The following is a 50,164-nucleotide window of genomic DNA, read 5'->3' on the forward strand; positions in this document are numbered from 1 at the left end:
CGCTGCTTAGCTAGTATAATCCCTTCATAAGCATCCGATCTAAAATCGTCGGCGCTATAGGCTAAATCGCTCCCATTCCTAACGCGATCTCTGACAATAGCGCAAATCATTTTCGCGCACTCCTCTGCTTCCTCTGCCGTCCAATATGGGACAATCGTGCGTAGCGTGAGCGGATCGATAAAGAGATGATTAGCGGCGGACATAGTCGCCCGTGCCGAGAGAGTAAAAACGTTTGGTCGATTGCGGCTTGGCTGGAGCCAATGGCGGGAATCGAACCCGCGACCGCTCGCTTACGAAGCGAGAGCTCTACCGCTGAGCTACATTGGCAAAGAGAGCGTGAAATAAAGGCGCAATTCTAGCCAAAAACCCTAAAAACGCCCGCGACGAGGGTAGTAAAGGCTTTGATCGGCGCGAAACGCAAATCAATCCGACGATCCCAAAAAATCGCCGATTATAACCGCCGCGATCGCCGCGCTAACTTCTTTATCGCGACGCTTAGCGGAAAAGATCGCATTAGAAACCGCCGATCGCAAACAGCGTCTCGTATTCCAACCGCGAGTTTGGATAGTTAGCCATTAGCCGTTTTGTCTCCGAAACGCTTAACCTCGTTTTGCCGCCGCCAATGCCGCTTTCGCGAATATATGAAAACATCTCGCGTTTCGAGCCAAACTCTAAACGATAGTTTTTGCTCCAAAACCTAGCGTTAAAATAGCGCGAAATTATCCCGCGCGCCTCGCGCTCGGATAACAGCGGCGTTTGCGCGCCGGAGAGGTCGCGAAGCGTTTGAAGCGTTTTGTCTGTAAAAAGCGCAAAGGCGATTTTGCCGCCAAAAGGCGCGATCGCCTTTAGCGTTTTATCGAGATCGCTTGCCCACTGGAGCGAACAGCAAGAGGCGATCAGGTCAAACGGAGCGTAAGCGGCAAGTTTTTCTAGCGCGCGAACGTCGTTGAAATCGACCAGCGCCTTGCGAACGCAATCGCCGCTTGGATGTAGCTTGATCATCGCCTCCGCCGCGTCGATCGCGGCAAAGAGATCGACGCTCCACGATATTTGACGATAGATCGCGCCGTCGCCGCAACCTATATCCGCTATACGCTTTGGCGCGTAATTTACGGCGCTTATCAACTCTTTGGCGATTGTCTTTTGCATGGCGCTCAGTCTCGCGTAACGCGCCGAAAATCTATCAAATCGTCGCGTCGCCGCTCCCACTAAGCTCCTTTACAGACATTTTAAGCTAAAATTCGCGCCGCATTTTAACCTACAAAATCTCTTGTTGGGAGTTTTTATGACAAGCGCTTTGCTAATCGCGCAATTCGTGCTGGCGGCAATTATAGTCGTGGTCGTCTTGCTTCAAAAAAGTTCTAGTATCGGTTTGGGCGCGTATAGCGGCAGCAACGAATCCTTGTTTGGCTCGCGGGGTCCAAACGCCTTTTTAGCCAAAGTTACCGCGTTTTTTGGCGCGTTACTGATAGCTAACTCCATCGCGCTCACCTATATCTACTATGCGGGGCGCGACGCTTCCGTAGTTGATCGCGCCGTTATTCAAACCCCCGCGAGCGTCGAAGAGCAAACGTCGATTCCGCTTGCGCCCGACTCGGCGGGGGTTCCAGAAACGTTGGTTATTCCCGACGCGCCAAAGGAGTAAGCATGCTAAAGCCGATTTACGACGAAACAAAAACGCGAATGCAAAAATGTATAGAGTCGCTAAGCCACGAGTTTAGCTCTCTGCGCACCGGCAAGGTTTCGCCTAAAATCGTCGAAAACGTCAAAATTGACTATTTTGGGACGGCGACGGCGCTAAACGCGGTCGGCTCCATAACCACGCCCGACGCGAATACGATCGTTATTACGCCGTGGGATAAGAGTCTGTTAAAGGATATTGAAAAGACGATTCAGATCGCGAATATTGGCGTTAATCCGTCTAATAACGGCGCGGGCGTGATTTTGGCTTTTGCGCCGATGACGCAAGATCAACGCAAAGAGGCGGTAAAACACGCCAAAGCTATGGCGGAAAAAGCCAAAGTCGCCTCGCGCAACGTTCGGCAGGACGCGAACAATAAAATAAAGAAACTAGAAAAAGACAAAGCGATTACCGAAGACGAGAGCAAGCGCGCGCACGACGAAATACAGAAAATAGCCGACGAGACAATCGCCTTGATCGATAAACATTTGGCTGAAAAAGAAACGAATATCCTTAAAATCTAGGCTAACTATGGACGTAGAGGCTATTTACAAAAACGCCGGCGCTATTTTGACGGGGCATTTTCTGCTTAGCAGCGGCGCTCACAGCGGCTTTTATCTGCAATCGGCTAAAGCGCTCGAAAATCCAAAAACCGCCGAAAAACTAGCGATCGCGCTGGCGGAGCAAATACGCGCCGCCGCGATCGAGGCGCAAGCCGTCTGCGCGCCGGCGCTTGGCGGGATTTTAGCCGGCTACGAATTGGCGCGAGCGCTTGGCGTTCGCTCTATTTTTACGGAGCGCGCCGAAGGCAAAATGACGCTTCGGCGCGGCTTTGAGGTGGCAAAAGGCGAGAAAGTTATCGTCTGCGAGGATATTATCACGACGGGCGGATCGGCTATGGAGTGCGCCAAAATCATCGAGGCGCTCGGCGGAGAGATAGTCGCGTTTGCCGCTTTGGCAAATCGCGGTTTCTGCCGTCGCGTCGGCGGCGCGGCGGGAGTTAGCGCGTGCAAACTGCCGCCCAATAAACCTCTTTTCGCGTTGGCGGATTTTGATTTTCCCATCTATGCGCCCGATCAATGTCCGCTTTGCGCCAAACACGGCGCGCCGATAAAACCCGGCAGCCGAAGCGCCGTATAAAGTCCTAATAAGATCGCAATCGTTTTGCCGATCTAACGCCGTAAGCGCAAGATTCCGTCATACCCGCGCAAGGCGGTAGAAACGCGATCGCTTCGTAATCAAAAGCGGGTATCCAGATACGCGCGCGCAAACGCTAAGCCAATCGTCAGCTTCCCATCATACCCGCGCAAGCCGGGTATCCATAACGACGATCGGCAAAAAGATGGAATCCCGCCTTCCTTTGCGATTACGGGCGGTAAACCGTCCTATCGCTTCGCGCAGGAATGATGGGGGCGGCGTTTTTAGTTTTACGATCCAGTAGTTACTATCGCCTTGGTTTTCCGTTACAGCGCCGTCAGCAAAGGAGTTAACGCCCGCGATAATATAGCCGCCGTCTTTTGTCTGTTGGATGGAATTAGCGTAGTCATTGGCGCTACCGCCAAGACTTTTTTGCCATTCAATAACGCCGTTTGCTTTTAGTTTTAGATCCAATAGTTACTATCGCCTTGGTTTTCCGTTACAGCGCCGTCAGCAAAGGAGTCAACGCCCGCGATAATATAGCCGCCGCCGTTTGTCTGTTGGATGGAATTAGCGTAGTCATTGGCGCTACCGCCAAGACTTTTTTGCCGCTTGATTATAGGGGGAGACTTTTGCTTATCGCCATCGTCGTCGTTACCGCCGCCCGCTAGTAATATTAGAAAGGTTAGGCTAATTACAGATAGTAGAAAGAGAACGAGAGGAATCTTTTTTTTGACCTCCAATAATATGATTAAAGCAAAAGCCAAACCGAGCGAACTGCATTGCAACAATCTCTTTTCCTGATGAAAATCAAAGTTTATGAATGTTAAGTCATTTACGCTTAAATTAGCGTTGATCTAATTCGCGCGAAAACAAAACGCAACGTTTGCCCGATGAAACGCAACTTAATAGTTAAATTGAAAGAAGCGAGACTTAAATTGAAACAAAGCGTAGCGCAGATTTCGCGCCGTTTGATTTAGTCGAAAAACGCCGATTGTATCGTCTCCGCGTTTACTCTGCTATCTATAGCCCCGCCGTTTATGAGCGCGAACGCCTAGAAAAACCGATTATATTATCGCCGCCCGCGTCTATCGCTATTAAAAAGGCGTTTAGCTAAAGCGAGCATAAACGCTTGAACAGTAGTCGCGTTTTATACGACGCAAAAGCCGCTTTGTTTGCGGCGGCTTATATTCAGCGTTTTCGCGCTTATCGGGACTACGGCTTAATATCGTCTTTGGCGCTTCTTAATTCCTCCCGCGACACATCGCGATATGCCGCTTGCGATCAAATAAGGAATCTTTATTGCTTGTTGTTTGACAAGGAGCGAGAGATGATCATATCGTCTTTTGACGGCTTGTCTTATTCGCGCGGCGACGTTTACGGACTAAATAGCGCGGCGACGTTAAGCAAAACGGGATTGTCGGCGCAAAATCAAAGCGGGACGACCAGCGATCAAGACGCGATCGAGCGCGCTTTTGAGACGGCTTCGATCGGCGCGAGCGAATTTGTAGCGGCGGATATGAAAGCGCGAATTTTAGAGGCTGACTTAAACTCGCAAACCTATGTAGAACGAGCGTTGATCCTGCGTTTTCAAAGCGCGCAAGCGCTAAGCAAATCAAGCGTAAACGAGGCGATAAAAGCCCAAAATCTAATCCTCGCCTCGCGCGGAGAGCCGCCGATCACCCCTGCGGAAGAGCGGGCGCTTGAAAGCCGCGCCCACGCGATCGTTAAACAGCGAATCGCCTTCCTCGACGCCTTTACGAAGGCGGCGGACGCAAAATTTGTTAAAATTAGAATTTAGTATAGTTTTTTTATATAAAATTAAGTTTAACTCGTTAAACTAGCCTCTATCTTAAATTTTGGGAGGCTAAATGATCAAACAATTCGCTTTGAGGCTCCGCGCCGCGAGTTGGATTATTCGCCGCCGAAACGATAGCGGAGCTATTCGTAGCGGCGCAAGAGGGGGCGAAGAAAAAGGCTTGGATCGGTAAACGCAACCAAATACGAACCTCTTTTACGCTCTCGCTTAATTTTATATCCGCGCAAAAGCGCTCGCGAGCTATCAAAGCGGAAAACGGCGGGGTTACGCCCGCGCGCCGGATAAAAACGGACGCGCTTAAACGTCCTTATGATACGAGCGGGCATTTAGGCGATCTTTAAACGCTTGCGCGAACAACGAAGGCAAAATAGACGATTTGACGTTTAGCTAAAGATTGAAAAGCTAAATGAAATCAACGGTAAGTCTTAGCGTCGCGCGGCGGAGGAAGCGGTTCGTTTGCGGCGTAGTTTTATAATTCGGTTAGCGTCGTAAACGCTTATTCATATCCCATTATATCCATCGCCCCGCTTTTGCGGGGCGATCATCGACGACGCGGACGCTTCAAGAGATATTTACCTCAAAGTCTATCGGCTTATCGTAGTAAAACTGCCAAGAGCTTACGATAGAATCCGCGCCGGCTTTTACATACTCTTGAACGTTGCTAGGGTCTATGCCGCCAGCGACGGCTATGCGGATGTTTGGCGCTAACTTTTTTATCTCTAGCGTATCGTTTGGAGATAGCTTATCAAGCTGTAATATATCCGCGTATGGCGCGAATTTTACCGCTTCGTCTATCGACTTTACCTCGATAATTATCTTTTTTTCAATCAATCGCCGTTTAATCTCGGCTAACCCGTCAAATACGCGCGCGTCGTCGCCAAGAAAAACGCGATGTTCGTTAAACAACAAAAAGGTCTCGGTTAATCCGGCTCGATGCGCGCTCCCGCCGCCGGCTAAAACAGCTTTTAACGATAGCGCTTTCGCGCCCGGAACCGATTTCCTAGAGCAACCTACGCCAACTAGCGGATTTGTCGCTTTAGCAAGCGTAACCAAGCGATTTGTCCTCGTGGCGATCGTAGAGGCGAAGCTAATAACGTTTTGCGAAACGCGCCACGCTAAATGAACGTTTCGCGCGGCGCCCGTCGCGCTAAAAATAACTTGCTTCGAGGCTATCGATTCGCCCGCGATCGCGTATTCTTTTACGACGAGATCGAGCTTTTGCGCGATCTTAACGGCTTCTTCGCAACCGCAAACGACGCAATCGCTTCTAGCCGCAATTTCAATCGTCGCCTTTTGATCGCATATGCCAAGCGCCTTTGTCGTTAGATCGAAATAGCCGATCTCTTCGGAGATCCACTCGTCTATAACGCTGTCTTTAATATAACTCAACTCGTATTCCTCGATTGCCGCCCTAAAAATGCGCGGCGATCTATTAAACGTTTTCCGTCTTGGCTTTAAGCGCGTATTCTATCATCAGTCTAGCCGCCTCTCTATACTCGTCCACAAAAGTCGCCGAACGCAGATCGCTAAAAACGCCGGGCGTCGTCGTATTGTTGGTTTTGATCACTAAATTCACGTTTGGATTTGCGCTGATGATTGCCTCCGCCGCAAAGCGAATATCGTTCTCTCGATCGATCGCGATAATAACGGCGGCGGCGCTTTTTACGCCCGCGTGTTCTAAAATAGATCGTTGCGCGGCGTTGCCAAGCATAACGGCGTGTCCGCGCTCGAATCCTTCCTCGACTTTCTTATACTGTCCTTCCACGCAGATATACGGAATTTCGCGTTCTTTAAGCATCTGCGCCACCTGTTGCCCTAAAGCCGCTCCGTAACCGATCACTATAACGTGACCCGATACGCTTGCGGATTGGATATTAGGCGCCGGCAAGCTCTGTTTTTTGCCGCGCTCGAAAAGCGAGGCTATGCGTTCGGAGTTTTTAATGATAAACGGCGTTAGCACCATAGAGATCGCTATCGCCGCCGATAGCTGCCCCAAAAACTCCTTGTCGGGCAGAATGCCCGCTTGCGTGGCTAAGGCGAAAATGGCGAAGCCAAATTCGCCCATCTGCATTAACGCGATCGCGCTCCTAACCGCTGAAAACTTATCGCTTAACGCGCGCGCGACGATATATATTACGATCGCTTTGCATAGCATAACTATCGCTACGACCGCGGCGATAAAGCCTATGTGATCGACAAGCAGTCTAAGGTTGATCTGCAAACCTACGGTAACAAAAAACACGCCCAATAACAGATCGCGAAAGGGCGAGAGATCGGCTTCTACCTGATGTTTATAATGAGTTTCGGCAATCATAATTCCGGCGATGAGCGCGCCTAAGGAGTAACTAAAGCCAAATTCATGCGCCAACAGCGCCGCGCCGACGACAATCAGCAAAACCGAGCCGATAAAGATCTCGTGCGTTTGCGAACTGTTTGCCAACTCGAGCAGTTTTGTTATGACGAATTTGCCGATCGTGGATAAGACGATCAGCACTATGATCGCCGATACGCTCATCTGCAAAATCAAATGCATAGGGGTTATGTCCGGCTTTGAAAAAAGCGTAACCATCAGCAAAACGGGGATTACGGCAATGTCTTGAAAGATGAGAATGCCAAGCGCCTGCTTGCCGTAAGGCTTGCCGATTTCGCCGCGCTCTTTGAGCAGTTTTAGCACGATGGCGGTAGAGGACATTGAAAGCGCGGAAGATAACACGACCGCCGCTTTTGGCTCTATACCCATAACCCAAATCGCGATAACGGAAAACAGCGCGGCGCTTACGACCACTTGTAAAAAGCCGAATAAAAAGACCTCGCGCTTCATCGCCCGCAAGTAATCGAGCGAAAACTCAAGCCCTATGGTGAACATTAAAAATACAATGCCAAACTCGCCGATCTCGTCTAGCGCGTGATGCTCCTCGCCGATCGTAAAAAGTTGCGCGACGATTACGCCGGAAGCAATATATCCGATCACGGGCGGAATATCGAGTTTCTTTAGATAGATGTTCAAAACGATGGCGATTGCGCTTGCGGCAATCACGACGAGGAGAATCGAGTCCATTAAGCGTCCTAGATTATTTTACGCGTATTGTAACGATTAACCCCGATAAAACAAGCCTTTCGCGTCTATTTTTTAAGCGATAAAGCGGGGCTATTATATTTTGGGGCAAGTCAAAACGGCAAAGTCTTTTCGCCTCTTTCGCGAAAAGTTGATCGCGATACGAAGGCGCGATTACGCGTAGCGCCCCGCTCTCCTCAAAATCGGGTCATATTGTAACCTAAAATCTGCCTTAGCGCCGGTTTAGAAACAAGTAGCTTGTTGTTGGACTTTATCCTAAGCGGCGTTTTAAAATGAAGCGCAATTTTTTCGGACGGCTTAGGTGCTTCAAAACTCTTAGGTTCGACGACGCCTAGATCAAAAACGCCGTTTTCATATACGACGCGATCGTTGCAAACAATTTTTTTGATCTCCGGTTTTTCGCGCTCGCGTCCAAAGCCGCAGGCGCTTGCCATCTCTTTTAGCGCGCTCAAAATATACGGCAGTTTTTCGCACGCCTTTTCAAACAGATAAAACGAAAAATCGTAGCTGTTTTCGCCGATCGGTTTGCTAAAACGGTAAGCGTGATAGACGTTTTTGCGTATAAAAAACTCGTCGTAGAGGCAGTTAGCCGCGCATTTACAACTCGCCTCGCCGCTTGAATCTTCGCACAGATACTTTGGATTTACGCAGGCAATTCGTTTTAGAGCCGCGCCGAACGCGCCGCGTAGCGTCGAGCCTAAAAACGGGTTTTGCGGCGAAACGCCGTCGCGAAAGAAAACGTCAGTTTTTATAAATCTAAGCATATTTGCTCCTAAAATTCGACTAACGCTCTTTGCGATCTTTGCCGAGCGTTACGCGCTTAACGTCGCGGCGGCGCCGATTTTTTTGGACAACGCGTTCGTTATGTTTATATATAACCGCAAAAACGGCGCGGCGGCGGCGCTCATCGCCCCCTCGTTTATCTCAAAACTAATCGCCGTCGTATCTGAGATCGTAGATACGCAAACGTTTTCGCGCGGCTCGCGGCTTATAAACGCCGTTTCGCCGATCAAAGCTCCGCTTCCCACTTGCGCGATCTTCTCGCTTTGCGCGTCGGACGCGGCGGCAAATATATCCGCGCTTCCGGATAGAATAAAAAATATCTCTTTGCCGCGATCGCCGCGCGCAAATAGCGTCTCATGAACGCCGTATGTTAAAAGCCGCGCGTTTTTTACAATCAGCGAAATTTCGCTTTGTTCAAGATTTTCAAACAGATATATTTTCGAGCGATTTTCAATTAGTTTTTGCATAGCCACGTCCAAATTAGACGCAAAATCGTTAGCGACTTTTCGGTTCGGAGCGATCGCTTCCGCTTCCGGCGGATTGATAGGTTTGATTACATGGCGCGAGCCAATCTCAAGCAACCTTTTTATTTCCGAGTTAGAGTATTTGGTATGATAAAAACCGCTCACTCAAAAACCTTTAGCGCCTCATGAAGATATATGTGCCAATCCGAAGCGCCGGTTTTATTAACGTCGATATTGCGCAAATAGTAGCTTATAAAAGTTTTCGTGCAATAGCCTCCCTCTATCCGCGCCTGCCTAAAAAACTTAGCTATTAGCTGCGAATCGGCGGCTAAATCCCATAGCAGTTTGTCAAAATAGTAGCTTTTTGTTTGAATAATTTCGCGTAACGCCGAATCGATATTTTCGGTATATTCGCGAAATCGCTCAAAAAAATTTGAACTCATCGATTCCTCCAGCGTTTTCAACTCCGCGGCGATAACGACGAGTTTATCTTTGGCTTTTGCAAAACCGTCGATCGCATCGACATATCTTGCGTTAAGCGCCTTTTGGCGAGCGATCTCTTCGGGAGTTTTCGGCGGCGGCGTTTCGGCAAGCTCCCGCCCTAAACTTACCATGCTCGCCTGATAGCGTTTTTTAGCGGCTTCGGTTACGATAACCTCGTTTTGCAATGCGTAATAGCGCGGCACGGTAGGCAGAAAATCGCGGACATAGGCTAACTTGCTAAGCCTAATTTTCTTGCTAAACTCCAGCAGATACGCGTAAAGCCGATCCGTATCCTGATGAATTTTTGAAAGCAAGCCGTCTTCCAAAATGTGCGGATCGATAGTTTTAAGACTGTTGTAAGCCGTAACTAGAAAACGGCGCAACTTGAGATAGTCCAGCTTAGGTTTCTCAAAGCCGTTCAAGTCGATAAAATCCAGCTCGGTTTGAGCCATATTCAGATCGTCGCCAAAAAAGCGATCCATAAAAGCCGCTACAACCGTTTGAATCTCTTCTGGCTCCAAGTTACGCTCGTAGTTTAAGTTACCGCAATTGTAGTCCAAAGCGGCTTTTGCTTACAATCCGCGCAAAGTTTTCAATAAGGCTGTCATTGAAACCGCTTTTGATCGAGATTGGGCTGGAAGAGGCGCCCGCCGCGTCCTTAATACGAGCGCTTGGCGAAATAGAGGACAAATACAAAAACGCGCTTGAAACGTTTGGGTTTTCGTCTCCTTTTTCGTTTGATTTTACGCCGCGCCGTCTGGCGTTTTATCACCCCTCTTTTCTAACCGCGCAAAAGAGCCGCGTCGAGATCGCGTTCGGTCCGCCGCTCGCAAACGCCGTCGCAAACGGCAAACCTACCGAAGCCGCTCTGGGTTTTGCGAAAAAATGCGGCGTCGCGTTTGAGGAGCTAGGCAAATCGACGCAAAAGGGACGCGAGGTTTTAAGCTACGAAAGGCGCGTCGAAGGCAGAACGCTAAACGAGGTTTTAGGCGATCTGCTAACCTCGTTTTTGCGTAGCCTTGATTTTGGCAAAACGATGAGGTGGGGAAGTCTCTCTTACGAATTCATCCGCCCCGTGCGCTGGCTGCTCGCTTTGCGCGGCGAAGAGAAAGTCGATTGCGAGGTTTTCGGCGTTAAATCCGGCGATTTTACTTTCGCGCACAGATCGTATAGCTTTGATCCGCAGAAAGTGAAAAGCGCGGAAAATTACGAAAAGTTTTTGCTTGAGCGCGGCGTGATTCTGAGCGCGAAAAAACGGCGAGAGATCATATTGACGCAATTTAAGCAAATAGAGGAAACAAACGACGTTCATATAGAGATCGACGAGGAGCTATTAGACGAGGTAACAGCTATTACGGAGTATCCGAACGCTCTGCTTGGCAAGTTTGACCGCTATTTTCTGGAGCTGCCGAGCGAGGTCGTTATAACCTCTATGAAAGTAAATCAGCGCTATTTTGCCGCGTTTAAAAACGGCGAATTAACCAACGCGTTCGTCGTCGTCGCCAACGCCTTTACGGAAGATTTTTCGGCTGTGATCGCGGGCAACGAGAAGGTGTTGCGCCCGCGTCTTAACGACGCGCTGTTTTTTTGGCGCAACGATCTTAAAAGCGGTCTGCAAGAGGAGCCGCTCAAACAAATCAATTACGCGCAAAATCTAGGCTCGATCTATGATAAACAAAAACGAGAACAGGAGATCGTAAAGCGTTTGCAAACGTTCTTTGGCGTTAAAGACGAGTTCGTCGAGCGCGCCGCCGCGCTGTCAAAGCGCGATCTGGCTACGCAGATGGTCTATGAATTTACCGAATTGCAGGGCGTTATGGGCATGCGCTACGCTCTGAAACTGGGCGAAAACGAGGCGGTCGCGCGCGCGCTTTACGAGCAGTATCTGCCGCTTGGCGAAGACTCCCCGCCGCCAAAATCGCAAACCGGCGCGTTGCTTGCGATCGCCGTTAAAATAGACGCTCTTATGGCGCTGTTTTCTATAGGACTAATTCCGACCGGCAGCAAGGATCCCTTCGGCTTGCGGAGAGCGGCGGCTTCCACAGCGCGCATCGCGCTGGATCGAGAGTGGTCTTTGTCGATCGACGCGCTTATAAAAACGCTCGGCGATCTTTATAAGCCTTTCGATTACGGCGCTCTTAAAAGTTTTTTCAAAGAGCGGCTCTATTCGGTTTTAGGCGGCGCGGCGTCTATAATTAAAGCGGTTACGGAGGCGGGCGAGGACGACGTTTTAGAGATCGCCAAAAAAGTCCGCGCGCTGGAAGCGCTCGTGAAAAACGAGAGCTTCAAGAACAATTTCGCGCTTTTCAAACGGGTGGCGAATATACTGAAAGATTGCGATCTAAGCGCGCTAAAGGTCGATCCAAAGCTGTTTGAAACCGACGAGGAACTAGAGCTTTTTAAAGCGAGCGAAAAGATCGAATCAAAGGATTACTCCCGCTTGTTGTCCGAACTTTTCGCCCTCGAAAAGCCTTTGGATCGCTTCTTTAACGCCGTATTGGTAAACGCGCAAGATCCCGCTATCCGCGCCAACCGCTTAGGATTGCTCTCAAGCGTATACAAGCGGTTCTTGACAATCGCCGACATAAAAGAGATCGGTTTCTAAGGAAGGCTAGGATATGCTCAACAAAACTTTTTGGGTTTTCGGGGGAACGCTCTGATGGAAGCGATGGACGCGAGAGTATTTACTTTCTTAGGTCAATTAGGACATATTTTTGGATTCGAGCACGGCGACGACTACTTTTTTGTCTATCAAATGCTCGCGCACAGCGTGTTGGTCGCGCTGATCATAGCCGTTTTGGCTTACGCGGCGACGCGCAAACTCAAAAGCGTGCCAAGCGGTTTGCAAAACGCGCTGGAGTGGTTTGTGGAGGGAACGCATAAGCTCGGCGCGGATATTATGGGCGAGGAGCGCGCAAGAAAATACGTGCCGCTTATCTGCACGCTTGGGCTTTTCATCTTCGTTTCAAATATGATCGGTATTATTCCGGGCTTTGAGTCGCCGACGGCGAATATCAATATCACTGTGGTTCTGGCTCTGTCGGTCTTTATCTATTATAATTTCGAGGGGATACGCGCAAACGGCTTTTTGCGCTATTTCGGACACTTTGCCGGACCCGTTAAAGCGCTCTCGCCGCTTATGTTTCCGATCGAGGTTATTTCGCATCTATCGCGCATAATCTCTCTTTCGTTCCGTCTTTTTGGCAACGTAAAGGGCGACGATATGTTTTTGCTGGTTATGCTTTTGCTCGTGCCGCTTGTCGCGCCTTTGCCCGCGTTTTTTATGCTCTTTTTCTTCGGGCTTTTGCAAACTTTTATCTTTATGATTCTCACATACGTCTATATCGGCGGCGCCGTTATGATTGAAGAAGAGAGCCATTAAACGACTTTGAAGAGCTTCGCTTTTGAATGGCTGTTGGGATTTGCGAGCGGGGCGGCGTGGGTCGCTACGTTTAGCGGCGCGTATTTCGCGTTCTCTTACGTCTATCCGCTCGGTTTGCCGAGCGCGATTTGCGCCGCCGTTATAGGGTTGATTCCCGGTCTTGTCGTGATCGCGGTTTTAGAGGGAGCGAAAAAACTGTTTGAAATTTACGACGAAATAAAAAAGCAAAACTTTCTGCTAGAAACGATCGCGAAAGAGTTAAACTCGCGCTCGGAGTAGCGCCTGTTTCTTCTCGCCGCGAAGCTATGAAAAAATATCTCGTGTCCGATCCTAAGTATTATTCGCCTTTTCGTTTTGCCAACGCGTTCGCTAGAGCCTATCGCCTCTATCGTCCCGATTTTTTATGCCTGCGCGATAAGAGGGCGCGAAACTACGCCTTAGTAGCCAAACGGTTTTTGTATCTTGCCAGACGCTACAAAGCTAAGCTGATTTTGCATAACCGACGGCGTTTAGCCAAAAAGCTCGGCGCCGACGGCGTTCATCTAAGCGCCGATCGCGCGCGCGAAGCTAAACTGTCGGCGCGATCGGGGCTAATCGCGATCGTAAGCTGCCATAGCGCAAGCGAGGCGCGACGCGCGATTAAAAACGGCGCGACGCTCGTCGCGCTTTCGCCGATATTCGCCGTCGCAAACAAAGGCGCGCCGAAAGGCGTAGGCTTTCTTAACGATCTTGATCCTACAATACGCAAAAGAACAATCGCCTTAGGCGGAATAATAAGCGAGCGCGAAACGGCGGCGCTGGCAAACGCGGGCGTTTTCGCGTTTGCCTCTATTAGATACTTCGCGAGGAAATAAAATGGAATTTGAAACCGTAATCGGATTAGAGGTTCACGTCCAACTCAACACCAAAACAAAAATGTTCTGCTCCTGCGCCGCAAGTTTCGGCGATCCGCCAAACTCGCATACCTGCCCCGTCTGTCTGGCTCTGCCCGGCGCGCTACCTACGCCAAACCGCGAGGCGTTCGCCAAAGCCGCCCGTTTTGGAAACGCGATCTACGCGAAGGTGCATAAGACGAGCGTTTTTGATCGCAAAAACTACTTCTACCCCGATCTGCCAAAGGGTTATCAGATCAGCCAGCTACATCATCCGATTGTGGAAGCGGGATATTTGACGATCGATTTCGACGACGGGACGCAAAAGCGCGTGGGCGTTACTCGCGCTCATTTAGAGGAAGACGCGGGCAAAAATATCCACGACGGCGCCGTTTCCAGAATCGATCTAAACCGCGCGGGCGTCCCGCTTCTGGAGGTTGTAAGCGAACCGGATATGTCAAGCTCCGACGAAGCGATTCGTTATCTTAAGAAACTGCACGCGATCGCGCGTTACCTGGACATTAGCGACGCCAATATGCAAGAAGGCTCTTTTAGGTGCGACGCAAACGTGTCGATCAGACCCAAGGGCGATCCAAAGCTCTACCCGCGCGTGGAGATAAAAAACCTTAACAGCTTTAAGTTTATTCAAAAGGCGATCGAATACGAAGTTTCAAGACAGATCGAAGCGTGGGAGGACGGGCTGTATCAAGATAAAGTCTGGCAGGAAACAAGGCTTTACGACAGCGTAAAGAACGAAACGCGATCGATGAGGGGCAAAGAGGAGTCCGCCGATTACCGATACTTCCCCGATCCCGATCTAACGCCCGTCACGCTGGACGAGGCGCTTTTAAACGAGGCGAAAAATCTGCCAGAATTACCCGACGAGAAACGCGCCCGATATATCAAAGATTGGTCGCTAAGCGCCTACGACGCGGGCGTAATTACTAGCGATTTGAGTCTCGTCGCCTATTTTGAGACGTTAATGCGCGGCAAAATATCGCCAAAAAACGCCGCCGCTTGGCTGACTACGGAGCTGCTTGGCAGACTAAATAAGGCGCAAAAGACGATTACTCAAAGTCCGATAAACCCCGAAACTTTGGCGCGGTTGATCGAACGAATAGAGGACAAAACAATTAGCGCTAAAGCGGGAAAAGAGGCGCTGGACTACCTTTTTGAAAACGGCGGAGAGGTTGACGCGGCGATCGAGAAGCTAGGATTAACGCAGGTGAGCGACGACGCGGCGATCATTCGCGTGATCGACGAGGTTTTGAGCGAAAACGCGGCGAATTTGGAGCGATATAAAAGCGGCGAAACAAAGCTGTTTGGCTTTTTTGTCGGACAGGTTATGAAGCGTAGCGGCGGCAAGGCTAATCCTATAAAAACCAACGAGTTGCTAAAAAACCGAATAGGGTAATACGTTGCGCGTCTCAGGCGTTTTTCGCTATTTTTTGGCTCGCAAAAGAGAAAGGGCGACTATGTTTAGAGCGTTATTGATTTTATGCGTAACTTTTTCCGCTATGAACGCGGGGATTTTATTTGGAGCTAGATACGGAATAGCCGATCAAAAAGGTTCGTATAACGACGTTGGGACGAACAAAGACGATCGGCGACCTTGGGGCGCGGGGCTGATGGCTGGTTACGGCTTTGAGAGCTTCCGCGTCGTAGGTTCGATAGACGATTTCGACAAAAAGAAAAAAGCTACGCTCGCTACGCTTGGCGTTCACATGATTGAAGCCGACGACGAGTTTATACACGGATTTTTAGGGCTTGACGTCGGACAGTTAGAATATCGGCACGAACTAGCGCCAAAGGCGGAAAAAGTTACGGTCGGCGGCTTATCGATCGGGCTTATCCTGCTAGACGATCGTTTTCCTAGCATGCAGATGGAGCTTGCGTATCGCTATCTAAAACGTTTCGGCTCGCTACCGGACGAGTTGGAAATAAAAGACGTTCAGCAGATATATCTAGGGCTATCTTTCGACTTAAATCCATTTTAAGGAGCAGGCATGCAAATCGTATCAACGCCGAACGCGCCCGAAGCGATCGGACCGTATTCGCAGGCGATAACGCACAACGGGCTTGTGTTCGCGAGCGGGCAGATCGCTCTTAAACCCGACGGCTCGTTTGTCGGCAGCGGCATAGCCGATCAGACAAAACAGGTATTCAACAACCTAAAAGCCGTTTTAGAGGCTTCCGGTAGCGGCGTGGACAAGGTTTTGAAAACAACGTTGTTCCTAACCGATATTAAGGATTTTGCGTTGGTTAATTCGTTATACGCGGAGTTTTTCGGCGCGCACAAACCCGCGCGAAGCACGATCGCGGTAAAGCAGCTGCCTAGAAACGCTATGATAGAGTTGGAGTGCGTCGCGACGACGACGTAAAGACGCGCCAAACTCGCGTCTGAAACGATACGGTTATAAAGCGCGCGGGGTTTTATCTTTCGTTTTGCCCGCTAAGCGCGTAGCGCGGCGGTATAAACGGCGGTTTTAGGCGCCGGTTAGAAAGATTTAATAGATCTTCGGCTACGATCGCAGAAACAATCAAAAGGCTTATTGATGCATGAAGCGACTTTGACTACTAGTTGGATTGGCATACTATGCCTGATTATATTCGTAATCGGATATGTCTGTATCGCTATGGAGGAGCAGCTCCATATCAACAAATCAAAGCCCGCGCTCTTTATCGGCACGTTTATGTTTATCCTGATTGGCGTATATACGTTTATAAGCGGCGGCGAGAGCGGCGCTTTGCACGACGAGGTTAAAGGTCTGATCGAGGAGATCGCGGAGATATTTTTCTTCTTATTCGTCGCTATGACCTATATTGAAACGCTTATCAACCGCAACGTGTTCGAGACGCTTAAATACAAGCTCGTCGCAAGCGGCTTTGGCTATCGCAAGCTCTTTTGGCTAACGGGTCTGTTGGCGTTTTTCATTAGCCCCGTAGCCGATAACCTTACGACGGCGCTAATCTTATCGACCGTGCTATTTACGATCGACAAGACGCGCAAAGAGTTTCTGGTTCCGGGCGCGATCAATATAGTCGTGGCGGCGAACGCGGGCGGCGCGTGGTCTCCGTTTGGCGATATTACGACGCTTATGGCGTGGCAAGCGGGCAAAGCGCCGTTTATAGACTTTTTCTTCATTTTTCCAAGCTCGATCGGAGGCTGGCTACTCACCGCGTGGCTACTTAGCCGATTTGTGCCGGACGAAAAACCTAATTTCGATCCAAGCAAGGAGGGGGCGGCGCATTTGCGTTACGGCGCGCGCGCCGTAATAGGGCTTGGCGTTTTCACGATCTTTAGCGCCGTTATGTGCGAACAACTATTCCATATCCCGCCTATGTGGGGCATGATGTTCGGCTTGTCGCTTCTGTCGATATTCTCTTTCTATCTGCAACGTTTTCATAAAGAGGATTCCTTCAACGTCTATGAAAGCGCGCGGCATATCGAACTCGATACGCTGGTCTTTTTCTTTGGTATCCTAGCCGCCGTCGGCGCGCTCCACTATGTCGGTTATCTAGGGTTGGTCGCTCATGCCTACGAGGTAATCGGACCTACTTGGGCGAATATCTGCGTCGGTCTGGTTTCTGCGGTCGTCGATAACGTGCCTGTGATGAGCGCGATATTAAAAGCCAACCCCAATATGGGCGTTGATCAGTGGCTGTTTATAGCTTTGACGGCGGGGATCGGCGGCTCGCTTATCAGCTTTGGCAGCGCGGCTGGCGTCGGCGTGATGGGCAAACTGCGCGGGATTTACACCTTTATGGCGCATATTCGGCTTGCGTGGGCGGTGGCGCTCGGTTATATTCTTTCGGTGGTTATCTGGTATGTGCAGTTTGAGATTTTACACTGGTATGTTCTAACGGGAAACCGCTAATCTTTTCGCGGCGGATAAGACGATAAACGCGGCGGCGGCGACCAATACGATCGCCGCGCCGCTGGTAACGTTGAAAATAATCGAGAGCGCAAAACCGCAGACGATAAAAACAAACGACAAGATCGCGGCGAAAATCATTGTTTTCCATAGGCTATCCGCATAGCTTTGCGCTATCCAAACGGGAATCGTCAGAAGCGCGATAACTAGCATTAAACCGACCATGCGAATGGCGATTACAATCGTCAGCGAGGAAAAGACTAGCAGCGCGATATAAAGCGGCGCGACCCTAACGCCTTTGCTCGCCGCGAACTGATCGTCGAAGGCGATCGCGAGCAGTTTGCGGTAATAGACGATCGCCCATATCGCGATTACCGCGTCGATCGCGCAAAACGCCAGCAGATCGCTTCGCTCGATCGCCGTTAGCGAACCGAACAGATAGCTCATTAGATCGCCGTTATAGCCGGACGCGAAATCGGCAAAAATCACGCCGATCGCCATTCCAATCGCCCATATCACGCCGATCGCCATATCGCTTTGGCGGCGGTTCTTTAACGTGATAAACGCCATTAAGAGCGCCGCCAAAACGCTAACCGCGCCTACGCCAAGCAACGGCGAAAAACCGAAGAAAAACGCGATTCCCACTCCGCCGTATGCCGCGTGCGCTATGCCGCCGCTTAAAAATACGATCCGATTTACCACCACAAGCGAGCCGACGACCCCCGCGGCGATCGCCAGCAAAAGCGAGGCGATCAGCGCGTTTTGCGCAAACGGCATAGCTAATATCTCAATCATTGCGCAATATCTCGTCGCCGACGACGCTCTTGTTGATCGTAATAACCCGATCCGCGTCCTCTCTTAAACGCGAGCGATCATGACTTACGCACACAATCGCCGTCGTCTTTTTTAACTCAAGAAGCGTTTTGGCGATCTCAATATCGCCGTTTGCGTCTATGCACGAAGTCGGTTCGTCCAACAAAAGCGCCTTTACGCCTCCGACGATAGCGCGGGCTAAAAACACTCGCGCCCTCTCGCCGCCGCTTAACTCGCCGATCTTTTTACGCGCCAAACCAGCCGCCCCAAGCCTCTCTAGCGCGTCTAGCGCCTCGCGTTCGTTCGGTTTTTTATTCGGAAGAAAGCCCATTTTAACCGTCTCGATTGCGTTTATTGGAAAACTAAGATTTTCGCCGCGCTCTTGGGGCATATAGCCTATCTGAAACGGCGTTTTTCGCGCTTCATATCCAAACAAAAGCGCTTCGCCGCGATCGGGTTTTAATATGCCCGCCAAGACTTTAATTAGCGTGCTTTTGCCGCCGCCGTTTGGACCTTCGATCCCTAAAAACTCGCCGATCTCAACGCTAAAACTTATATCCTCGATCGCCCAAGCGCCGTCGCGAAAAAAGCTAATCTCTCTCGCCTCAATCGCCGCCATCAAACGCCTTGATCAGCGCGTCGGCTATGTCGCGCATTAAACTTTCCCACTCCTCGCTCATAATCGTCATAGGCGTTACCTCGACTCCAAGCGCGGAAGCCAGCGATAGCGCGCTTTTAGGCGAAACGCCGCGCTCGACGAAAACCGCGTTTATCTTTTCGTCTCTAGCTAACTTGATCAGCGCGGCAAAATCGGAGGGCTTCGGCTCCTTGCCCTCGAATTCGATAAAAAGCTGCCGCAAACCATACTCGCGCGCGAAATAGCCCAAAGCGGGGTGATGGATCAAAAAAGCGCGATCTTTATACGGCTTAAACCGCGCGGCAAGCTCTTTGTGGATCGCGTCAATCTTCTTTAACGTGCGTTCTCCGTTTGTTCTGTAAAGCTCGGCGTTGATCGGATCGATTTCGGTTAGCGCGTCAATTATCGCTAACGCTTGCGCGCGCATAGCCCCCGCCGAAAACCAGATATGAGAGTCGATCGCGGCGCGTTTATTGAAAGTTTGGTCGTCGTCCGCGCCGTAACGCGGCGGCGTTAGCGTCAGTTTCTCTATCTCTCGATCCGTGTGAAACACGCGCATATTCGGCGCGCTCTGCTCAAATCTTTTTAGCCATATTTTTTCAAACTCCACGCCGCACGCCATATACGCCGACGCTTTAGTTAGTTTCGCCATTTGAAGAGGTTTTGGCTCATAGGTATGCGCGCTCGCGTTTGGCGGCGACATTACGAGCGTCTTTGTCCTTTGCGCGCCTATATTCTCAACCAGCCACGCCTGAGGCGCGACGCTGACGGCTACAACTATCTCCGCGTCGGCGATCGCGGCAAACAACGCCGCCAAACATAGCGTTCGCAACATATAGCGATAACTCCTCCCATTTTGACCGCCTTTAATGCGCGAGCCGCCGCGAACAAAAAGGTAACGCGCGTTTTTGCTAGTTAAACGCGGTGATTAAATTCACGGCGATAGCGTGCATCATCGCCTCCCAGTCGTCTTCTACAATTCCAACCGTTACGACGCTTAGCTTCAAATTTTGAGAAACGGTTTGCGCGGCTTTAGCGGAGATTCCGTCCGGAACAAACAACACGGTGATCTTCTCGGTCTCGACGACGTTTTTCAGCTCGCTAATCTCGGCGGGCTTCGGCTCCCCTCTAAATTCAACCGCGATCTGCCGCAACCTATAATCGTTCGCGATGTAACCGAGCGCCGGCGAATATACCAAAAACGCCTTGTTGTAATACGGCGCCAACAGCGAGGCGATTTGCGCTTTGACGCGATCAATTGTTTGAAATAGCTTCATGCCGTTTATCTGATACTTGCCCATATTTGACGGATCGCTCTCGCTAAGCGCTCTAACAATCGCCTGCGCCTGAACGCGCATAGCCGTAGCGGAAAGCCAAACGCGCGTATCGTCCGCGCCGTTGGTTTTCAGTCTTACAAAGCCTCCGTCGGTAGCGTAAACTTTTAACTGCGGCGCGGCGCTTTTGAAACGATCAAGCCACGTCTTTTCAAAATCGACGCCACAGGAAAGATATATATCCGCTTTCGTCAAACTCGCTATTTGCGCCTGTTTAGGCTCATAGGTAAGAGCGCCGGCGTTTTTCGGCGCGATCACAATCACATCGACGAGATCGCCCGCGATCTGTTTTACGAGCCACGCCTGAGGCGGAACGCTCACGGCGACGACAAGTTTTGCCTGAGCGAACGAAAACGATAAAGCTAACAGGAAAAATATAGAGCGTATCATCTGTTTGACCACCGCTTTTTTCGAACATTATAGCAAATCGTTATTGAGTTAAGGCTGACAAACGCAAAACGCCCTTTACGGGCAAAAGCGGAGAAAAAGCACAACAAAACTAGGGCGTTTTACGCCGTCGAGAGTTAGGCGGCGAGCTTTGTTTCTTCCGTTTTGCCTTCGTCGATTACGCCGATCGCTTGAACGCGCGAAAGGTCGATCTCCTCGCAGATCTCTTCCTCGGACTCAAAGGCGATATTCATCGCGGATAGATACGAAATGCTACTGTTATCCATCGGTAGCTCAAGGTTATGCGAAAAAGCATACATGGGACGCTCCTTTTTACAATGTTCGCGATCGCCGTTTAATCCGTCGCGAATTACGTTTTCAAAACCAACAAAGTAATTATCGCCATACTTTTGGACATAGTGATGATTATAATTTAATCATAACGCTGAAATTTTTCTGAACCGCGCCAAACAAACGTTGCGCGTAAGGTTTTCGCGCGCGAATATTTGGCGGCGGCAGGCTAGATCATCGCGCGTTAGCTTGATTATTCCGCCGGCGGCTTAGCGGCGTTTTGCCTCTTTTAAAACTCGTTTGCCGTCCCTGAATTTTGATGTTAAGCGTTAAAGGCGTAAATTCCGTTATTAGAAATACCAATCAAGGCGGATAATATGAGACTGGCGTTGTTAGGGTTGGCGTTCGCCGTTTTCTTTAGCGGTTGCGCCATAACGCAAAAAGCGCCCGTAACGGGGCGAACGCAACTTATTTTAATCGGCGAGGATCAAGAAAAACAGCTTGGTCTTAGCGAAGCCGAAGAGATACTGAAAACCTCCAAACAATCGACGGATAAGGCGCTGACCGCGCGCGTCGTCAACGTCGGCAAGCGGATCGTAGCCGTTTCGCCTGAGGCGAAAGCCTATACATGGGACTTTTACGTGCTGGAGGATACGACGATCAACGCCTTCGCCCTGCCCGGCGGCAAGGTGTTTTTCTATACGGGCATCTTGAAGCTAATGGCAAACGACGATCAGATCGCCTGCGTAATGGGACACGAGATAGCGCACGTATTGGCGCGGCACGGCGCGGAGCGTATAAGCCAACAACAACTTGCGGGGCTAGGCGGCGAACTGCTATCTTCCGCGCTAAAAGTCCCCGCGAAATATCAGAGCGTCTATCAGTCGGCTTACGGCGCGGCAGCGAATCTCGGCGTGATTTTGCCCTATAGCCGCAAACACGAGAGCGAGGCGGACGCGATCGGCGTCGAGTTGATGTATAAGGCGGGTTATAATCCAAGCGAAGCGGTAAAATTCTGGAAAACGATGGCGGCGCAAGGCGGCGGCAAAACGCCTGAGTTTTTATCGACGCACCCCTCCGATACGCGCCGTATTCAGGATATAGAACAGCGGATCAAAGGATTAAAATAGGCGCGATCGTAATTAGCCCGCTTAACTCGTAAAACGAGGCGGGTTATACATACGAAAGCGCGCGACGAGCCGTTTTCTCTCTAAGTTCTAAACGAGCCGAGCTAAAGAAAACCCGCCGCGCGCCGTTTGTTCTTGCGAGCGATCTAATCGAGCGCGTTAGGAAAAGGGATCGCAAATTATAACGATAGCTAGACTATCGGCGCCACGCAAAGTTTTTCTAACAAATCGATTTAACGCGATCGGCGTTTGTCTAATCCGCGCCTAATTGACAAAAAACGCCGTCGGTTATCAACTTTAGCGGTAAAACAAACTACCATACATTAGTCGCGACGATTTTTAAGTATTGGAGTAAAATACCGCGTAAAGGGTGGGGAAATGAAAACTTACGCCGTAAAGTTTGAATCTCAGCGACAGATCGAAGAGTTAGTCGAGCGCGAAGGCATGCGTTTGGCTTCCAACTTGCTAGTTTGCGTTTTTTGCGCTTCGCGCGTCAGCCTTTTTAAAATCGCTCAAACGCTGGAAGCGGCGTTGCCTAAAGCCGCGATCGCCGGTTTAAACGTCTGTTGGGCGCTATGCGACGACGATTTTTACGACGATCAGACGACAATAATATTCATAGAGTTTCAAAACGCGAAACCAATCTCGTTTTTGCTAAAAGACGCGAACGAAACCGAAGTAGGCGCATTAGCCTTAGAATTAGAGGGAACAAACGCGAAAAACGCGCTGGCTTTCTGCGCGCAAAGCTCGTGCGAAACTAAGCCGTTTTTGCGATCGCTCGGCAAAATCTTTGAAACTGTAATTTGCGTAAACTCCGTCGCCGCGTCGCTGGTTTGCGACGGCGCTCAAAGCGACGGCGGCGCGGTCGTAGTCGCCTTCGACGAGCCAAACTTCGCCTTTAAGATTAAAAAAAGCGTCGCGCCTATCGCGGCGGGCAAAGAGATGATTGTAACAAAGATCGACGATCATCGCATTTTAGAGTTAGATCGCAAACCTATCGAGGACGTTTCGCGATCTTATCTCGGAGACAATCCGCCCGATATGTTCGTATATCTCAAAGCCGCCGACAACCGCATAGCCGCCAAAATCAACGGCAGAACGCTTATCGATTGCGAGGAGGGAGAGGCGCTGCGGTTTGGAATAACGTCAAAAGCCTCGTTCGATCAAAACGACGAGCGGGATATGAGCGATGAGAAAGCGATCTGGCAGTTTTCAACTCGCAATTTCAAGCGCGTTCAAACCTCCGGCTGCGTTTCCGACGATCTTTTTTTGCTTCGCAAGTCGTCGCTAGAACAAGTTGACGATCTGCTGGTATGGATTGATGAAAAACAAGACGCTCTCAAAGAGATTCGCGACGCGTTCACCGCTAGATTTCTAGGCAGGGAAAACTCTCTAATTCGCCTATTAAACGCTCTTAGCGACGATCTGAACAAGCAGTCTGGGCGGAGCGCGCTAAAACTCTCGCCGCAAAACGACGCCGCGCGACCTCGCAAAGACTCGCTTACGGGGTTACCCGGACGCGGCGGTTTTATCGAGGCGCTTTCGCGCGCCAAAAATCCGTCTGTGGCGATTTTTAATATCGAACGTTTTCGCGATATAAACGACCTTTACGGCTACGAAACCGGCGATCATATTATAAAAGATCTCGCCGCGTTGCTTACAGCCTCGCTAAAAGAGGATATGCCGTCGTTTAGAATAGGCGGCGATCTGTTCGCGGTGTTAGCGGACGGCTACGGCGAAGAGAGCTTTTTAAAAGAGATCGAATCGATACAATCGCTCGTAGGCTCGACGATCTTCTTAGAGGACACGCTTGCCGCGTCCAATATCCGCTTGCGCGCGGGCGTAGCCTACGGAGTCGATCAGGTATTATCCCGCGCCGAAGACGCTCTGCGAAGCGCCAAACGCAAGCGCGTTTCAATCGTTATCGCGGGAGGCGGCGATAATAAAAAGGCGCAGGAAAACCTCAAAGTCCTAAATATCGTTAGGCAGGCGGCAATGCAGCCATGGTGGACGCTCGCTTATTATCAGCCGATAGTCAGAGCAAGCGACGCGCAGATCGTCAAATACGAAGCGTTAATGCGCCTACGAGACGCGAACGGGCGCATATATCAGCCCGCCGCGTTTTTGGATCTGGCTAAGAGGTCGCGTTACTACCCCGAATTAACCAAACGCATATTCGCCGCCACGCTGAAAATGTTCAACGACAGGATAGAGGCGGTCGCTGTCAATTTAGCGCCCGAAGATATGCAAAACCGCGAAACGATGGCGTATATCGGCTCGTTGATCGCCAATTTCAGCGCTCCGAGCCGCATTACGTTAGAGGTAACCGAATCGGAGATGATCGAAGATTATGTAACCGCGATCCAAGCTATGGGCGAGCTGAAAAAAATAGGGGCAAAGATCGCAATCGACGATTTTGGGAGCGGATACAGCAACTTTGCCTACCTTATCAGGTTTCAAGCCGACTACATCAAAATTGACGGCTCGATTGTGCGCGAGATCGACAAAAACGAAAAAGCCTATCAGACATTGGCGGCGATCGTGGATTTTGCCAAACGTTTAGGCGTCGAAACAATAGCGGAATTTGTCGCCGACGAATCGATAGCGCGCAAGACCAAAGAGGCTGGCGTGGATTATTGGCAGGGATACTTTCTAGGGCAACCGGCGCCCATATAAAGCGCTTTGACGTATAACCAATCCCAGACAAGAAAGAGTTGCTCTACCGATAACTAGCGTCTATATAAAAAGTTTGATGCATAACGCGGAGTTTCCAAGCGCCAATTTCCAAAAACGCCGCTTTGTCGCCGCGTATATTAACCCGCCTCCCGTCATTCCCGCGCGGAGCAGGCGCGAGCGCTTCGTAATCGCGGACAAAGGCAGGTATCCATCTTTTATGATCGTCGTTGTGGGTTCTCACACATTTTGTTAAGTCTAATGGGGATGGATTCCCGCTTCGCGGGACGGGCGCGGGAATTGACGACTGACGCGATCGTTAATGGGCGCGACGAAACGAGAGCGGCGGCGGGCGCGTTTTCGTAATGTTTCGAGTCGCGCGATTGTTAAGGAGAAGGTAAGAGGGCAAAAACGTTCGCGGTAGCTTTTGGTCGGACGATTTTTTGGACGTTCGCTCTCTTTTTTTTTGCGCTAAAACGCGCGGATCGTTTTAGGGGTTCGATATACGCAAGCGCTATTGGATTTTCGCTTTCTTCAGCGTTTCGCGGCGCGACATTTGCCCCGCAAGGCGCGCTGGGGGGGAGGGGGAGGGGGGAGAAGAGGAGGTTGCGCGCATACAAGCGCGAGCGGCGGCATAGAAGCTCGTATGCCTTCGCGCCAATTAGAAACGTCAAGAGAAATCGAAACGGCCTAGCGTTTTTTAAGTCTGCCTTCTAGCTTTTTACCGTCGTCGCCTTTAGAAACGATAGCCGACAGAGATCAAAAACGATCTAACGTTTTTAAACTCGCCTTCCAACTTTTTGCCATCGTTGGTTTCGTTGCCTCCGTCATCAAACAAAAACGCTCTGAACTTAGCGCCGACAAAAAATGTTCAAGTTCGCAATCAGCGCCAATCGTCGCCGTTAGACCAGCCCCGTCTAGCGTTAATTTGTTCTCTTCATACGATTGATTCGTCAACCCTATTTCGGCGTAGGGCTTATATGATGGTCTAGATCGCTAAATATATACGTAGCGGTAACTCCGAAATAGTTTATGTCGCAACCGTCGCAATTGACGCTTCCGATCGCGCCGACGACTTGAAAATTGGGCGCTCTGTAACCCGCGCCAAGCTCGAACGCGCCGCCGCCGCTTACTTTAGCCGACAGATCCACGCTTGAACCGCCTAGCGATCTATAGAGGATAACCCCTTCGTTCTCCGCGCCAAACGCGCTAATTGATAAAAGAGGAGCGCATAATACGACCGCCTTTCTCGTTTTAACCCGTAACCGCATTGAAGTCTCCTTGCCTCAAACGGGTTAATTATAAACAATACAATTTCGTTAATCAAGTATGCGAAAACCGGATAATTTTCGGTTTTCAACGTCGTAATAAAAAGCGTAGCCGAAAGTTTGCTTGCCGCTCGAATAGTTTATTTTGCACGAAAGCATCGGATTAAAGTCGAATTTCACCGAGAAATCGTTGATCGTTTGATTGGCGTCGCCGTAACGGGCGATCAGATCGTTTTGGCTAGTCCGCTCGTCGCTACGATCGCAGGCGTTTGGCATATCGTAAAAAACAATCTCGCACGAGGCTTGTTCCATATAGTTGTAGTCAAGCGCCGCGTTTGGCGAGTCAAACTCAAAAAACCGATCCCAAGGAATATTCAAAGCCGCTTCGTCGCGGGAGAGCGCGGCGTAATCCTCGGCGATCTCGCGAAGCCGTCGCAAAGAGCCGATTCGTCCGCGCTCCATATACGGCTTGGCGACGTTTAAGCGCTTATCGTTTTGAAGATAGGCGTTTTTCTCGCCGCTCGTATCAAAGACGAAATCCAGCAGTTCAAAAAACTGCCACGAAGCGTAAAGCCCGTAGCGATCGCGCAAAAACCGATCTACGCGATCGCGGACGCGAAAGATCGGGCTATCGCGCTTGGTTTCATCAACGCCGTCCGGCGTTTTGAGCGCGTTTATGTTTAGCTTGGTTCCCGACGGAGAACAATTTACGTTCACATAAGCGCCGCCCGTCTTAAACGCAAGCGGCAAAGCGTAGAAAATTTTGTAAATCTCGAACAACGCCTCGTTTTCGCAATCGTTTTTATCCTCCGCAAGCGCGCAGATCGCGCCCGCTTCGCTTTTGGCGGTTTTGACTAGCTCGCCAAGAACGGAATTGGACAGATGAAAAAGTATCGAGTTTATCTGTATCGCCGCGTCCCTCGCAGCTACGCGCTCTAGCGCCCGATTTGTCCGCGCGAAAAACAGCGCGGCGAAGCTAAGCATAGCGGCGATAAAAACAAGCGCGATCAACAGCGCCACGCCGCGACGGTTCATTGCGTCGTAGCCGTAGAGCGCCATTCCGGTTTAGCGTAGCGGATATTCGGCTCGTTTGCCCCGATTAACGCCGCTAGGCTTAAATCGTCCAGATCGCCGCCGTTTTCAAATATCCACGTATAGAACTTTCGGCTAATTCTACGAGGTTTTTGCAAATCGTAGCGATCGCTAAAGGCTTCTATATCAGGCTCGCTTTCAAACCCGACGATAATATAGCCCGTCGAAACCGCTTCCATATTTGGATTGCCAAAAAGATAGTATCGATTGGGCTTTGGCGATCGCCCGTTCGCGTAGTTTTTGACGGAGGCGTTTTGCTCTTGCGGCGCGATCGTATAAAAACGGCTTTTGTTTGGCGCTTCTTTGATCTCGATCGCGCCGGCGCTCATAGCGATCGCGGTTAGCGTCGATATAAACAACCTGTTCAACTTCTTCCTTTGATGTAGATCGACCAGCGGCTAATAGCAAAATTCGGACAGTCGCTATTTTTAGCCAGCTCCAGCCTCCAAGTTCCGCTCGCGTTTTCGTCCAAGAAACGCGGCGAGCCAAAACCGTAACCGTCGTCGCCTTCGGCATGTCCCAAGAATGTCGCTCTCATTTGATCGGCGACCAAAGTCGGAATATCATTTTCTACAAATCGCGCCGAAGCGCCAGACGGCGAAATCAGCGTCAATCCAAAGCCGCAACTTTCGTAGTCGGTCAATTTAACGACGATATTGACATACTCGATTTTTTTTATGGGCGACGCGATTACGATCGTTTTCCCGTCTAGCGACGTAATGTTGCGCTCCTCTAGCAGCGTCGTTCCAAGCGAAGCAAAGTCTTTCGCCTTTGTAACGGCGGCGAAAGCGTCAACCGCGCCAAAGCCGTAGTTGTGATTAACATGCCAGCCCGCGCCGTTTGTCCGCCAGTCGCTATCTTGCGGATCGTTTTTTCTAGCCGTAGTCGCTAAGATGTAGCGAACGTCGCGCCACGTTAGATTCGGGTTTGCCTCTAGCATTAGCGCCACTACGCCCGCGACCATAGGAGTCGCCGCGCTTGTTCCGTTCATCAGCGTCGTAAAGCCCCCGTAGTTATTGCGTTTGTGGGGCATAAAGTAGCTTGAGTTAAATCCCGTATCGCAACCTACTATATCCGCGGTTACAATACCGGGTATAACGCCTCCGTTATCGCCGCCGTAAGCGCTAACCAGTAGATTGGCGCCGGGGTTAGAATAAGCGGCGTAACGATCTTGCGCGTCTAGCGCGGCGATCGGCAAAATCTCAAATTCGCTTAGATGAGGCGAGTAATCCGATCGCACTTTACGAGATCGATGGTTGCCGGCGGCGAATAGATAGATCGTGCCTTTTTGACCCCTAGCGTCGCTTGTCCCCTCGTAGATCGCGTCTAAATGTTCCTGATATAGGCAGTCCATTGCGGGATCGCACCCCCACGAGTTGGAAAAAATATCGATCGGCAAATCGTTCCCTCTTGTCGCGCTAAGCAAAGCGGAGAGCGCGTCCACTATCGCCGCGCTGAACCGGCTCTCTTCGATTTCGCCGCAACCTAGCCCTATATTAAGCGCGGCGATTTTCGCGTCTGGAGCCACGCCTATTACCCCGTCGTTGCCTCCTTTGGCGGCGGCGATCGCGGCGGTGGCGGTGCCGTGCGCGCAAGCTCTAGCCGTGAAAAAGGGGTAGGGGTCTTTATCGTTGGTAATGTAGTTCCAGCTCAAATTCTCGTCGTAATTTGGCGCTAAATCGGGGTGAGAGACGTCGGTTCCGTTATCCAAAACGGCGATAACGACGTTTCTTCCCGTTATGTTCATATCCTTCCACACCGGCTCTACCCTAAGATCCGCTCCGGTCGCGATTTGATTCGAGGCGACGCTATTTGCCCCCGCCCCCGTCTTTTGCCCCCAGTTTTTCAGATGCCACTGATACGCCGATAGCGTATCGTCATAGGAAACTCTTTGCGATTCGTAATCGCGCATATCAAAGAGATACGGATTTGTCGTTACTCTAGCGCAGGTCAGGTCTTTGTATGGATCGTCGTCTCCGCCGCCTCCGCCGCAACCGTAATAAATAAACGCTATCAACGCGATTGCTAGAACGACTCTCATATATCCGCCTTACCGCATACGCCAAAAAGCCGATCGCTTTTGCGAGCGAATTAGCCTTCTCTCTCGCGCCAATTATAGCGACCTAAGACAGACAAGGCAAGCTCGTCCGCGGCGGGTTTATAGCCTACATTGTTTTGATTTTGGCTATAAAGTCGGGTTTGGCGAAACTAATATCGCTCTCCTCTTGACCGATTTTACTTGCAAGCGTCAGATCGTCGTAACTTGAAATATTGTTAAACGCCCATGTGTGAAACATTTCGTTAATCTGCTTTGCGTTGGAGAGTTTCCATTTCGCGGCGAAAGCCTCTATTTCGCTTTGGCTCTTTGCGACGCTAAAGCTAACAATCACCGATCCCGTAGAGACATACTCCTGCTGCGGGTCGCCGTTTTTGTAGTAGCGGTTGGATTTAACGCTGTCTGTCGATTGGGCGTTTGGCGTTTGCGGCGCGATGGCGTAGTAGCCGTTTTTGTTCGGCGACTCTTTGATCTCGATAGTCTCCGCGACGACAATAGGCTCGGCGCACGCGATCATCGCTAGCGCCAACGGCAAAAGATAGCGTTTCATTAGTTGCTCCTTCCATGGATTTTAATTCTCCATTCTCTGAAAGTTCGGGTTTGATTAGCGCCGCCAATCGTCAGCTTCCAATTCCCGTCGGCTTCTTCGTCAAGGTGGCGCGCCGTTCCAAAGCGAAATCCGCCGTTAAATATGTTTTTCTGCCACGCGCTGGAGCCTGAGCCGCTATAGTCGTTATAGGCAAGCTCGGATACGGTTCCGTCTGGCGAGGTTAGCGTGATATTTAGCTTAAGCGCCGCCGCCGAATCGTCTATATCGACCCATACGTCAACATGTTCGATTTTATCTATGCCGCTACCAGAAACGTTAATCGTTCTTTCGGTCGGCGACAAAAAATTAACGGAACTGTTTATGTTTTGGGGCTCCTCTTTCGTTTTTAGCGCTCCAAGCGAAGTAAAGGTTTTCGCTTTTTTAACGGCGGCGCAAGCGTTGACCGCGCCAAATCCGTAGTTGTGATTAATATGCCAGCCCGCGCCGTTGTTCTTCCAGTCGTTATTTGACGAATCATTTTTCCTAGCCGTAGTCGCTAAGATATAGCGAACGTCGCGCCACGTTAGATTTGGATTTGCCTCTAGCATTAGCGCCGCTACGCCTGAAACCATAGGGGTCGCCGCGCTGGTGCCGTTCATAAACGCGGTATATTCCCCATTGTTATTTTTTTCGTGCTTTGTTTCGTGTTTTGCGGAATAACCTTTGTCGCACCCTTTAATGTCCGTCGTTAAAATACCTGGATTACTAGATGGTTCGCCGCCGTAGGCGCTAACCAGCAAATTGGCTCCTTTGTTGGAATAATAGGTATATTTGCCGTCGGATCTAAGCGCCGCTACGCTAATCGACTGAAATAGGCTTTGCATGGAGTCGTAGTTGCCGTTGCCGTTATGCTCGCGATGGTTGCCCGCCGCAAACACATATATCCTGCCTTTATTGTTGCGTCCCGTGGTAGCGCCCTCTATTATCGCGTTGTCCAGCAACTCGTTAACCGATATGGCCAATGTAGAACCCCATGAATTAGACGAGACGTCGACCCCTTTGCCCATCGCGCCTGCCGTTTGTGTGTTGCTAGCGGAAAAACCGCAATCAAGCCCGATATTTAGCCCGGCTAACTTTGCCGATGGCGCCACGCCCATAACGCCCGCGCCGTTAGACCCTCTCGCGCCCGCGATGCCAGCCGTCATTGTGCCGTGCGCGCACTCGGCGGTTGTAGCGACGGGGTAGGGATCGTTTTTATTGGTTTTATAGTTCCAGCTTAACGCCGACTTGGTTGGCGCTAGATCGGGGTGCGTAAAGTCGGTTCCGTTATCGACTATCCCGATCGTTACGCCGTTTCCTTTGAAACCTTGCCGCCACGCTAGCAAAACATTAAGATCTTCGCCCGCTTTAAGCGCCGGAGTAAAAACGCCCGACTTTTGCCCGATATTATCTAGGTGCCATTGAAACTTGGCGAGCGGATCGTTACCGGTAATGTTGGAGGTTTTGCCGTTAAGATTAAAAACGGCCGTATCGGTGCTAGTTGGACAAGTCGCCTGCGGCGCGAAGGATAATGGACCGAGTATAAGTTCGTTCAACGTCGTTTGCTCGATATCGGTTTTAATTGCAATCAAAGAATTTACATTGAAATCGCTATTGTCGGTAAAGGTTATCCGAGCGGTTGAATTTGTTAATAGACAAGCGTCTTCGTCGTATTCGTCGTCCTTATCGCTTCCTTCTCCTCCGCAACCCGCAAAAAGCCCAAACGCCGCGAAAATCGCCGCATAGCAGATAAGCGTTTTCATAACTTTCGATCCTTTGGCAAGAGAGAGCGCCCCCCCCCCGCTGGACGGGGTAATAGCCGTCTTACAAACCAAACGCATGCTCTCTCCTTTTTTAAACGCTGAAGCGCGTAAATTAGCTTTGTAAATTATAGCGTTTCGTTACAACTATTCGCATTAAAGTTAGGAGCGATAACGGACGCGCTTTTGGAATTTGTTCGTCGGGCGCGTGGTAAAAAGTCAAAACCCGCCGAAGCGGTTATACGATTAAACGCGGCTGGATATTTACGGGCGAGCGTTAGGAGGCGCGAGCGATCTAATTTTATTGAAAGCCGATCGCGACAAAACCTACAATTTGCGGACCGATTAAGAGCGTCGAGGGATATTTTCGCCGATTTGCCGCCGCGAAAATTTCCAAAACGGGCGAAAATCTCATTTTAACCTACTATCGGCGGGCTTAAAAACCGCCCGCGCAAAACGCGATTTGTAGGCAAACTTAACATAAAAGCGGGCGTTGGGCGGGTTGGGCGCTATAAGCCGATCTCTTTTTGCCGCGACAAAGCGTCCGATCGCGCTAAGCGTCGCGCAGGATTTTATAGCGATCGTTTTGGCGCGCGTTCTTTACGTAGCGTTTTAGCCGCGCGCTTATGGGGCGATAAATTGCGTTTCGCCCGCTTTCGCCTCGATAAAAACTTCGCGGACAATCCCGTCAATTTCCAAATAGATCGTCTCGCCGCTAAAAACGCCGTCGATCTGAACGGCAAAATTATCGCCGTCCGTAATCGTGATCGGCGTTTCGCCGCCTGTTCGCTCCCGATTAGGCATATACAGGCGAACGCGCGATCGCCCCGATACGGCGAAACTATCTTCGTTCGCCAATTCGCCGACGGGCGCGGGAGTTTCGCCGTCGCTTAAACGCGAATCGCCGCACCCAACCAGCAAAAGCGCCAGCGCCAATCGCGATAGCCTCATTTTATCCGCTCCAAGCGGTAAAACTCGCCGTCTTGATAGTTTCGCGCCTCAAAACCGTTGAAGTCTATCAGGCGAAAACCTTCCGGCAGAGTAAGCGGCGCGTTTTCGCCCTCTCCAACGCCGACATAACGCGCGTTTTTAAGCCAGATCGGACTTTGCGGCGTTATAAGCAGTTCGATCTCGCCTTCCTCCGCGGCGAAAACCTGATACATTCCTCCGGAACGCAAGCGATGAAGGCGGTTAAGCGATTGCGGCAGGCGGCTATCGTATTGCGCCCAAAGCGCGGCGCGATCCGTTTCTGCGATCTCGATCGCCTTCGTTACGCCCGTAAGAGCGTCGCTTTTTAGATCGCCGTTTGGCGCAAGCGGGTTCCAGCCGCGCCTAAAAAACGCGACCGCCTTGCGCGGTCTTATCGGAAGCGACGCAAAACTTTCGCCGCCGTATTCCAGCGCGATCGCGCCGCCCCATTTCGCGCGCAAAAACGCCGCGCTTTCGTCGATGATCGTCAAGCGTCGCGGTTCGCCCTCCTCGTCCTCGCCGTAAATCCACCCAAAGGGCAAAAAGCGATCTTCGCTTATCAAAACCGCCTTTGCCTCGAAGCCCTCCGCGTTCAGGCGAACCTCGCTTCCGTTTGGCAGCGTCGGATAAGCCAGATCGCCGCTAAAGAGACGAACGCCGTAGCGATCGGCGTATAACGCGCCGCCCCCCGCTCGCGCCTCCAGCGCGCCGCCGCTTAGGATGGTTGCGCTTAAAGGCGCTGCGATCGATACGCTGCTCTCGCCGATCGCGCCGCGAACGCTCGCGTCGTTCTCGATTGTCAGCGTTATATTTTCGCAACTTAATATATAGCCGCCCTCCGCGCGTTCGGTTAGTTTCGCGCGCGGCGGCGCCAAGAGAGCTAACAGAGCTTTTTTTTGCGCGTCGCGAAACTCTACGCTAAGCCAGCCGCCCTCTAGCGTTTGTATAGTCCGCGAAACCCCGTCGATCGTTTTTGTAAGCGGCGTTTTAGCCGCGCCGAATTCGGATCGCCCGACGATTTTAATATCGATCGCGATCGGCTCCGCGCCCTTAAACGGGATAAAGATAAGCCGATCGTTGCCCAGCGCGTCGGCGTTTGCGATAAACGTCAGCCCTTTATCGTCGATAAACGCGGCGCCCTTTGTAGGCTCCAACGCGATTATCGGCTCGAACTTGAAAGCCGACCAAAAGGGCGTTCGCGCCCTCGCGCCCGACTCTATCTCCAAAAACGCGTCAAGCGCGATCAATCCGCGCTCGGTTATCGCGATCTGTTTTTTGACCAGCCTATCGTCTTTCGCGGCATAAACGGCGAAAAAACCGCCCTTTGGCTCGCCAGAATATACAACTCTGTCGCCTTCGATCGCGAGCGTTCCGTAAGGGGCGCCGCTTAGCGCGGGCGGCGCGTTTTGGGCTAGGTCGTCTATGCGCCATATAAACGGGTTTGACTTCGCGCGGCTTTCAAAGGAGATAAAACGGCTGTAGTCCGCGCCGAGCGGCGCGATCTCGACTAGCCCTTCGCCCTTTTTGCCAAGCGATCTAACCTCGATGTAGTTTTCGTTTTCGTTGATTTTCAGGTCGATGATCGACGGCGTATGATTAACGGCGATCCACTTTTCATTCAAAAACAGCCTGATCCTCTCCGGTTTGCCGTCCGCGCTTAAAACGCGGTGTTCAAACTCCTGCGCGAACGCGAAAACGGCGAAAACAAGAAAAGTCCGCAAATAACCGCCCATTGACGGCATTTTAACCGCGAACGAATAAAAAACGCGCCCCGAACGACTAGTTTTTGCTCTTTGGCAATCAATAAAACTCGCAACTTTAATATAAACAAATCTAAACTACTCATAAAATTTGTAAGGAGATCACAATGATTGATTGGACAAAAGAGCTGAAGCTGGATTCGGTCGGCAGAGTTTATCGCAACCTCTCATACGACGAGATTTACGAGCATGAGAAGAGCAACGGCGAAGTCGTCTTTACAAAAAGCGGCGCGGCGGCGGTCGATACGGGCAAATTCACGGGACGCAGTCCAAAGGACAAATATTTTGTGAAAGCCGATCCGTCGCAAAAATATATCGCGTGGGGCAAGGTCAATCAACCGACCTCGAAAGAGGCGTTTGACGATCTATTCAAGCTCGCTAGGGAGCGTTTGAGCGGCAAGGATATTTACGTGTTTGACGGCTATAGCGGCGCCAACGCCAAAACCCGTAAAAGCGTGCGCTTCGTTACGGAGCTTGCGTGGCAGCACCACTTTGTAACCAATATGTTTATCCGTCCCGATAGGCGGGATTTGGAAAACTACAAGCCCGATTTTATCGTTTATAACGCCTGCAAAACGGTCGATAACGACTACAAAAAACGCGGGCATAACTCCGAGGTGTTTGTGGTGTTCAACGTCGAGGAGAATATCGCGCTGATCGGCGGCACGTATTACGGCGGCGAGATGAAAAAGGGCATATTCACGATGATGAACTATTGGCTGCCGCTTCAGGGTATCCTCTCTATGCACTGCTCGGCAAACGTGGGCGAAAAGGGCGACGTCGCGCTATTTTTCGGGCTTTCAGGCACGGGCAAAACGACGCTTTCAACCGATCCCGCGCGCAGGCTGATTGGCGACGACGAACACGGCTGGGACGACGACGGCATATTTAACTTCGAGGGCGGTTGCTACGCCAAAACGATCAAACTCGATCCCAACAGCGAGCCTGAAATCTACGCGGCTATAAAACGCGACGCTTTGTTAGAAAACGTGGTGGTGCGCGGCGATCTTTCGGTGGATTACGACGACGGGAGCAAGACCGAAAACACCCGCGTGAGCTACCCGATCGAGCATATAGCAAACCACGAAAAGACGCTGAAGGCGGGACACCCAAACAACATTATCTTTCTCTCATACGACGCTTTTGGCGTGTTGCCGCCCGTGGCGAAGCTGACCAAAGAGCAGGCGATGTATTACTTTTTGAGCGGCTATACCGCGAAAGTCGCGGGGACGGAGCGGGGCGTTACCGAACCGCAAACGACGTTTAGCGCCTGCTTTGGAGAGGTGTTTATGACGCTTCACCCGACCGATTACGCCAAGTTGCTGGGCGAAAAGATCGACAAGCATAAGGCTAACGTCTATCTTGTGAATACGGGGCTTAGCGGCGGAGCGTATGGCGTGGGCAAACGAATGAGTATAAAAACGACGCGCGGTTGCGTTAACGCGATCCTAAACGGATCGATCGAAAAAGCCGCGTTCAAAACTACGCCTATCTTTGGGCTTGCGATACCGGAAACATTGGAGGGCGTAGATAGCGCCATTTTGGATCCAAAAAGCGCGTGGGCGGATAAAGCGGCGTATGACCGGACGGCGAAAAAACTCGCCGAAGAGTTTATTAAAAATTTCAAACGCTATCAAGGCGGAAACAGCGCGTTTGATTTCAGCGCCGCGGGACCAAAAGTATAGATCGACGGAGATCGGAAAAGTCCGATCTCGCGTTACATTTTCGTAAGTTTTTAGCGGAGGGCAAAAAGTGGGAGAGCTTATCGGCGTTTATAAAGTTAAAGCGCTCAGATTTTTAGTTATGCGCGTTAGCGGCGCGGGTATATTTGCCATAGGAGCGCTGATCGTCTGGGCGTTAAGCGCTCTTAATTATAGCGGCTCGATTACCGCTCTTGCGGCGTTTGCTCTGTTTCTTCTCGCGTTGGGGGCGTTTTTTATTTATAGCTCGTTTGTATTGAAGCCAAAATACTACTTTGAAGCCTACGAAAACGGCGTGGTCGTCAAACGCAAAAGCGGCGACGTTAGCTTAATGTTTTCGGAAATAGAAGACGTTTTGCCATACGTTACGGCGAGCAGAGAAAATCTTGAATTTAGGATAAATAACGTAGCTTTTCGTAAAGACGCGCAAAACGAATGGTTCGTGATTACTTTTCAGTATGAGAACGGCGCCGCGTTGATTGACGGTTTTCTTGAATTACACGCCGAACATAGAGGTTCAAAACAAGTAGAAGAGATTGAGAAAGCGGGATTTACGTCTATTAAATATGTAGAGAAATCGGCGCTTACCAAAGAGGCTTTTTCGCCAAAAGCGCTTATCGATTCACACGGCGAATATCTAAAAAAATACGAGAATTATAAAACTCTCTATTTGGCGGCGGATCATATAAAAATCGAGAATCAAACCGTCTATTTTGATCAAAGCGATCGAATGGAGATAAAGGGATTGACTTCGGATACGATCTACATAATAGATCAAAACGGTAAAGAGAAATTTTCTATCCCGTATCTCGCGGTATTTTCGCCTGATATTTTTATCGCGATTTTATCGACAAAAGTAGAGTTTAAGCGCTAATGTTCGCTAAAACGATCTTTATTGGCGCTACGAGAGCGGGCGCAGGCATATAGCCCATTACGCGGAGTTAGGGATTAAAGTAGCGCCGTTTAAGCCGATTGAAACGGGCGTAGTCGATCTGATCGCCGACGCGCAAAGGCTTAAAAAGCCGCCGATTCCGCTTGCAATCTAAGTTTTGATCTTAAGAGCCCCGTTCGCTTTGAGCGGGATACGCGGCTTGCCTAGCCGAAAGAGAATTAAGCGGCGCTCGCGCCGCCAACCTTTCGCGTTTTCGCAAATATGATAGCATTCGCGCAATAGTTGGACGGTAGTAAATGCTTGATCGATATATCGCTTGGCTCTATTTTCGCCATACGGCTCTGATTCTCGCCGCGCTGACGACGTTTTTTGTCGGCATGGATACGTTAGGCGCCGCCTCAAAACTGCCGGATTCGGCTAACCTAATTTTACTATTCGCGCTGTTTCGCGCCGCTAGGGCGCTGGATATTATCCTACCGCTCTCGCTGGTTTTCGGCGCGATTGCGACAAACATTCGGCTTGTTCGCTCAAACGAGCTCGTGGCGCTTTATAGCATAGGCGCCTCGCGGCTGAAAACGCTTAAGCCGTTTGTAGTCGTATCCCTTGCGATCTCGTGCGCCTATATCGCGCTCTGCTCGACGCAGTTTGTCTATCTTAGCGACAAAGCCGACGCGATCAAGCAAAAACGCGACTTCTCGACTATCACGCAGGATCTTTTTATCCGCTACGACAACCGTTTCATCTATATTAAAGAGCTTCTGCCGCTACAAAACGAGGCTAGAGGCGTAGATATTTTGGAGGTTATAGACGGCGATCTCTCCCGCTTTATCCGCGCCAAGAAAGGCGTTTTCAAAGACGGCGTTTGGCTGCTTAGCGACGTATCGATCATAACCAAACCCTCCGAGTTAATACTTGGCGATTCGGGCATCGTCGCGGAGGAGCGCGAAAACATGGAGGAGCTGCGGGGATTCAGACCCGACGTTATGGATACGATCTACGAGCAAAAATTCACATATAGTCTAATAGACGCGGCGCGCGCGTGGATACTGTTTGCCAATCAGGATATAAACACCTATCGCATTCGCAGCATACTATACGCTACAATCGTTTTTCCTCTGTTCGCGCCGCTCTTTGTCTCGCTCGTATTTGCTTACGCGCCGGTTAGCCCTCGTTTTTTCAACATGGCTATGTTTAGCTCCGTATCGATTTTATCGGTTTTGGTGGCGTGGGGCGCGCTTTACTCGTTGGCGCAGGCGGCAAAAAACGGCGCCGCGTCTCCCGAAGCCGCGCTTTTGCTTCCGTTTGCGCTTAGCGCCGCGATCGTCGCTCTCCTGCTGAAAAGAAAATTGTGATCCGCGCGAATAAAAGCGTCTTAGCCGCCGTCAATCGCAAAAACGAGGCGGGCTTTGCGGGTTTGGTTTATTAAGCTAGATATGCTCCTTTTTGATATACTGCCGCCAAATAGCGAGAAAACGGGCTTTTGAATATATACGCGTTCAACTCTCCCATTTTTGCGACTATAATCTAGGCGAAACGATACGGATGCGAATAGACTATAAGGCGATTTTTGGCGACGTTAAAACGATAGCGATTGCGGGGCTTTCGCCCGATCCGTCTAAACCGAGCCATTACGTGTCGGAATATCTACAGAAACGCGGCTATAAGATCGCGCCGATATATCCAAAAGGCGAGACGATTTTGGGCGAAAGGGTTTACGGCTCGCTAACGCAAATCCCCGATTGCGTCGATATGGTCGTTATGTTTCGCAAAGCAAGCTACGCAAACGGGCTTATCGACGAGGCGATCGCGCGCGGCGACGTTAAAGTCTTTTGGCTTCAAGAGGGGATTATAAACGACGAGGCATGCGAAAAAGCGGCGCGGCGCGGCATTGTCGCCGTGCAGGATCGTTGCGCTATGAAAATACACAGAGAAACTTGCAAATGATTACTATCAAAGACATACAAGAGGCTAGATCGCGCATAGAGGTCGCGCTGGCGAAAACGTCGTTCGCGTTTGGACCGTTTATCAGCGAATATACGGGGTTAAATATATTTTTCAAAAAAGAGAATCTGCAAAACACGGGCAGCTTCAAATTGCGCGGCGCGTTCAACAAGATCGCCTCGCTTAGCGACGTCGATCGCGCCAAAGGGGTGATCGCCGCCAGCGCCGGTAACCATGCGCAGGGGGTGGCGTATTCCGCTCGCCATTTTGGAATCAAAAGCTATATCGTAATGCCCGAAGCCACGCCGTTACTAAAGGTAAACGGAGTTAAGAGCTTGGGCGGCGCGGCGATTTTGCGCGGCGCGAATTACGACGAGGCTTACGATTACGCCCTATCTTACGCCAAAGAGCGCAATCTTACCTTTGTTCACCCATTTGCCGACGAGGCGGTTATAGCGGGGCAGGGAACGATCGCGCTGGAAATGCTTGACGAGATCGGCGATCTAGACGCGATTGTCGCTCCGATTGGCGGCGGCGGGTTGATTAGCGGCGTGGCGACGGCGGCGAAAGCGCTTAGCCCGAACATTAAAATAATAGGCGTCAACGCCGTCGGCGCGAACGCTATGAAAAACTCGTTTTACGCCAAAAAACCGATCAACAGCCAGAGCGTTCGCACGATCGCGGACGGCATAGCGGTCAGGGACGTTTCTTTAACGACCTTCGAGTATATAAGCTCGCTTTTGGACGATATTGTCGAGGTGGACGACGAGGAGATCGCCAACGCGATTTTGTTTTTGATCGAAAAACAGAAGCTCGTCGTCGAAGGCGCCGGCGCGGTCGGCGCGGCGGCGGCGCTACACAATCGCCTAAATCTTAAAAAAGGCGCTAAGGTCGGCATAATCCTAAGCGGCGGCAATATCGACGTAACGATGCTCTCCGTGATTATCGAAAAAGGTCTGGTGAAATCGCACCGTAAAATGTTGCTAACCGTAACGCTGATCGATAAACCCGGCAGTCTAAGGAAATTATCGGCGGCGCTAAGCGAGGCGAACGCGAATATCGTGCATATCGACTACGATCGCACCGCCCGCTCGCTGGATTACGGCGACGCTTACGTCTCCGTAGCGCTTGAAACGAAGGGCGCGGAACATCAAGAGCAAATCCGCGCTAAGCTGCGCGCCGACGGATTTGCATTCAAAGAGGTTTAATAAATGGAGCATATGCTTTTGTCGTATCAAAACGAGTTGATATTCGGCGTTTTGTTGAATATAGCGCTGACTTTGGGCTTTGGATTATACAAGGCGTTTAACGTTGATATTATGGAGGTTACGAAACTAATCGATCGCTATCCGATCGCTCCTAATTACGTCAAAACTATATTGCTTCTACTTACGCCGTATATCGGAAGTTGTTATGTTTTTTACGAGTTGTTTATGTTGCAAAAAACGATCAATCGCGGCAAAACGGTTTATGACTATATCGAGAATAAGATCGTCAAGGAATACGCTCGGCGGCGATCGAGAAAATGAGCGTTGAAACGGCGATTTTAACAAAGGACGACGATTGAGCGGCTACGCGATCGCGCTTTTGAATATGGGCGGAGCGGCAAACAACAAAGAGGTTCCGCTGTTTTTAAGAAATATGTTCCGCGATCGTCATATTTTGCGAATCGGCTTTCGCCCGCTTCGCTATTTTTTGGCGTGGATAATCGCCTTAAGGCGCAAATCGCAAGCGCTGGCGCATTACGCGCTGATTGGAGAGAGATCGCCGCTGCTAAGTCACGCGAGATCGTTGGCTGATAAGTTATCTAAAATCGCCGCCGCGCCCGTTTTTCTCGTTATGCGATACGCGCCGCCTTTTACCGACGAAGCGGTAAAAGCGATCAAGGCGAGCGGCGCAGATAAGCTGGTTTTGCTTCCGCTCTATCCGCAGTATTCCACCGCTACGACGCTGTCGTCGTTAGAGTGTTTTTACGACGAGATGAAAAAAATATCTTTCGGTCTTCCGATCGCCGTCGTCGATCGTTTTTACGATCATCCGACGTATAACGCTTGCATTGTCGACGAAATTAAAGCGGCGTTAGAATCTAAAAACTCTAACGAATTCGCTTTGATTTTCTCCGCGCACGGCTTGCCGCAAAGCGTGATCGATAAGGGCGATCCGTATCAAAGAGAGTGCGAAGCGCACGTTCAGATTTTATCAAAACGTCTAACGCTAGAAAATATCGATTTTGAAACGATCCGTTTGGCGTATCAATCTAAGGTCGGACCGCTTAAATGGATAACGCCTTCTTTGGATCTCGTTATTAACGATTTACATAGTAAAGGCGCGCGAAAACTATTAATCGTTCCGCTAAGTTTTACGATCGATAATCTTGAAACGGATTACGAGCTTTCGATAGAGTATTACAATCGCGCTAAAGAAAAGGGCTATGAAGAGGTTTTAATCGCCCGTTGCCCAAACGACTCCGATCGTTTCGCCTTAGCGTTAAGCGAGCTTGCGAACGCGGCGGCGATCGTCGCTTTTCCGAACAAGCGCGAGCGCTAGCTAAAACGCCTACTATTTGGCGACGCGTAGCGGGCGCTAACCTGTAAAACGCAACGCCGATCGCGGCGTTACCGCAAGACGCGCGAACTAGACGATCGCGGCGCGTTGCGGACATTAAAAAAAGAAAACCTGATACGCGATTAACGCTTTAGATCGCGCGATCGCTCGCTATTCCTCGCCGTATAGTAATCGCTTTAGCAACGCGGGGCGCTTGTTTAGCGACTTGGCAAGGCGTCCAAAACTCGATAACTTACCGCCTACATTAACGACGCGCCCGTTGCTGTCATAACGATCAATTTGCGTCATATAAAGATTTTTCGCGCCTGCCAAAACAAAGAGATCGCTTAACGCGACTAAGTTGATTTCATAGCGATCCAAGTCGGGATTTGCGTGTAATGTTTTCCCTTTTGTATCGGGTATCCGCGAGACGCAAACAACGCGATCGCCAAAGAGAGCCGCGGCGTAACGCTGAACCTCGTAACTATCGGTGCAAAGCGCGATTTTTCGATCGGCTCTAGCGCGATCGATAACCTTCTTAAGAAACGGCTTGTAGTCGGTTTTATAGTCGCTATGACGAATATGCACGGCGTCGTAATCGCCTAGCTTCTCAACGATCTGTCGTATATGCGATCTAACCTCTGGCGCTAAAGCAAATATATAAAGCGCGTTTATTGCGCTAACGCCGCCTATGCCTTGTTCGTAAACAAGAATATTCTCATTGCATGACTTAGTTATGCTAAAAACGATCCGCTCTCTCGTTTTCGTTTTGACAATATTATCCGCGACATAACCAACTTGATAATATAGAGAGTCTATCGTTCCAAACCTGATCCACTCTCTCTCTCTCTCTCTGATGGTGAAATAACGACCAAGATCGTCTAAAAATCCGCTTTTAGACCCGTCGATATAAATCAAGCGATTATAACGAAAAGCGTAACTTGCGCAACGATCGACCTGAAAAAACATGTCGTTAAGTCCGTTGCGAAGACGGCAGAATACAAATTTTCGCGGCTCGTTAAGCGGAAAATGTTTAAGTCCGAATAAGGATAAAACGAAATAATATACGTTCATAAACGGCAGATAACTTGGCGATTGCGGTCGTTTAGGTCTAAGATTGGCGTATCTTGTTTTTTGCGCGTTATCTATAAATGGAAGCCGTTTAACGACGAACAAAGATAGTTTGTGTAGCCGCTCTATAAAACGCCACAACAAATAACGGCAAAATAAGTCAAGCGTTTTAGTTAAACGAACTATGGTAAGAGCGGCGATATGAGCGAATTTTTCGCGCACTATTTGGCGTTCCTTTTTGATTTGACGGCAAGATTGTAGCGCCGATTACATTACGACAATCGTTTTATGCCTAAGGCGCAACGGACGACGGATCGCGTTTGGTTTGGGTTTTAAGGCGAACTACAACCTTTTGCCGTAGCGAGGGATTGCGAAAGCGGCGCAAAGCGCGATCGAACGCAACTAAATTTTTTGTTATTTCCATAAAAGCGCTAACTCTGATCGTCGTCCCCGCGTTTTACTAAAACCAGCGCCTCCTTGTCATTCCCGCATAGCGCCCGCGCGGACGGAGAAAATAGGAGCGCAAGGCGCGTAGGATTGCGGCAATCCATCTCCCCCTTTCACGCCTTTGGCGCGTCGGATACTCATTTTCGCTGGAATAACGGCGCGACCTATCTATCCAACCAAACGGGCGTTACATCTCTGGATTTTCGCTTTCGCGGGAATGTTGGGGGCGCGCGGATTTTAGCAAAGCGCGGGGAATGACAATGCGCGCGGCGGTTTAATCGCCTACAACGCTAACTTAGATAAAGGTTTGGCGATCGGTTCCATCGCCGCTATCGCTAAAATCAAACGGATCGGCTTCGTCCCGCCGCGTAGATTTTACCGCTTTTCAATAGCGCGAGCAAACGTTGGCGTGTGGGCGCGGCGTTAAAGCTCGTCGATAAGCGCGCGGATATTTTTCATTATCAAACGATTATCTTTCGCGCCCTCTACAAACCGATCGCTATACGGCGCGATCAGCCTTTGCGTTTTGCCCTTGATCTCAAGCGTCAGAAGCGGCGGATCGCCATTTGTTATCTCTACGATTTTGCCTATTATCTCGTCGTTTTCAATCGCCGCCATTCCGATCAGCTCAAACCAAAAACGTTCGCCCTCGTTTAGCTTGATAGCCGCTTTGGTATCGGCGATCGAGGTAAAAAGCTCGTAGTTTGTCAATCGCGCCGCCTCTTCGGGCGCGTTAACGCCTTCAAACCCGATCAAAGCGCGTTTTGCGTCGAAACGATCGACGGTAAGCTCTAGCGTTTGATCGCCCAACGCCGCTTTAAGCGTCCTTCCGATCGTAAAAAAATCCGGGAAATCGGAATCAAGACGAATCTTTAAAAGCCCTTTAAGCCCGAAAGTTTTGCCGATTTTGGCTAGATATAACGCGCCGCTATCTCGGTCGCTCATCTATCGGTTTAACCAAAATGCGGTAACTTACGCCGTCTTTTGCCTTGCAACCGGACACCACGGTTTTGATCGAATTGATCATATTGCCGTCTTTGCCGATAATTTTACCTACGTCCTGCTGGCTCGCGTATATCACAATCTCCGAAAAATCATGATCTACGTCTTCGCGCGTAACCTCGATCTGATTTGGCTCGGCGGCGATTAACCGCGCGAAATCCGCGATAAAATTCTCGACCACGTTTAGGCTTTCGCGGCGATTCGCGTTACGGTTTCGCTGGGTTTCGCGCCAGCGCCAATCCAATAGTTATAGCGATCCTTGTCTAATTTGAGCGTTTTTTCTTGGTTCATCGGGTTGTAAAAACCTAAAATCTCCACGAAGCCGCTGTCGCGACGCTTTCTGCTATCCGTTACTACGATGCGATAGAAAGGCTGTTTTTTCTTGCCGAGTCTAGTTAGTCGAATGACCGTCATTCTTGTTGTTCCTTTTTGTTTGAAGTTATTATCTCATACGAAGGCTGTTTTGAGCGCCAAGCAGCGATTGAAACTGTTGCGCCGCGCCTTTGCCAGAAAACTGCTTGACTAGTTTAGAGCCGCTTTTGAATTGCTTGATAGTCCTATTGACCTCCTCGATTTTTAGCCCCGCGCCCGCGGCTATGCGGTTTTTTCGCGAGGGGTTGAGCAGATCGGGATTTTCGCGCTCGCGCTTGGTCATCGACTGAATCATCGCGCGGGCGCGCTTAATCTCTTTGGAGTTTTGCAGATCGACGTCGCCTAGCTTTTCGGATAACGCGCTCGCGCCGGGCAACATAGAAAGCAACGATTTGATATTGCCTAGCTTGCCGACCTGCTCAAGCTGATCTAAAAAGTCGTTGTAGTTAAACGAGCCTTTTTTGATCTTGCGTCCGATCTCTTTGGCTTTCTTCTCGTCGATCGCCGCGCCGACCTTTTCGGCTAACGTCGCTATATCGCCGCCGCCCATCAAGCGACCGACGATCCTTTCGGGAATAAAAATCTCCAGATCGTCGAGCTTTTCGCCAACGCCGACAAATCGAAGCGGCGCTCCTAATTGCCGCGCTAACCCGATTGCGATTCCGCCGGTGGAATCGCCGTCAAATTTAGTCAGAATAACGCCCGTAAGCGTTATCTTTTCGTGAAAAGCGGCGGCTGTTTTCACCGCGTCTTGACCGGTTAGCGAATCGGCGACGTAAAAAATCTCAAACGGGTTAATCGCCGCCTTGATCGCGTTTAACTCCCGCATGAGCGCCTCGTCGATCGCGAGTCTGCCCGCCGTATCCACGATCAAAACGTCAAAATACCCCTCTTGCGCGCGCTTTAACGCGCCGCTTGCCGCCTCGATCGGCGTTGGCGCGCTAAACGTCTCCACCTCGATCTGCTCGGATAATCGGCGCAACTGCTCGACCGCCGCCAAACGTTGCAAATCCGCCGCCGCGAGCAAAACTTTTTTGCCGCGCTCTTTTAGGTATTTCGCGAGTTTCGCCGCCGTCGTAGTCTTGCCGCTACCTTGCAAACCCGCGATCATTACTACCGTAGGCGGGCGATCGGCGAACGTAAAGCCTTGCGATCCCGCCGCCGCGAGCGTCTCATACAGCGTCTCCTCAAGCGCTTTTGCAAAACGCTCTTTTTGAATGCCCGTCTGCTTGGTTTTGATCTCTACGGCGGAAATCAGATCCTTTACGACCTTGTAATGCACGTCGTTCTTTAGCAGCGCCTTTCTTAGCTCCTCAAGCGCGCGTTTAAGCGAGGCTTCGTCGTCGAAATGCCTGATTCTCGAAACGGCGGCTTTAAGCGATTCGGCGATTTTATTCAGCAAAAATTGCGCTCCAACTAATTATTAAAGTGAAAATAGGCGCGAATTATACGCAAAACGGCTAAAAACCGCGCTCGGAGGCTAAAAACTCGCGGACGGCTTGCTATGGCGCAATTTAGCGGCGTTTTGATTCGCTTGAAGCGGCGCGATCTTGACGGCAAAAATGGCGGCGCTCATTTGCCGCATTTTATTGAAGCTATCGTAAAATTGCCCAATCTTGGGAAACGGTGAAAAACGACCATGGGCGCGTTACTGAAAATTAAAGGGTTCTTGCCGTTTTTGATCGTCATGTTTGTAAACGCTTCGGTCGATCTAGCGCACAAAATTACCATTCAAAACACGTTGAATAAATGTTTCGACGGCGAAGCGCTGGTGGTTTTCACCGCGCTGATAAACGCGATGATCCTGTTGCCGTTTATCTTTCTGTTTTCCCCGTCGGGTTTTATCAACGACAAGTTCTCAAAAACCAAAGTGATCCGTTACGCGACGATCGTAGCGATCGGCTTAAGCGCGCTTATTCTTATCAGCTATATCAACGGCTGGTTTGTTTTCGCCTTCGGCGCGACGTTTCTGCTCGCCGTTCAAAGCGCGATCTACTCGCCCGCCAAATACGGACTTATCAAACGGCTGGTAGGCGTGGAGCGTTTAAGCCTCGCGAACGGCGCGATTCAGGCGCTCACGATCGCGGCGATCTTGCTTAGCTCTTTAGTTTTTTCGGCGGTTTTCGAGCTAAATTACTCCGCGCTTTTAGATTCCTCGCGCGAATTAGACCCAAGCAATCCAAACGCGATACTGTCTATAATGGTTCCTATCGGCGTTTTGATTGTCGCTCTAAGCGCGGTAGAGGCGTATTTCGCCTTCAAAATCCCGATTTTCCCCGCCGAACCTAGCGAGGAGCGTTTCGAGCTAAAAAAATACGCGACGCTGGCTTATTTGCGCGAAAACCTGTCGATCGTAACCAAAAACCGCGACGTATGGCTTAGCATTATAGGTCTAAGCGTATTCTGGGGCGTTTCGCAGATGATTCTCGCCGCTTTCGGCGCGCACTACAAAGCAATCGCGGGCGACGACGACAACGTCGTAATTCAAGGGATTATGGCGGTTAGCGCCGTCGGAATCGTCGCCGGTTCGGCGCTGGCGGGCGCCAGCTCCAAACGGCATATCGAGTTAGGTTTTATCCCGATCGGCGCGCTTGGACTATTTATCTCGTTACTTGGTCTTACCTATTCGACGAGCGCGATCGAGATGGCGATCTGCTCGCTGCTTTTTGGCTTTTTCGGCGGGCTTGCGATCGTGCCGCTAAACTCGGTTATTCAGTATTTCTCCGCCGCCGACGAGATGGGAAAGATACTAGCGGGCAACAATTTTACGCAAAACTGCGCGATGGTCGCCTCGCTCGCGATCGCCGTCGCGCTGGTGCAAATTGGCTTCTCGACGACGGGACTCTTTACGCTCGCGGCGATCGCGGCGCTACTCGCGGCATTGTTCGCCATCAAGCAAATGCCGCATCTATTCGCGCGGATATTGCTGTTTCCAATTCTGCGGCTTGGCTACAAAACAGATATTCAGGGCATAGAGCATATCCCGCCTACGGGCGGCGTTTTGCTGCTTGGCAATCATATTAGTTGGATCGACTGGCTGGTTTTGCAAGTAGCCTGCCCGCGCGCCATAAAGTTCGTGATGTTCAAGGGCATTTACGACAAATGGTTTCTGCGCGGCTTCTTGAAGCTGTTCAGCGTTATTCCCATAGCGGGCGGCGCGAGCAGATCGGCGATAGAGAGCATACGCGCTAGACTTCAAAACGGCGAGGTCGTCGCGCTTTTCCCCGAAGGCGTTATTAGCTACAACGGACAAATCGGCAAGTTTGAGCGCGGTTTCGAGCTGGCGATCGAGGGAGCGGACGTTCCAATCGTCCCGTTTTTCCTGCGCGGGCTTTGGGGATCGTCGTTCTCGCGCGCGGACGATCACTACAAGGCGTTAAGCGCCGCAAACGGCAAACGGGAGATTATAGTCGCCTTTGGAAAACCCCTCTCTTGCGCCGCTAAAGCGCCCGAAGTAAAACGCGCGGTGGTGGAGCTGTCGGTTAAGGCGTGGGATCGCTACCTCGCCGGACAAAAGCCGCTTTGCTATCGCTGGCTAGAACGCGCGAGCGCCGATCTGTTTTCGCTCGCGCTGATCGATCAACCTTCAGGCGCGCGGCTAACCAATCTAAAGCTGCTAACCTCGACGCTACTGTTTGTAAAAAAGCTAAAAAAACGCCTAGCCGATCAGGATAACGTAGGGGTGTTGCTACCCTCTTCGGCGGCGGGGGCGATCGTTAATCTAGCGCTGTTCGCGCTGGGCAAGAAGCCTATAAATCTCAATTACACGGTAAGTCGCGAGAATCTACTAAGCGCCGTAACGCAAAGCGGGCTGAAAACCGTCGTCGCCTCCAAAACTTTCTCGGAGAAACTCGCCGCGCGCGGATTTGATTTAAGCGATATACTGCAAGAGCGCGCTATTTACGCCGAAAACGTCAAAGCGTCTATCAGTAAGAGCGAAACCGTTTGGACGCTTCTGCTCGCGCTATTTGCGCCCGCGCGGCTGTTAAGGGCGCTCTATTTTAAGAAAACCGATATTAACGAAACGGCTACGATCCTCTTTAGCAGCGGCAGCGAGGGCGCGCCCAAAGGAGTGGAACTGACGCACAAAAACCTGCTCGCGAATATCAGGCAGGTTTCCGATCTGCTCAACTTCCGCAAAAGCGACGTAGTGATCAACTCGCTACCGATCTTTCACTCGTTCGGACTGACGATCACGACGTTGCTTCCGCTTGTCGAAGGGGTTTTGATGATCGCCATACCCGATCCGACCGACGTCGTCGCGATCGGCAAGATGTGCGCTAAATACAAGGCGAGCATTCTGCTTGGCACGTCAACCTTTTTTCGGTTCTATATCAAAAATAAAAAACTCGATCCGCTGATGTTAGAGTCGGCGCGGCTTGCGGTGGCGGGCGCCGAAAAGCTCAAAGACGACGTTAAGCGCGGCTTTAAGATCAAGTTTGGCATAGATATTTACGAAGGTTACGGGGCGACGGAGACCGCGCCCGTTATTTGCGTCAATATGCCCAACGCTTTGGAGCGAGAGTCGTATAAAACGCTCGTTTTTAACAAGGAGGGAACGGCGGGAATGGCTCTGCCGGGAACAATCGTTAAGGTCGTCGATCCCGTTACGTTAAACGAGCTTAACGCGAACGAGGAGGGGCTGATTATCATAGGCGGTCCGCAGGTGATGAAGGGCTACTACAACAATCCGGGAAAAACCCGCGAGGCGATCGCCGAAATTGGCGAATGGCGATACTATAAAAGCGGCGATAAGGGGCGCATAGACGAAGACGGTTTTATAACTATCGTCGATCGCTATAGCCGCTTTGCCAAGATCGGCGGGGAGATGATAAGTCTTACGGCGGTCGAAAGTCAGATTATCGCGCTATTTAGCGACGAGATCGACGTCGCGGCGATCGCGTTAAACGACGAGAAAAAAGGCGAAAAAATAGTCGCGCTTTTTTCGGGCGAGATCGATGAGGAGGCGTTTATTCGCGCCGTCAAAGACTCGCAAATAGCGCCGCTAATGACGCCGTCGGAAATATACAAAGTTGAAAGCGTGCCTAAATTAGCAAGCGGCAAAGCGGATTTCAAAGCCGCAAAAGCGCTGGCGCAAACGCTCTCGCGCGAAAGTTAGCGCCGCCGCGGTTTGAAAGATCGCGCTGAAACTTATACTCGTGTAGTCCAACCGCTGATAAACGCGCGGACTATAATGCAATTAGCGCGCGCTAAAGCTGTCAAGATCGCGCTCCTTGCGAGCGCGCGGATTGAAATATTGATGCTTTCGCCCCTCTCCTCGCGGCGCTGATATAGTAGGCGGTTTCGTCGCGCCGCCGGCAAGTGATTTAAAATTATCGAGCGATACAGAGCCGAGCGTTTTTCTTGAAAAACGCTCGGTTAGGGGGGAGCTCGTTTGCCAACTCCGCGATCAATGAGAATCGCGATGTTTTTACAAGAAAAAAATAAAAACGAAATCGCGTTGGAGCTACGTTATATGTTCCGAAGTAAAACGTATTCGCGCAAAATAACGAAACGCCCTTTTTTACGATGATAAGCGCTTGTCTCTCTTTCGCTTCCTTCTTGTTGCTTCCACGCTTATTACTAAGCCGCCCGCTTGCGATCTCGTTCATATCGCTAACAAACGCAAAAATCCGCGAGAGCGCTCGCGCGTTATTCTTTCGATCGCGTTTTTTACGCGCGATCGCGAGTCAAATAACGCTTTCTAAAATAAAGAAATATTAACGTTTAGAAATTATCGTTAAACCATATTAACGTAATTTTATTCCCTACTCGTCCAAATACGGCTTTAATACTTTTTCAACCAAAAAACGCCCGCCTGCATTGATGGATAAGTGATTGTCATCGCGATAAAGAGGTAATCCATCGTCGCTAAGAATTAAGCATCT

Annotated in this window: 49 protein-coding genes and 1 tRNA gene; 22 read left to right on the forward strand and 28 right to left on the reverse strand. The window is 50.6% G+C overall.

What is annotated here, in order from left to right:
• From LBF86_04535 to LBF86_04545, 3 genes are all read right to left on the reverse strand, one after another.
• Positions 1-203 (reverse strand): hypothetical protein (locus tag LBF86_04535; protein ID MDR0664772.1); only part of this gene is annotated, 203 nt, incomplete at its 3' end.
• A 49-nt stretch (positions 204-252) separates the two neighbouring features.
• Positions 253-327, reverse strand: a tRNA-Thr gene (locus LBF86_04540).
• 186 nt (positions 328-513) lie between these two features.
• Positions 514-1,209 carry a hypothetical protein gene (locus LBF86_04545; protein MDR0664773.1) on the reverse strand — a complete coding sequence of 232 codons (696 nt, stop codon included), beginning with the start codon at positions 1,207-1,209 and terminating at the stop codon, positions 514-516.
• Between the two features lie 76 nt (positions 1,210-1,285).
• On the opposite strand from LBF86_04545, the gene secG reads away from it, so the two are divergent.
• The 3 genes from secG to pyrE are packed head-to-tail and all read left to right on the forward strand — an operon-like array spanning position 1,286 to position 2,821.
• Positions 1,286-1,645, forward strand: a complete 360-nt coding sequence (secG, locus tag LBF86_04550) for a preprotein translocase subunit SecG (GenBank protein MDR0664774.1) — start codon at positions 1,286-1,288, stop codon at positions 1,643-1,645.
• 2 nt (positions 1,646-1,647) lie between these two features.
• The gene (gene frr / locus LBF86_04555) at positions 1,648-2,205 is read left to right on the forward strand and encodes a ribosome recycling factor (protein ID MDR0664775.1); all 558 of its coding nucleotides are present in this window, start codon (positions 1,648-1,650) and stop codon (positions 2,203-2,205) included.
• Positions 2,206-2,212: 7 nt separating this feature from the next.
• The gene (gene pyrE / locus LBF86_04560; GenBank protein ID MDR0664776.1) at positions 2,213-2,821 is read left to right on the forward strand and encodes an orotate phosphoribosyltransferase; all 609 of its coding nucleotides are present in this window, start codon (positions 2,213-2,215) and stop codon (positions 2,819-2,821) included.
• Positions 2,822-2,977: 156 nt separating this feature from the next.
• On the opposite strand, the gene LBF86_04565 is transcribed toward pyrE, so the two are convergent.
• Positions 2,978-3,292, reverse strand: a complete 315-nt coding sequence (locus tag LBF86_04565; protein ID MDR0664777.1) for a hypothetical protein — start codon at positions 3,290-3,292, stop codon at positions 2,978-2,980.
• Positions 3,283-3,606, reverse strand: a complete 324-nt coding sequence (locus LBF86_04570; protein ID MDR0664778.1) for a hypothetical protein — start codon at positions 3,604-3,606, stop codon at positions 3,283-3,285. Before LBF86_04570 ends, LBF86_04565 begins: the two co-directional genes overlap by 10 nt.
• Before the next feature lie 542 nt (positions 3,607-4,148).
• On the opposite strand from LBF86_04570, the gene LBF86_04575 reads away from it, so the two are divergent.
• Entirely contained in the window at positions 4,149-4,619 is a 471-nt protein-coding gene (locus tag LBF86_04575; protein MDR0664779.1) for a hypothetical protein, read from the forward strand.
• 579 nt (positions 4,620-5,198) lie between these two features.
• Here LBF86_04575 and modD read toward each other — a convergent pair.
• From modD to LBF86_04600, 5 genes are all read right to left on the reverse strand, one after another.
• On the reverse strand, positions 5,199-6,026 hold the full coding sequence (gene modD, locus LBF86_04580) for a ModD protein (GenBank protein ID MDR0664780.1): 828 nt from the start codon (positions 6,024-6,026) through the stop codon (positions 5,199-5,201).
• A 43-nt stretch (positions 6,027-6,069) separates the two neighbouring features.
• Entirely contained in the window at positions 6,070-7,695 is a 1,626-nt protein-coding gene (locus LBF86_04585; GenBank protein MDR0664781.1) for a cation:proton antiporter, read from the reverse strand.
• Positions 7,696-7,889: 194 nt separating this feature from the next.
• On the reverse strand, positions 7,890-8,477 hold the full coding sequence (locus tag LBF86_04590) for a hypothetical protein (protein MDR0664782.1): 588 nt from the start codon (positions 8,475-8,477) through the stop codon (positions 7,890-7,892).
• A 48-nt stretch (positions 8,478-8,525) separates the two neighbouring features.
• On the reverse strand, positions 8,526-9,125 hold the full coding sequence (locus LBF86_04595) for a cyclic nucleotide-binding domain-containing protein (GenBank protein ID MDR0664783.1): 600 nt from the start codon (positions 9,123-9,125) through the stop codon (positions 8,526-8,528).
• Positions 9,122-9,964 carry a hypothetical protein gene (locus tag LBF86_04600; protein MDR0664784.1) on the reverse strand — a complete coding sequence of 281 codons (843 nt, stop codon included), beginning with the start codon at positions 9,962-9,964 and terminating at the stop codon, positions 9,122-9,124. Before LBF86_04600 ends, LBF86_04595 begins: the two co-directional genes overlap by 4 nt.
• 86 nt (positions 9,965-10,050) lie before the next feature.
• On the opposite strand from LBF86_04600, the gene glyS reads away from it, so the two are divergent.
• The 8 genes from glyS to nhaD all read left to right on the forward strand — a co-directional run bounded on the left by glyS (position 10,051) and on the right by nhaD (position 17,575).
• Positions 10,051-12,048: a glycine--tRNA ligase subunit beta gene (gene glyS / locus LBF86_04605; protein MDR0664785.1), complete on the forward strand. Its 1,998-nt coding sequence runs from the start codon at positions 10,051-10,053 to the stop codon at positions 12,046-12,048.
• Between the two features lie 63 nt (positions 12,049-12,111).
• Complete coding sequence (locus LBF86_04610; protein MDR0664786.1) at positions 12,112-12,825, forward strand: F0F1 ATP synthase subunit A; 714 nt, start codon at positions 12,112-12,114, stop codon at positions 12,823-12,825.
• Positions 12,826-12,831: 6 nt separating this feature from the next.
• Positions 12,832-13,104 (forward strand): hypothetical protein, encoded by a 273-nt coding sequence (locus LBF86_04615; GenBank protein MDR0664787.1) that lies wholly within the window; start codon positions 12,832-12,834, stop codon positions 13,102-13,104.
• A gap of 26 nt (positions 13,105-13,130) precedes the next feature.
• Positions 13,131-13,679 carry a thiamine phosphate synthase gene (locus LBF86_04620; GenBank protein MDR0664788.1) on the forward strand — a complete coding sequence of 183 codons (549 nt, stop codon included), beginning with the start codon at positions 13,131-13,133 and terminating at the stop codon, positions 13,677-13,679.
• 1 nt (position 13,680) lies between these two features.
• A complete protein-coding gene (gene gatB / locus LBF86_04625; protein ID MDR0664789.1) occupies positions 13,681-15,111 on the forward strand; it encodes an Asp-tRNA(Asn)/Glu-tRNA(Gln) amidotransferase subunit GatB in 1,431 nt (476 codons plus the stop codon).
• A 61-nt stretch (positions 15,112-15,172) separates the two neighbouring features.
• Complete coding sequence (locus tag LBF86_04630) at positions 15,173-15,694, forward strand: hypothetical protein (GenBank protein MDR0664790.1); 522 nt, start codon at positions 15,173-15,175, stop codon at positions 15,692-15,694.
• 9 nt (positions 15,695-15,703) lie between these two features.
• Entirely contained in the window at positions 15,704-16,078 is a 375-nt protein-coding gene (locus LBF86_04635; protein MDR0664791.1) for a RidA family protein, read from the forward strand.
• 174 nt (positions 16,079-16,252) lie between these two features.
• Positions 16,253-17,575, forward strand: coding sequence for a sodium:proton antiporter NhaD (nhaD, locus tag LBF86_04640; protein ID MDR0664792.1), 1,323 nt, complete (start codon positions 16,253-16,255; stop codon positions 17,573-17,575).
• Here the strand turns inward: nhaD and LBF86_04645 are convergent.
• The 5 genes from LBF86_04645 to LBF86_04665 all read right to left on the reverse strand — a co-directional run bounded on the left by LBF86_04645 (position 17,558) and on the right by LBF86_04665 (position 21,063).
• Positions 17,558-18,367, reverse strand: a complete 810-nt coding sequence (locus LBF86_04645; protein ID MDR0664793.1) for a metal ABC transporter permease — start codon at positions 18,365-18,367, stop codon at positions 17,558-17,560. The genes nhaD and LBF86_04645 overlap by 18 nt on opposite strands.
• A complete protein-coding gene (locus LBF86_04650) occupies positions 18,360-19,004 on the reverse strand; it encodes a metal ABC transporter ATP-binding protein (GenBank protein ID MDR0664794.1) in 645 nt (214 codons plus the stop codon). The genes LBF86_04645 and LBF86_04650 overlap by 8 nt, the downstream gene beginning before the upstream one ends.
• On the reverse strand, positions 18,991-19,857 hold the full coding sequence (locus LBF86_04655) for a zinc ABC transporter substrate-binding protein (protein ID MDR0664795.1): 867 nt from the start codon (positions 19,855-19,857) through the stop codon (positions 18,991-18,993). Before LBF86_04655 ends, LBF86_04650 begins: the two co-directional genes overlap by 14 nt.
• Before the next feature lie 76 nt (positions 19,858-19,933).
• Positions 19,934-20,746, reverse strand: a complete 813-nt coding sequence (locus tag LBF86_04660) for a zinc ABC transporter substrate-binding protein (protein ID MDR0664796.1) — start codon at positions 20,744-20,746, stop codon at positions 19,934-19,936.
• 134 nt (positions 20,747-20,880) lie between these two features.
• Positions 20,881-21,063, reverse strand: a complete 183-nt coding sequence (locus tag LBF86_04665; GenBank protein ID MDR0664797.1) for a hypothetical protein — start codon at positions 21,061-21,063, stop codon at positions 20,881-20,883.
• 348 nt (positions 21,064-21,411) lie between these two features.
• On the opposite strand from LBF86_04665, the gene LBF86_04670 reads away from it, so the two are divergent.
• Entirely contained in the window at positions 21,412-22,164 is a 753-nt protein-coding gene (locus LBF86_04670) for a M48 family metallopeptidase (protein ID MDR0664798.1), read from the forward strand.
• 375 nt (positions 22,165-22,539) lie between these two features.
• Positions 22,540-24,837: an EAL domain-containing protein gene (locus tag LBF86_04675; protein MDR0664799.1), complete on the forward strand. Its 2,298-nt coding sequence runs from the start codon at positions 22,540-22,542 to the stop codon at positions 24,835-24,837.
• A gap of 956 nt (positions 24,838-25,793) precedes the next feature.
• Here LBF86_04675 and LBF86_04680 read toward each other — a convergent pair.
• The 8 genes from LBF86_04680 to LBF86_04715 all read right to left on the reverse strand — a co-directional run bounded on the left by LBF86_04680 (position 25,794) and on the right by LBF86_04715 (position 34,268).
• Positions 25,794-26,105, reverse strand: coding sequence for a hypothetical protein (locus LBF86_04680; GenBank protein ID MDR0664800.1), 312 nt, complete (start codon positions 26,103-26,105; stop codon positions 25,794-25,796).
• Positions 26,106-26,153: 48 nt separating this feature from the next.
• Positions 26,154-27,161: a hypothetical protein gene (locus LBF86_04685; GenBank protein MDR0664801.1), complete on the reverse strand. Its 1,008-nt coding sequence runs from the start codon at positions 27,159-27,161 to the stop codon at positions 26,154-26,156.
• The gene (locus tag LBF86_04690) at positions 27,134-27,562 is read right to left on the reverse strand and encodes a hypothetical protein (protein MDR0664802.1); all 429 of its coding nucleotides are present in this window, start codon (positions 27,560-27,562) and stop codon (positions 27,134-27,136) included. Before LBF86_04690 ends, LBF86_04685 begins: the two co-directional genes overlap by 28 nt.
• The gene (locus LBF86_04695; protein ID MDR0664803.1) at positions 27,559-29,235 is read right to left on the reverse strand and encodes a S8 family serine peptidase; all 1,677 of its coding nucleotides are present in this window, start codon (positions 29,233-29,235) and stop codon (positions 27,559-27,561) included. Before LBF86_04695 ends, LBF86_04690 begins: the two co-directional genes overlap by 4 nt.
• A 124-nt stretch (positions 29,236-29,359) precedes the next feature.
• Complete coding sequence (locus LBF86_04700; protein ID MDR0664804.1) at positions 29,360-29,800, reverse strand: hypothetical protein; 441 nt, start codon at positions 29,798-29,800, stop codon at positions 29,360-29,362.
• Entirely contained in the window at positions 29,800-31,659 is a 1,860-nt protein-coding gene (locus LBF86_04705) for a S8 family serine peptidase (protein MDR0664805.1), read from the reverse strand. The genes LBF86_04700 and LBF86_04705 overlap by 1 nt, the downstream gene beginning before the upstream one ends.
• A 543-nt stretch (positions 31,660-32,202) precedes the next feature.
• Positions 32,203-32,529: a hypothetical protein gene (locus tag LBF86_04710; GenBank protein ID MDR0664806.1), complete on the reverse strand. Its 327-nt coding sequence runs from the start codon at positions 32,527-32,529 to the stop codon at positions 32,203-32,205.
• Positions 32,526-34,268, reverse strand: a complete 1,743-nt coding sequence (locus LBF86_04715; GenBank protein ID MDR0664807.1) for a hypothetical protein — start codon at positions 34,266-34,268, stop codon at positions 32,526-32,528. The genes LBF86_04710 and LBF86_04715 overlap by 4 nt, the downstream gene beginning before the upstream one ends.
• Before the next feature lie 146 nt (positions 34,269-34,414).
• On the opposite strand from LBF86_04715, the gene pckA reads away from it, so the two are divergent.
• The 7 genes from pckA (at position 34,415) to hemH (ending at position 41,387) form a co-directional block, all read left to right on the forward strand.
• Positions 34,415-35,992 (forward strand): phosphoenolpyruvate carboxykinase (ATP), encoded by a 1,578-nt coding sequence (gene pckA / locus LBF86_04720; protein ID MDR0664808.1) that lies wholly within the window; start codon positions 34,415-34,417, stop codon positions 35,990-35,992.
• Between the two features lie 67 nt (positions 35,993-36,059).
• Entirely contained in the window at positions 36,060-36,881 is an 822-nt protein-coding gene (locus LBF86_04725) for a hypothetical protein (protein MDR0664809.1), read from the forward strand.
• Positions 36,882-37,195: 314 nt separating this feature from the next.
• Positions 37,196-38,251, forward strand: a complete 1,056-nt coding sequence (locus LBF86_04730; protein ID MDR0664810.1) for an LptF/LptG family permease — start codon at positions 37,196-37,198, stop codon at positions 38,249-38,251.
• Between the two features lie 190 nt (positions 38,252-38,441).
• On the forward strand, positions 38,442-38,843 hold the full coding sequence (locus LBF86_04735; protein ID MDR0664811.1) for a CoA-binding protein: 402 nt from the start codon (positions 38,442-38,444) through the stop codon (positions 38,841-38,843).
• Positions 38,840-40,048: a threonine ammonia-lyase gene (ilvA, locus tag LBF86_04740; GenBank protein ID MDR0664812.1), complete on the forward strand. Its 1,209-nt coding sequence runs from the start codon at positions 38,840-38,842 to the stop codon at positions 40,046-40,048. Before LBF86_04735 ends, ilvA begins: the two co-directional genes overlap by 4 nt.
• Before the next feature lie 3 nt (positions 40,049-40,051).
• On the forward strand, positions 40,052-40,369 hold the full coding sequence (locus tag LBF86_04745; GenBank protein ID MDR0664813.1) for a hypothetical protein: 318 nt from the start codon (positions 40,052-40,054) through the stop codon (positions 40,367-40,369).
• A 34-nt stretch (positions 40,370-40,403) separates the two neighbouring features.
• A complete protein-coding gene (gene hemH / locus LBF86_04750; protein MDR0664814.1) occupies positions 40,404-41,387 on the forward strand; it encodes a ferrochelatase in 984 nt (327 codons plus the stop codon).
• A gap of 168 nt (positions 41,388-41,555) precedes the next feature.
• Here hemH and LBF86_04755 read toward each other — a convergent pair whose 3' ends face one another.
• The 5 genes from LBF86_04755 to ffh form a co-directional block, all read right to left on the reverse strand.
• Entirely contained in the window at positions 41,556-42,677 is a 1,122-nt protein-coding gene (locus tag LBF86_04755) for a hypothetical protein (GenBank protein MDR0664815.1), read from the reverse strand.
• A 648-nt stretch (positions 42,678-43,325) separates the two neighbouring features.
• A complete protein-coding gene (rimM, locus tag LBF86_04760; protein MDR0664816.1) occupies positions 43,326-43,847 on the reverse strand; it encodes a ribosome maturation factor RimM in 522 nt (173 codons plus the stop codon).
• Positions 43,831-44,085 (reverse strand): KH domain-containing protein, encoded by a 255-nt coding sequence (locus LBF86_04765; protein ID MDR0664817.1) that lies wholly within the window; start codon positions 44,083-44,085, stop codon positions 43,831-43,833. The genes rimM and LBF86_04765 overlap by 17 nt, the downstream gene beginning before the upstream one ends.
• A 2-nt stretch (positions 44,086-44,087) precedes the next feature.
• Positions 44,088-44,318: a 30S ribosomal protein S16 gene (gene rpsP / locus LBF86_04770; protein ID MDR0664818.1), complete on the reverse strand. Its 231-nt coding sequence runs from the start codon at positions 44,316-44,318 to the stop codon at positions 44,088-44,090.
• 28 nt (positions 44,319-44,346) lie between these two features.
• The gene (ffh, locus tag LBF86_04775; GenBank protein MDR0664819.1) at positions 44,347-45,678 is read right to left on the reverse strand and encodes a signal recognition particle protein; all 1,332 of its coding nucleotides are present in this window, start codon (positions 45,676-45,678) and stop codon (positions 44,347-44,349) included.
• Between the two features lie 237 nt (positions 45,679-45,915).
• Here ffh and LBF86_04780 point away from each other — a divergent pair, with 237 nt between their 5' ends.
• Complete coding sequence (locus LBF86_04780; protein ID MDR0664820.1) at positions 45,916-49,395, forward strand: acyl-[ACP]--phospholipid O-acyltransferase; 3,480 nt, start codon at positions 45,916-45,918, stop codon at positions 49,393-49,395.
• Positions 49,396-50,164: the final 769 nt, after the last annotated feature.

It is taken from the genome of Helicobacteraceae bacterium (genome assembly GCA_031258155.1).
Taxonomy (GTDB): domain Bacteria; phylum Campylobacterota; class Campylobacteria; order Campylobacterales; family SZUA-545; genus JAIRNH01.

Excerpts from the sequence above, each read along its gene's own strand:
- rpsP (MDR0664818.1), bottom strand. The coding sequence starts at position 44,318 with ATGACGGTCATTCGACTAACTAGACTCGGCAAGAAAAAACAGCCTTTC.
- LBF86_04675 (MDR0664799.1), top strand. The coding sequence starts at position 22,540 with ATGAAAACTTACGCCGTAAAGTTTGAATCTCAGCGACAGATCGAAGAG.
- LBF86_04610 (MDR0664786.1), top strand. The coding sequence starts at position 12,112 with ATGGACGCGAGAGTATTTACTTTCTTAGGTCAATTAGGACATATTTTT.
- LBF86_04585 (MDR0664781.1), bottom strand. The coding sequence starts at position 7,695 with ATGGACTCGATTCTCCTCGTCGTGATTGCCGCAAGCGCAATCGCCATC.
- frr (MDR0664775.1), top strand. The coding sequence starts at position 1,648 with ATGCTAAAGCCGATTTACGACGAAACAAAAACGCGAATGCAAAAATGT.
- pckA (MDR0664808.1), top strand. The coding sequence starts at position 34,415 with ATGATTGATTGGACAAAAGAGCTGAAGCTGGATTCGGTCGGCAGAGTT.
- rimM (MDR0664816.1), bottom strand. The coding sequence starts at position 43,847 with ATGAGCGACCGAGATAGCGGCGCGTTATATCTAGCCAAAATCGGCAAA.
- LBF86_04680 (MDR0664800.1), bottom strand. The coding sequence starts at position 26,105 with ATGCGGTTACGGGTTAAAACGAGAAAGGCGGTCGTATTATGCGCTCCT.
- LBF86_04655 (MDR0664795.1), bottom strand. The coding sequence starts at position 19,857 with ATGTTGCGAACGCTATGTTTGGCGGCGTTGTTTGCCGCGATCGCCGAC.
- LBF86_04645 (MDR0664793.1), bottom strand. The coding sequence starts at position 18,367 with ATGATTGAGATATTAGCTATGCCGTTTGCGCAAAACGCGCTGATCGCC.
- LBF86_04635 (MDR0664791.1), top strand. The coding sequence starts at position 15,704 with ATGCAAATCGTATCAACGCCGAACGCGCCCGAAGCGATCGGACCGTAT.
- LBF86_04620 (MDR0664788.1), top strand. The coding sequence starts at position 13,131 with ATGAAAAAATATCTCGTGTCCGATCCTAAGTATTATTCGCCTTTTCGT.
- secG (MDR0664774.1), top strand. The coding sequence starts at position 1,286 with ATGACAAGCGCTTTGCTAATCGCGCAATTCGTGCTGGCGGCAATTATA.
- LBF86_04685 (MDR0664801.1), bottom strand. The coding sequence starts at position 27,161 with ATGGCGCTCTACGGCTACGACGCAATGAACCGTCGCGGCGTGGCGCTG.
- pyrE (MDR0664776.1), top strand. The coding sequence starts at position 2,213 with ATGGACGTAGAGGCTATTTACAAAAACGCCGGCGCTATTTTGACGGGG.
- LBF86_04710 (MDR0664806.1), bottom strand. The coding sequence starts at position 32,529 with ATGAGGCTATCGCGATTGGCGCTGGCGCTTTTGCTGGTTGGGTGCGGC.
- LBF86_04575 (MDR0664779.1), top strand. The coding sequence starts at position 4,149 with ATGATCATATCGTCTTTTGACGGCTTGTCTTATTCGCGCGGCGACGTT.
- ilvA (MDR0664812.1), top strand. The coding sequence starts at position 38,840 with ATGATTACTATCAAAGACATACAAGAGGCTAGATCGCGCATAGAGGTC.
- LBF86_04735 (MDR0664811.1), top strand. The coding sequence starts at position 38,442 with ATGCGAATAGACTATAAGGCGATTTTTGGCGACGTTAAAACGATAGCG.
- LBF86_04695 (MDR0664803.1), bottom strand. The coding sequence starts at position 29,235 with ATGAGAGTCGTTCTAGCAATCGCGTTGATAGCGTTTATTTATTACGGT.
- LBF86_04780 (MDR0664820.1), top strand. The coding sequence starts at position 45,916 with ATGGGCGCGTTACTGAAAATTAAAGGGTTCTTGCCGTTTTTGATCGTC.
- LBF86_04705 (MDR0664805.1), bottom strand. The coding sequence starts at position 31,659 with ATGCGTTTGGTTTGTAAGACGGCTATTACCCCGTCCAGCGGGGGGGGG.
- LBF86_04730 (MDR0664810.1), top strand. The coding sequence starts at position 37,196 with ATGCTTGATCGATATATCGCTTGGCTCTATTTTCGCCATACGGCTCTG.
- gatB (MDR0664789.1), top strand. The coding sequence starts at position 13,681 with ATGGAATTTGAAACCGTAATCGGATTAGAGGTTCACGTCCAACTCAAC.
- LBF86_04665 (MDR0664797.1), bottom strand. The coding sequence starts at position 21,063 with ATGTATGCTTTTTCGCATAACCTTGAGCTACCGATGGATAACAGTAGC.
- LBF86_04745 (MDR0664813.1), top strand. The coding sequence starts at position 40,052 with ATGGAGCATATGCTTTTGTCGTATCAAAACGAGTTGATATTCGGCGTT.
- LBF86_04590 (MDR0664782.1), bottom strand. The coding sequence starts at position 8,477 with ATGCTTAGATTTATAAAAACTGACGTTTTCTTTCGCGACGGCGTTTCG.
- LBF86_04670 (MDR0664798.1), top strand. The coding sequence starts at position 21,412 with ATGAGACTGGCGTTGTTAGGGTTGGCGTTCGCCGTTTTCTTTAGCGGT.
- LBF86_04660 (MDR0664796.1), bottom strand. The coding sequence starts at position 20,746 with ATGATACGCTCTATATTTTTCCTGTTAGCTTTATCGTTTTCGTTCGCT.
- LBF86_04700 (MDR0664804.1), bottom strand. The coding sequence starts at position 29,800 with ATGAAACGCTATCTTTTGCCGTTGGCGCTAGCGATGATCGCGTGCGCC.
- LBF86_04650 (MDR0664794.1), bottom strand. The coding sequence starts at position 19,004 with ATGGCGGCGATTGAGGCGAGAGAGATTAGCTTTTTTCGCGACGGCGCT.
- LBF86_04630 (MDR0664790.1), top strand. The coding sequence starts at position 15,173 with ATGTTTAGAGCGTTATTGATTTTATGCGTAACTTTTTCCGCTATGAAC.
- nhaD (MDR0664792.1), top strand. The coding sequence starts at position 16,253 with ATGCATGAAGCGACTTTGACTACTAGTTGGATTGGCATACTATGCCTG.